Genomic DNA, 42,656 nt, shown 5'->3' with positions numbered 1-42,656 from the left:
CCTCGCCAACGGCGCTGGCGGCAGCGCTGCCAGCGTCTACAGCAGCTTTAACCGCGCCGACATCCCCACGAACCATGACGGTGATAAGGCCCGAGCCAATTTTTTCGTAACCAACCAACTGCACGTTAGCGGATTTCACCATGGCATCAGCGGCTTCAATAGCGCCGACAAGCCCTTTTGTTTCAACCAGTCCCAGTGCGTTATTCATACTGCTTTTCTCCTGTGGATTATGAGTGGCATTCCCGGAAGGGAATGCCTTTAACCAGCCGCGCAGCGTTATTGCCGATGCGCCGACAAGCGTGGCTATCTTGTTGATACGTCAGCGTAAAAAGTGGCGCTGAGGTCGGTAAATTTTTGTAGTGCACTACCAGTTGTTCCCGGTTACATCCAATGCCGACGAGCAGCGGTGACTGACATGCCGCCAGCCATGCGCTGTGGATGATGTCGGCGGAATGGCTCTCCTGAACCACAAAGGGGATCCCTTCTTCTTCAATACCCAGCAGGACGTCATTCCAGAGTGACATGTCCTCTCCCAGGGTGAAGATCACGATAGCCGGTGCGCTGAGGTTACTTTCCATGAGCAAATGCCTTGTACCAGGAGAGGATAAGCCCAGTTGCGACAGCATTTCGTGGGCCTTCGGTACCGCGAATATTGCCGCGACCCGCAACCAGCCGGTAGTGCGCCAGCGCATCCGTTACCAGCTGTGGAACTTCGAAGTCCAGAGAAGAGCCACCAACCAGAACCACAAACGGGATGTCGCGAATATTTCCTGTGGGGCTAACCTGACGAAGCGCTCTCAGCGCATTGGTGACAAAAACGCGTTCCTTGGCGCTGCGGCGAATGACGCGAACTTTCTCCAGAGCCAGGTCCCCAGGTAATGGCACCAGTTCATCGGGTTTCACCACACAGACCCGGGCGAATACCGTTGGCGGCAGGGGAGAAGGAAAGAACTGAACGCTGCCATCTTCGTGGCGAAGGTGGAACAGGCTTTCTACTTTCGCCAGCGGATATTTTTTGATCTCCTCGGCGAGGTAACGATCTTCCAGTCCCAGTTCACGGGCAATAATCATCGTGACCATATCGCCCGCACCCGCCAGGTGTGTGGCAATAATTTCGCCTTTTGGATTAATGATAGAGGCGTCAGTGGAACCTGCGCCGAGATCCAGAATGGCCAGCGGACGCGTCGTGCCCGGCGTAGTGAGGGCACCCAGGATGGCCGCTTCGGCTTCAGCGCCGCCTACCTGAACGTCGATGTTGAGCTTTTGCGTGATCTCCTGGGCTATCATCGCCATTTGCAGGCGATCTGATTTCACCATTGAGGCAATACCCACCGCCTGTTCCAGCGAGAACTCTCCGGCGAGTCCCCCCGTCACGCTGACGGGAACGGAGGTATCAACTGCCAATAAATCCTGGATGAAGATTTCATGGCTGGGCTTGTTGGTTAACTCCGCCATGGTCTGGCGTACATGTTCCAGCATGCCGCCAATATTGGTTCCTGCTTCGCCGATAACGTTATCAAGCCGTGGGCATTCGCCTACCGCCTTCATAATGGCTTCCGCGCCTGCGGCAACGTCGACGCGAACAGTACGTCCTTGCGACTGGAGTTCGAGGTTTCCGGCAGGAATGGCTCGCGCTTTTACATCGCCCGACGGTGTTTTCACGACGACCGCTGAGCGGTTACCAATCAGGGCACGTGCCATGGGGACAATATTTTTGGTCTCGTCCGCATTCAGGTTAAAAACAGTCGCAATCCCGTAAGGATTGGAGAGCGTTTCAATCACCTTTCCGGGGATGGCGACCTCAATGGCCGCCAGCATCCCTAACGGGATTCGATCGATATAGCGCACTTCGTCGACGATGGGCAGCGGCGTAGTAAGACGGTTGCTGACCAGCACGCCATCGTCCTGTTGCAAAATAACGCCGGTTAGCTGATATCCGGCGCGAACGGAGGCATTAATCATGGTGGCAACATCGGCAAAATCGAATGCTGATGACACCACCAGGATATAAGGCATATCCGCCGGACGGGTTAACAACTCTTCCGGCGTAATTGTGACGCCAACACCTAACCCGACCCCACCAGGTGTTTTAGGGTTGTGGCCTATCATGGTTGACTCGGTGATGATGGTTTCGGTGATCGTCTCCATCGCCACATCACCAATGACCGGCGTGGCTTCGTTAATACGGATGAGCGAAATATCGCTGACATTGATGCCTGCATTTTTTGCTGCAAGCGTAAGCGCCTCCTGAATACCAAACACATTACGTAACGTGCCCTTAATTCCAGTCGTTTCTGCCAGTGCGCTGGTTGTAATGCTCAGCGTGCCAGCGTCATCCAGAGTCGCGAGAGCGACTTCTGTTGATGAGTTGCCTATGTCAATGCCAGCTATATATCGCATCATTTTTCCCTAAAATTAATCGTCACCTTTGAGTTTCTTACGTTCGACGTACAGCACTGCTGCTTCACGCACGAAGGCTGCGCAAATCTTTGCCTGATAACGATTTTCGAGATCGTCGGCGATGGTCATCAGCTCGTCTTTGGTTGAGCGGTATGGGCGCAGGGCGTTGTAGATCTCAAGGATGCGATCGTCAGGCACCGCGGTCAGTTCTGCGGCACGTTCAAAGTTCATCGCCAGCCTGTCACGTCCGGCATCTTTGGCGATATCCGCCTGAATGCGCAGCGTTTCTGGTGTGATACGCATATCCTGTGCGGTGACCTTATTGCTCAGCACATTTTCGAGCGTGAAGTCATCCAGCGTTTTATTGGTGGCGGTTTTTACCCACTCAGGATGTTTATTGGCGAGCGGGTAATCCGTTACTTTCGCGGTATGCGCTGATGAACCAGTCGCGGCTGGAGTGACGGTCTCTCCCTGCAGACTGTTCATTCGGCTCAACACATCCCGAACCATCGATTCAATTGCGTCGGTATTCATGGAGTTATCCTTTATCAAAGCGCCACGCGCAGTTCCTGCGGGTTTTTGCCCGTCACGACGTATTTGGTCTCTTTAATGTGCAGAATGGCTGATTTCGCCTGGTACTTCGGACGCGCCATCTGATCATTCAACGTCGGGACCGGCTGTGGAGATTCACGCTTGGCGTAACGCGCGGCGTTCTTACCAATCTGGCGGTAGGTTTCCAGCGTCAGGAGTGGGGCCTGAGGGAACAGCTCCAGGTTAGAAAGCGGCGGTAACCCCTGCTGGTGGATAACCGTGGTGCCTTTAGACTGGATGCCGATTGAAATACCGGAACCACTCAGACGGTTACCTTCCACGGCGACAAACGCCACATCGGAGGATTTAAAGCAGCGGATGACGCGTGCTTTAATGCCTTCTTCTTCAATACCCGCGATCACTTCGCGCAAAATATTCTTGTGCGGAATACCGACGATATTGACGGTCTGCGAGAGCCCAAACGCCGGACCAACGGCAATAATCACTTCATCCTGCTGCTGACCCTGTTTGGCTTCGCCAATTTCGGTCAGAAAACTGTCACCTGGCGCGGTTGCCATCTGCGGTGCGGTTGCCGCGGCAGACGAGCGGAAAGAAACAGGCTTATCGCTGGTCTGCATTTCAGACAGCACATCTTCAATTATCTGGCGCAGCAGCTTTTCATTGATTTCCATAGTTCACCCCTTAGCCAAGCTCGTTGGGATCAAGTGCGCCGGGGATGTTTTTAATTTCTTCCCAGCGTTCGCCTTGCAGGCGATAACCTGTTGCCGGACCGGCATAATCGTTGACGTCATTCACCGCGGAAAGCACCTGTCCGTCGCCGACGATAATGGCGGAGGTATGCAGATAGTCTCCGGTTAACTTGGCTTTCTGGATGTTGAGCATATCCTGAGCAACATCGGTAAATCCGCCCTGGGCCAGGGCTTTCACCACTTCCAGTCCGTTGCGGTTTTTGCTGATGATCTCTTGCGCAAACTTAATGTCTTCAACGATGTTACGTTCTGGCATATCTTTCGAGCCGTGGGCGTAAGTTGCGGCTTCAACTTCTTCATCGGTGATGGGGGGCAATCCCATTCCAGCAAACACTGCCTGCAGTGCGCGGGCCGCTTTGTTACGAATGGCGATGACGTCTTCTTCACGCACCGGACGCAAACCCCCGTCGACTTTCAGGTCACGCTGGAGAACGTTGTAGTCGTCAAAGTCTTCGGCATCTTCGTTAGAGCCTGCAAACATGTTGTCGTAGTTCGGCACGGCGGAATAACCGGAAGAGATGAAGTCAGTTCCTGGCAGGAATTGCATCAGCAAACGCGCGGTACGGCGCATATCCGAGTGGGTAAAGGTTTGGTCGTTACTGGAGGCGCATTCGAGATCCAGTGACGAGCAGATCAGGTTTTCTGCCAGCACTGCGCGGATACCTGACGGTACGGCGGAAGGGACGCCGATGCAGCTAACGGACCCGTTCTGTAAACCCTGCACGCCAGCGGCTTTGGTGATGTAAATGCAGCGGGCTTCCAGATACAACATGGATTTGCCTTCTGCATAACCCATCTGCACTTCTGAGCCTGAGCCTGAGGTAAAGCGCATTTTCAGACCGCGTGAGGCATAAGAAGAGGCCAGGAAGCCTTTTGACCATGGGGTGTCGTCACCATCGGTAAAGACCGGCTCAGTACCGTACACGGAAATCGTTTCTGCATAGCAGGTATGGCCTAACATGCCGAGTTTGAGCTCGGTGGCTTCTTCCAGTGAGCACTGGGTTAATACGCCGGGACGCCCAACCTGTGAACCGACCAGCAGAGCAATAGCGTTAAACGGGGCATAGCGTGCCACGGCAACGGTTGTTTCCTGCTCGTCAAATCCACGCCATGCGCCTTCTGCTGCATCGGCCGCAATCTGCACCGGGTTGTCTTTAACGTTGGTGACGTGCGCTTGTTGAGAAGGGGTTCTGCGGGCACGCATTTTCTGCATCGACATCATCATTTCGACGACGTTCATATGCGAAACCACTTCGACAATTTTTGCCGGTGTCATCGCGGTGGTCAGCGGAACGATGTCTTTGCGTTTCACATTAGGATCGCAGAGCATATTGGCGAGTTTGACCGAGTCCATCGCCATCACTTCTTCAGCGCGCGCCAGATTAATACCGTAGCGGGCAATGAAATGGTCTATCAAATCAAATTCACTGGCGGCTTTACCATCCAGTTCGGTGACCATACCGTTAACGATTTTTATGGACGGTTTTGGGTCGTTCGGGCTTTCCATCGCAATGAAGCCTTCTTCGATCCACTCCTTAACGAAGCCGTCCTGATTCACAGGGCGTTTCGCCAGTGCTTCAAATCTTTTCGATCTCATGAATCAGCCTCACGGGTATCAGATGTAGGACGGACGATCGTTTTTCGGTTCTGAGCCGAGGGTCGCAAGCACGGTTTTACCGATTTCGCGCGCGGAGATGACGGCCTGACGTACGGCGCCAGAGTCACCGGAAATAACCAGAATGGCTTCGTTACTGAAGCTGGTACCATGGGCAGGGGAGCTATAAGCCACCACTTCGACGTTGGCCGATTTCAGTGCGGTATCGGCCATCAGTACACCAACCGATGCCGGTGCGCCGACGATCACACCACAGGCACGACCAATGGGTGCGCCGAAGGCTTTTTCCAGCGCATAGCTGGCACGTGCGGTGTATTGCATTTCGATGTGACCGGCTTCATTGGCGTAGACATCACCAAATGTGCGATCCAGTTCTTTCAGCGCGACTTCAATTCCGCGTTTTACGTCGGAAACATCGTTGCCGCCGAGGATAATCAGTGAACCGTGGCCTGCTCCGCCTTTGGTATCTCTCGGAAGCTCAATGCTCACCACTTCAGTATTGGTGGCTTTTACTGCTTCATCCGCGGCCATGATATGGGGGCCTGCGCCGGTACGGGCGCCTAGAATGCCAATGGAGCGATAGCGTTTTTCAAGCTTCATCGCGTCCAGTAAGGCGCTGTCGACGTTGGCGATCACCAGACCGACGGTGTCGCCAATCGCGGTGCCGACAAATTCCGTTAAACTGCAGCTTTTCTCTGCCATAGCCGTCTCTCGTGTTGGAAGATTATTTTCAGGGATAGCCTTGTGTTCTGGCGTTGCCACTCGAGCAATCACCTGCGCCATGATCTGTTCAACCAGCTCATTGCTGCTCATCAGCTAATTCCCTTCGGTAAGATTTTTTCGACATCGGTATGAGGACGTGGGATCACGTGTACGGCTTTCACTTCACCCACATTACGTGCGGCAGCGGCGCCTGCATCTGTTGCCGCTTTTACCGCGCCAACATCACCGCGAACAATCACGGTGACCAGCCCTGAACCAATTTTTTCGTAGCCGACCAGCATCACATTGGCTGACTTCACCATTGCATCTGCGGCCTCTATGGCTGCAGTTAAGCCTTTGGTTTCTACCATTCCTAACGCTTCTTGTTGCATAAAGACCTCGCCTGGGTTGTTCCGATTTTCATGACTATAAAAAGAAGCGAGGAAAAAGAATGGCTGACTTGAAACGGAGAGTGAAAAAATAGTAAGCGATCGGTGATATAAAATTGCTTGATATTCTTTTACCTGATTGTTTTTAAATGTTTTTTATTATTTTGTGGATGTGAAAATTTGGTTATGTCAATACCAGATTTACATTTTTGCTAGTGACACGATAAATATCATTTGCTATGCGGGGGAAATGAAATTGTGATGTTTGTTTGAAAACAGAAATCTGCTGTTGGCAATATTTTATTATTTTTATAATGCGTTTTTAATAGGGCTAATGCCCGTTTTTGTTAGCTGTTTTAATAATGCTGACAGCAAGAATTTGTTATCACTACACGATTTTAAAAAGGTGGAAGTGCTCAGATTGCCAACAATTTGCCGACGGCGCTTTTTATAGTAAGCCTTGAAGTACTCTACTGCCAGCAGGGAGTCCGCTGGTACAGACACGAACTCTGCTTAGAAGGTGTCACAATGAACGATTCACTAAAAGCGCAATGCATTGCCGAGTTTTTAGGTACCGGGCTGTTCCTGTTTTTTGGCATTGGATGCCTGAGTGCCCTTAAGGTGGCCGGTGCGAGTTTAGGGTTATGGGAAATATGCATCATTTGGGGTCTTGGGATTTCGCTGGCGGTCTACCTGACTGCCGGAATATCCGGGGCACACCTCAACCCTGCGATTACCATCGCTCTGTGGCTGTTTGCCTGTTTCCCTGGGCGTAAAGTTTTACCCTATACGGTCGCGCAAGTCGCGGGTGCCTTTGGCGGCGCGTTGCTGGCCTATTTGCTGTACGGCAGTTTATTCATTGAATATGAGACGGCGCACCATATGGTTCGTGGCAGTCTTGAAAGCCTGCAACTGGCCAGTATTTTTAGTACTTATCCGGCCTCTGCGCTTAGCGTATGGCAAGCGGCGCTGGTGGAAGTGGTCATCACGTCCATTCTGATGGGTATGATTATGGCGCTGACGGACGATGGCAATGGGGTGCCTAAAGGTCCTCTCGCGCCATTGCTGATTGGTATTCTGGTTGCCGTCATCGGTGCATCAACAGGTCCGCTCACAGGATTTGCCATGAATCCGGCGCGTGATTTTGGTCCTAAGTTGTTTGCCTGGTTTGCCGGATGGGGAGATGTTGCGATGACGGGGGGACGCGATATCCCATACTTTATCGTCCCGATTGTGGCACCGATCATCGGTGCGTGCGCCGGGGCAGCAATTTATCGTTACTTTATTGGCAAAAATTTACCGTGTAATACTTGTAAGCTGGAGGAAAATGAGAACTAGCTTCATGGAAATTGTTTATTTCTGAAATGCAAAAACTGATTTCGTGATCCGGTTTCCTGAACAGCTTAAAAAGTCTCCCCACAATGGGAGACTTTTGTTATGGTCCATTAACACCTTTTATCATTGCGTCTAATAGCGAGATGAAAAGTGAATGTAAACAATATGTTTTTATTTATAACAATAAATTAACTGAGAGGTTTTATCATGATTTCTGCGAGCGCCCTGAACTCAGAACTCATTAATAAAATCGCACAGGATTTTGCACAGGCCACCAGTCTGGCCGTTGTGGTTGTCAATATTCACGGTGATGAAATTTCTGAACTCTTTAATTTTACCCCTTTCTGCCAGTTGATGCGCCAGCATCCGCAGCACAGCACGCGATGCCGTATGAGCGATCGTTGTGGGGGCCTTGAAGCATCAAAATCAGACCAGCCGTGTATTTATCGCTGTCATGCCGGCCTTACTGATTTTTCTATCCCTTTGGTGATTGCAGGCCACTTGGTCGGTTTTGTTTTATGCGGTCAGGTGCGCTTAAGCAATGACGTAGGCCTGGTTGATATTTTGAATGTCGATGATCGCTGGCAAGCCGATCCCGAACTGCTCAATGAATTTCGTAATGTTCCGGAAATGGACTATTCTCGCGTCATCGCCTCTGCAGATTTGCTGAAGTTGATTGTTGAAAATTGCCTTAAAAAACAATTGAATTTCGTTGTCATTAAAGACAGTCCACAGCAGTCAGAGTCGGTGCGTTCAACCCGTAGCCCGACTCCGCATGACAGCAAAATGAAAAAAGCGTTGCGCTATATCGACGCACATTTGTCGGATGAGCTTCGTCTCGAGGAGGTGGCTTCGCATGTTTATCTCAGCCCGTACTATTTCAGCAAGCTGTTCAAAAAATATCAGGGGATCGGTTTTAATGCCTGGGTAAACCAACAGCGAATGGCAAGTGCTAAAGAGTTGCTTTGTCATAGTGACTGGAGTATTGCCAGTATTGCGCGAAATTTAGGCTTTTCGCAAACCAGTTATTTTTGCAAAGTTTTCCGCCAGACATACCAGGTGACGCCGCAGGCTTTTCGCCAGCAAATTAGTGTTGTTTCGTCCGAAGAGTCAGCATAAATAGCAATATTTTGCTATTGCCGATTTTTGATATCGTATTGTATGTCCGTCATTATAAAATGAAAAATAAGGATAGAAGACAATAAATTGTCATAGCGCAACAAAGTAATAGTGTCTGAAGGATAAACTGCACCAGTTTTTATTTTTGTGATGAGATACAGTGTCTGTATGAATGACTTTCTTTATTATTAATTGAAGCTTTCATACGGAATGCAAACTTAAGAATAAGCTGAATGACGCCATAACATTGGCTGAATGAGCGTAAAAGATATTTAAATGAATTTTTGTCATGAGGTGTGTTAATTCATCTCATGCCTGGAGCTTAATAGAATTTGCTCCTGAGCTGACAGGTTTACCACGTTTGTGGTAGGGAAGGGGGTGAGAATCCCCCGCAGCCCCCGCTGCTGTGATGCTGACGACCCCGTATAGACCACTGATCGCGAGATTGGGAAGGACGGGTGAGAATGACGCTAAGCCAGAAGACCTGCCTGTCAGTGACTACCAACAACTTCGGTGGGAAGTGGGTTGCTCAGATGCATACAGTCGAAAGACTGGGTATCTCTACACCCCTACCACCCTGAACAGGATCAGGGTATGGCGGCCAATTTTCGCGCGTTTGTTCTTGCAGGTACCGGAAGCGGCTGTGGTAAAACCACGGTAACGCTGGGCTTGTTGAGTCTGCTGAAAAAACGCGGTTTGCGCGTCCAGCCTTGCAAAGTCGGTCCTGATTATCTGGATACCGGCTGGCATACCGCCGTATCTGGCACAGCCTCCCGCAATCTTGATAGCTTCATGCTCCCCACTTCCACGCTGAACGCCTTATTTTGCGAACATATGCAGCATGCGGATATCGCCGTCATCGAAGGCGTTATGGGGTTGTATGACGGTTATGGTACGGACCCCAATTACTGCAGTTCCGCCGCGATGGCGAAGCAGCTGGGCTGTCCGGTCATTTTGCTGGTGGACGGTAAAGCCGTCTCAACGTCAATTGCTGCCACGGTGATGGGATTCCAGCATTTTGATCCAACGCTGAACATTGCTGGCGTGATTGTTAACCGGGTAAACAGCGAAACGCATTACCAGCTACTTAAAGTCGCCATCGAACTCTACTGTTCGATACCGGTATTGGGCTATGTTCCCCGCGTGGATGGCGTGGCGCTCCCTGAGCGTCATCTGGGACTGGTGACCGCGCGGGAATCAATCGTCAATCAGTTGCCGTGGCAGGAATTTGCAACAACGCTTGAGCAAACGTTAGATATCGACGCGCTGCTGGCCTTAAGCCAGTTAGACACCCCACCGGTGGGCGAATGGCCCGCGCTTCCTGCCGCCGATGCCGGAGCTGGACTGACGCTTGCCATTGCTGATGACGAAGCATTCAACTTCTACTATCCGGATAACATTACGCTACTGGCGCGCACGGGCCTCAATATTGTCCGTTTCAGCCCGCTACACGATAGCCGTCTCCCTGATTGCCAGATGATCTGGCTAGGGGGCGGATACCCTGAGCTGCACGCTGCCGGGCTTGCCCGAAATTCCACCATGCTGGCGCAACTGCGTGCGGCTCATCAGCGCGGTGTGGCGATTTACGCGGAGTGCGGTGGTCTGATGTATCTGGGGAGTTCGCTGGAAGACAGCGACGGCGATATCTGGCCGATGGCGGATATTATTCCCGGTCACAGCAAGATGGGCAAACGTCTGACCCGATTTGGCTATTGTGAAGCGCAGGCCGAACAACAAACCTTACTCGCTGCGCCCGGTGACGTGCTGCGCGGACATGAATTTCACTATTCCGATTTTACCCCTCAAACCCAGGCCGTGATGAGCTGTCGCAAAGTTCGCGATGGCGAAACGTTACAGGCGTGGTCTGGCGGTTGGCAGGTTGGCAATGCGTTTGCCAGCTACCTGCACGTTCATTTTGCTCAGCGTCCTGAGATGCTTAATCACTGGCTGGACGCCGCGAGGAGCGTGAAATGACACTGCTCGCGTGGTGTGTCGCCTGGCTGCTTGATTTTATCATTGGCGATCCGCAGAGCTGGCCGCATCCGGTACGTTGGATTGGCAATCTCATTACCACTGTGCAGCGCCTGGTGCGCCGCTACTGCCATAGCGATGGCATGCTGCGTATCGGTGGCGCAGTGCTGTGGGTTGTGGTGGTCGGCGTGACCTGGGGCGTTTCATGGGGCGTACTGGCGCTGGCGCAATCGCTTCATCCGTGGCTAGGGTGGGGCGTCGAGGTGTGGATGATCTTTACCGTGTTGGCTGGCCGCTGCCTGGCGAATGCCGCACGAGATGTCGAACGTCCACTGCGTGCCAATAATCTCACAGAAAGTCGGGAAAAACTCTCCTGGATTGTGGGGCGTGACACCTCACAATTACAGCCGAAACAGATCAATCGCGCGGTGGTGGAAACCATCGCTGAAAACACCGTGGACGGCATCATTGCACCGCTGTTCTTCCTGTTTCTCGGCGGTGCCCCGTTGGCGATGGCCTACAAAGCGGTGAACACCCTGGACTCCATGGTTGGCTATAAAAATGAAAAGTACCGTGCTATCGGGATGGTCAGTGCGCGACTGGATGATGTCGCGAATTTGATTCCTGCCCGACTGGGGTGGCTGTTGCTCGGGTGCGCTGCATTTTTATGCCGTAAAGACGGCTTCGGTGCATTACACATTGGTTGGCGCGATCGCTACAACCACAGCAGTCCAAACTGTGCCTGGTCCGAGGGGGCCGTTGCCGGGGCATTAGGCATTCGACTGGGTGGTCCTAACGACTACTTTGGCGAGCGCGTTGAGAAACCGTGGATCGGTGATGCACAACGAGACATTTCAGTAGACGACATTTCCCAAACGATACGATTGATGTGGGTAGCATCGACCCTGGCTCTGGCGCTATTTATTGCGCTGCGGTGGCTGTTGGTCGGTGTGGCCTGAGGACAAAACAATGCAATACATTCAGCAACCCCAGGCGATTGAAGCCAAAAGTTTCGACATCATTGGCGACATTATTCGTGAAACCCGCCCGGACTATCAGTTTGCCAGCCCATTACATGAGGCCATCATCAAGCGGGTGATCCACACCACCGCTGACTTCGACTGGCTGGACATTTTGTGGTTTTCCGATGATGTACTGGCGCAGTTTTGCGCCGCGTTAAACCGATCAAGCGTGATTTATACCGATACTACGATGGCCCTTTCCGGGATCAACAAAACGTTGCTGGCAAAATTCGGCGGAGAATGCCGCTGTTACATCAGCGACCCGCGAGTGGTGCGCGCCGCAAAAGAACAGGGTATCACTCGTTCGATGGCCGCCGTCGACATTGCGGTTCAGGAAGAGGGCGAAAAGCTGTTTGTCTTTGGCAATGCGCCGACGGCGCTGTTCCGCCTGATGGAACACGATGTTGCCGTGAGCGGCGTGGTCGGTGTGCCGGTAGGGTTTGTCGGCGCGGAGGAGTCGAAAGATGCGCTGACGAAAAGTCATCTGCCTGCCATAGCTGCCCTGGGCCGCAAAGGCGGAAGCAACGTCGCAGCCGCTATCGTCAACGCGATGCTCTACCACATGCAGGGGGCGCGATGAGCGACCAACCCTTTGACGCACCGGTATGGCACAACGGTAAAGCGCTGCGCAAAGGGTACACCACCGGATCGTGTGCGACGGCAGCAGCCAAAGTCGCTGCATTGATGGTATTGCGTCAGCATTTGATCCATCAAGTATCCATAGTCACCCCGTCCGGGGTCACGCTATGCCTGAACGTTGAGTCGCCGCACATTGAAGGGCAGCAGGCGATTGCCGCTATTCGTAAAGACGGCGGCGATGATGTGGACGCCACCCACGGGATGCTGATTTTTGCTCGTGTGACGCTAGACGATAGCGGCGAAATAGCGCTGCAGGGCGGCGAAGGTGTCGGCACGGTCACCCGCAAAGGAATTGGCCTACCGGTAGGCAGTTCGGCAATCAATCGCACGCCGCGTCAGACTATTGAGTCAGCGGTTCGCGAGGCGATCGGCCCAAATCGTGGGGCACAGATTGAAATTTTTGCCCCGGAAGGTGAAGAGCGGGCGCAGAAAACCTACAACTCGCGTCTGGGTATTCTGGGCGGCATTTCCATTATCGGCACCACCGGCATTGTTACGCCCATGTCGGAAGAGAGCTGGAAGCGTTCATTGTCGCTGGAGTTGGAAATCAAACGTGCGGCGGGACTTGAACACGTGGTGCTGGTGCCGGGTAACCATGGCGAACGTTTTGTCCGCGAACAGATGGGGATTGACACGCAGGTGGTGGTCACCATGAGCAACTTTGTCGGCTACATGATTGAAGAGGCCGTCCGCCTTGGGTTCAAACAAATCGTTCTCGTCGGACATCCGGGCAAGCTCATCAAAATTGCAGCGGGTATTTTCCATACCCACAGCCATATTGCCGACGCACGTATGGAAACTCTGGTCGCCCACCTGGCGCTGCTCGGTGCGCCGCTGGAATTACTGACGTTGGTCAGCGACTGCGATACCACCGAAGCCGCGATGGAGCACATCGATGCCTACGGTTTTCAGCATATTTACGATCATCTGGCTAAACGTATCTGCATGCGTGTCCTGCAGACTTTGCGTTTTACCAAAAATCCGCCGACCTGCGACGCCATCATGTTCTCTTTTGATAACCAGATCCTCGGCAGCAACCGCCCGGTCACAGAGATTGCGCAGGAGATGACATGCTTACCGTTGTAGGGATGGGACCCGCGGGGTTGCATTTGATGACGCCCGCAGCACGCGAGTCTGTCGCCACGGCGGATGTGCTGGTCGGTGGTAAACGGCATTTGCAGCAGTTCCCGGATTTTACCGGCGAGCGGTTTGCCCTTGGCGCCAATATCCCGGAGTTATTAACCTGGATTGGCGAGCATCAGGGGAAGCATGTAGTGGTACTGGCCTCTGGCGATCCGTTGTTCTACGGCATTGGCACCCGGATGGTGGCGCATTTTGGCATTGAACATGTGCGCATTATTCCTGGCATCAGTGCGGTGCAATATCTGTGCGCGCAGTCCGGTATTGATATGAACGACATGTGGCTGACCAGTAGCCACGGCCGTAGCGTCTGTTTCGATGAACTGGCACGACATAACAAGGTGGCGATGGTCACGGATGCCCTGTGCGGTCCGCGCGAAATTGCACATCAGCTTATTGCCCGTGGTAAGGGGCATCGCTGGATGGTGATTGGCGAAAACCTGGCAATGGAAAATGAACGCATCCACTGCCTGCCGCTCAGTGAAATTAATGCCGACTATGACATGAATGCAGTGGTGATCCTCGATGAAAGATGAGCTTTTTCTGCGTGGAGAGAAGGTGCCGATGACCAAAGAAGCGGTACGTGCACTTGCCCTCTCAAAACTTGAATTACACCGTGCCACGCACCTGATTGATATTGGCGCAGGAACCGGCAGCGTGTCGATAGAAGCGGCGTTGCAATATCCATCGCTACGCGTGACGGCGATTGAGCGTAACCCGGCGGCACTCAGACTGCTGGACGAGAATCGCCAGCACTTTGCCTGCGCCAACGTTGATATTTATCCCGGTATCGCGCCGATGACCATCGCGGAAAAAGCTGATGCCATCTTTATGGGCGGCAGTGGTGGTCACTTGACCGACCTGATCGACTGGTCGATGCGCCAACTGCATCCCGCCGGACGGCTGGTAATGACCTTCATTCTTCAGGAAAACCTGAATACCGCGCTGGCGCATCTGGAGCACCTTGGCGTGCAGGGTGTGGACTGCCTGCAAATGCAGGTGTCATCACTGACCACGCTTGGCAGTGGCCACTATTTCAAACCGAATAATCCCGTTTTTGTTATCGCCTGTCAGAAGGAAGGAAACCATGTCTGAGATATTTGATCCCCGTAGTGTGTGGTTTGTTGGCGCTGGTCCTGGCGATCGCGAGCTGATTACCCTCAAAGGTTACCGGTTGCTGCAGCAGGCGCAGGTGGTTATCTATGCCGGATCGCTGATTAATACCGAACTGCTGGAATATTGCCCACCTGACGCTGAGTGTCACGACAGCGCCGAACTGCATCTGGAACAAATCCTCGACCTGATGGAAGCCGGTGTAAAAGCGGGTAAAACGGTTGTGCGTCTGCAAACCGGCGACGTCTCGCTGTACGGCTCGGTCCGCGAGCAGGGTGAAGAGCTGACCAAACGCGGGATTGAATGGCAGGTGGTGCCAGGCGTCAGCGCGTTCCTCGGGGCAGCGGCAGAACTCGGCGTCGAGTATACGGTACCTGAAGTGTCGCAGAGTCTGATCATTACCCGTCTTGAAGGTCGTACGCCGGTACCGGAGCGCGAACAACTGGAGGCGTTTGCCAGTCACCAGACGTCAATGGCGATTTATCTTTCCGTCCAGCGTATCCATCGGGTGGCTGAGCGTCTGATTGAAGGCGGTTATCCGGCGACCACGCCAGTGGCGGTCATCTATAAAGCCACCTGGCCTGAAAGCCAGACCGTACGTGGCACCCTTGAGGATATTGGCGACAAAGTGCGCGATGCGGGGATCCGCAAAACGGCGCTTATTCTGGTCGGCAACTTCCTGGGCTCGGAGTATCACTACTCCAAACTCTATGCGGCGGACTTTAGCCATGAATACCGTAAAGCCTGAGTCTATCGCGTTGTTCTGCCTGACGCCCGGCGGTGTTTTGCTGGCGAAGCGTCTGGCGGCAATGCTACCGGTGACCTGTTTCACCAGTGAAAAATTGCTGGAGGAGGGATTTCTTCCCTTCGAAAACGGGTTTGCCAATGCGGCCCGCGATGCGTTTGCGAACTATTCGGCGCTGATTTTTATCGGCGCGACCGGTATTGCGGTACGTGTGCTGGCCCCGCTGGTTAACGACAAGTTTTGTGACCCGGCGGTGGTCGTGATCGATGAGCGTGCGCAGCATGTCATCAGCCTGCTGTCGGGCCATGCGGGGGGCGCTAACACGTTGGCGCGCTACCTGGCGGGCATGCTGGGTGCGGATCCGGTGATCACCACGGCGACGGATGTGAATGACATGGCGGCCCTTGATACGCTGGCGTTTCAACTGAATGCGCGAATGACCGACTTCCGTTCGGTGGTAAAAATCGTTAATCAGATGCTGGTCAGCAACAAGCGGGTTGGCCTGTGGTGGGACGACGAACTGGCGCAGGACGTCAGTCATTGCGATCGTCGTGGTTTCATCACGGTGACTGACCTGAACCAACTCCCTGAACTCGATGCGCTGATTTGCATCACCTTGCGGACCGATCTCCCCGAGTTGCCCCTTCCGCACTGGAAGTTGGTGCCACAGCGGGTTGTCGCCGGGATTGGCTGTCGTCGCGATACGCCGTTCCCGCTGTTAGCTGAACTGCTTTCCCGCCAACTTGAAGCCCAACGGCTCGATCCGTTGGCACTAAAAGCCATCGGCAGCATTACGCTGAAAAAAGATGAACAGGGGCTTATCCAACTGGCTTCCTGCTGTCGCGTACCTTTCGAAACCTTTACTGCTGACGCGCTGCGTGAGCATGAACACCGTTTTCCTGCCTCATCGTTTGTGCGTAAAACGGTCGGGACGGGGAGCGTCTCCGGTCCTGCAGCCTGGCTGCTGAGCCATGGACAACTGTTAGGCGAGACCCTGCGTGAACAGGGCGTCACTATTACTTTGGGAGTTTCACACTGATGTTAACCGTAATTGGAATTGGTCCTGGCTCGCAGGCAATGATGACCATGGAAGCCGTTGAAGCACTGAAAGCGGCAGAAATTATCGTGGGTTACAAAACCTACACCCACCTGGTAAAAGCCTTCACCGGCGATAAGCAGGTGATCAAAACCGGGATGTGCAAAGAGATAGAACGCTGCCAGGCTGCGATTGAGCTAGCGCAGGCCGGTCATAACGTGGCGCTAATCAGCAGCGGCGATGCCGGAATTTACGGCATGGCCGGGCTGGTGCTTGAGCTGGTCAGCAAGCAGAAACTGGATGTTGAGGTCAAGCTAATTCCAGGGATGACTGCCAGCATTGCCGCCGCCTCTTTGCTCGGTGCTCCGCTGATGCACGACTTCTGCCATATCAGTTTAAGCGACCTGTTAACACCGTGGCCGGTGATTGAAAAACGCATTGTGGCTGCGGGCGAAGCTGACTTCGTGATTTGTTTCTATAACCCGCGCAGCCGTGGCCGCGAAGGGCATCTGGCACGTGCTTTTGAGCTGCTTTCTGCCAGCAAAAGTGCACAAACGCCGGTGGGTATCGTGAAGTCAGCCGGACGTAAAAAACAGGAAAAATGGCTGACCACGCTCGGCGAAATGGACTTTGAACCGGTGGATATGACCAGCCTGGTGATTGTCGGCAACAAAACGACCTACGTTCAGGATGGCCTGATGATCACCCCACGTGGTTATGTACTGTGAATTACGGTGATGTGCTGGTCATGGGCGGTACCAGCGATGCGCGCATGCTTTGCCAGCAACTGGATGCGGCGAACGTGGCTTATACCCTGTCGGTAGCCACCCCAACGGGGAAACAGCTGGCGGGCGATATTAAAGGTCAGGTGCGCTGCGGACGTCTGGAGCGGGAACACATGGTTGCCTGGCTGCAGGAAAACCGTACGCGCTGGGTGATTGATGCCTCACATCCGTATGCCGAAGTGGTGAGTCGTAACATCATGAGCGCCTGTGAAGCGGCGGGCGTGCTGCTGAGCCGCTATCAGCGCCCTGAGCAGTTGAGTGGCTTAACGCATCCGCATCTTTATACCGTGCAGAGTATTCAGCAAGCCTGCGACGTGGCGCGTCGCTTTGGCGAACGAGTGCTGCTAACCACCGGCAGCAAAGATCTGGCTATCTGGCGCGCGGGGCTGCCGGAAAAAACACTGCTGGCCCGCGTACTGCCGGTGCCTGACGTTATCCAGCAATGCGCCGATTTAGGATTTGGCGTTGGCGAAATATTCGCCCTGTGCGGGCCGTTTAGTGCTGAGTTTAATGCCGCTTTTTACCGTCAGTGTCTGGCTGACGTGGTCATCACCAAAGCATCGGGTGCTGAAGGTGGTTATCAGGAAAAAGTACAACCCTGTCTGGATGCCGGGATCCCCTGCATCGTGATTACACGTCCGGCACCGTTGGTGACGGGAGAAGAATTACTGGATAGTCAGGCCGCATTTGCGGCGCGTTTAGCGCGCTGGCTGGCTGTGGCTTAAGGAGTTAGAGATGAAAAAGGCGCTTCTGGTGGTCAGTTTTGGCACCAGCTATCACGACACCTGTGAGAAAAATATTGTGGCCTGTGAACGCGATCTTGCGGCCAGTTGCCCTGACCGTGACCTGTTTCGGGCATTTACCTCCGGGATGATCATCCGCAAGCTCAAACAGCGCGACGGCATTGACATCGACACGCCGTTGCAGGCCCTGCAAAAGCTGGCGGAGCAGGGGTATCAGGATGTGGCTATTCAGTCGCTGCACATCATTAACGGTGACGAGTACGAAAAAATAGTTCGTGAAGTACAAAGTATGCGCCCGCTGTTTGCCCGCCTGACGCTGGGGGTTCCCCTGCTGAGTAGCCATGATGATTACGCGCAACTGATGCTGGCGCTGCAGCAGCAGATGCCGTCGCTTGGTGAGCGAGAAAAAGTGGTGTTTATGGGGCACGGGGCCAGCCATCACGCCTTTGCCGCTTATGCCTGCCTCGATCACATGATGACCGCGCAGGGTTTCCCGGCGCGAGTTGGTGCGGTAGAGAGCTACCCGGAAGTGGATATTCTTATCGACAGCTTAGGTCGCGAAGGGATAACAGCGGTGCATCTTATGCCATTAATGCTGGTTGCGGGTGACCACGCTATCAACGATATGGCCTCCGACGAAGACGACTCGTGGAAAACATTATTTAATGCGGCAGGCATTCCGGCCACGCCGTGGCTGAGTGGTCTGGGTGAGAACCCGGCGGTACGCGCCATGTTCGTGGCACATTTACAGCAGGCGCTGAGCGTGGCGCTGGAGGAAGCAGCATGAGTGGCAAATTGTATGCATTGAGCACCGGGCCAGGTGCTTCCGATCTGGTAACCGTGCGCGCGGCGCGCACGCTCGGCTCGCTGGATATTCTTTATGCGCCCGCCGGGCGTAAAGGTGGCGACAGCCTGGCGCTGTCTATCGTTCGGGAATATGTCGGTGAGCAGACTGAAATTCGCTGCTGCCATTTCCCGATGAGCGCCGACAGTGCCGAAAAAGAAGCCGTCTGGGATGAGGTCGCCGCTGCACTGGTTGCGGAAGTGGAGGCCGGCAAGCAGGTCGGTTTCATCACCCTCGGCGATGCCATGCTGTTCAGTACCTGGGTCTTTTTACTCCAGCGTATTGGTAATCCTGATTGGTTAGAAATCGTCCCCGGCGTGACCTCATTTGCTGCGATTGCCGCGCGCTCAAAAACGCCGCTCGCCATGGAACAGCAGTCGCTGGCGGTCGTCTCGTGCACTGCACCGGAGGCAGAAATCCGGCAGGCGTTAAAGCAGCATGACAGCCTGGTGCTGATGAAGGTCTACGGTCGGTTTGCACGCATCAAGGCGTTGCTGCAAGAAGAAGGCATTCTGGACTGCGCGTTAATGATGTCCGAAGCCACGCTACCGGGTGAGCAGTGCTGGCGCCAACTCAGTGAAGTGAGTGACGATCAGCCGCTGCCGTATTTCTCGACCATTCTGGTCAATAAACAGTGGGAGTATGAAAGATGAAGCTAGAACACCAGCTAAAACAGCTGTCTTTCAGCGGGTTGGCTGCGGCGCTATTGCTGATGATTGTGCCTGAGCAGGCGTTTGCTATGCACATTATGGAAGGCTTTTTACCGCCGATGTGGGCGCTGGCCTGGTGGCTGCTGTTTTTACCCTGCCTGTGGTATGGGCTGGTGCGCCTGCGCCAAATTGTGCAGGAAGATAACCACCAGAAAGTGTTACTGGCCCTGTGTGGCGCGTTTATTTTCGTGCTGTCAGCGCTGAAAATTCCATCTGTTACCGGGAGTTGTTCGCATCCGACCGGGGTCGGTCTGGCGGTGATTCTGTTCGGGCCAGGCGTGGTGGCCATTCTCGGGGCCATCGTTTTGTTATTCCAGGCATTATTGCTGGCACATGGCGGTTTGACCACGCTGGGCGCTAATGGTATGTCGATGGCGGTTATTGGTCCGGTCGTCGGCTATATGGTGTGGAAGATGGCTTGCCGTGCGGGGTTCCGTCGTGATGTCTGCGTCTTCCTCTGCGCCATGCTGGCCGATCTGGTGACCTATTTTGTGACGTCGGTGCAACTGGGTGTTGCTTTCCCTGACCCGTCCGTAGGTGCTACGGGCTCCATCATCAAGTTCATGGGGATTTTCTGCCTGACGCAGATCCCAATCGCTATCGCAGAAGGCTTGCTCACGGTGATGATTTATGACCAGCTCACCAAACGGCAGCTCATCACCGCACAAGGACATTAACCATGAAAAAGACGCTGATTCTGTTAGCAATGGTGATTGGGCTGGTTGTCCTGCCATTTTTCATCAACCACGGTGGAGAATACGGAGGATCAGATGGCGAAGCGGAAAGCCAGATTCAGGCCATCGCTCCGCATTATGAGCCGTGGTTCCAGCCGCTGTATGAGCCAGCCAGCGGTGAAATTGAAAGTCTGCTGTTTACGCTTCAGGGATCGCTCGGTGCAGCGGTAATTTTCTACATTCTGGGTTACACCAAGGGCAGACAACGCCGTGATGACCGGTCTTGACAGGCTGAGCTACCAGAGCCGCTGGTTTCATGTCACACCGCAGCGCAAATTTCTGCTGTGGTTAGTGATGATGATTCTGGCGTTTACCCTGCCTCCGTTGGGGCAGGGTATCGAGCTGTTACTCATTGCCGCACTGAGCTGCTGGCTGCTGCGCATCTCTTTCTGGCGTTGGTGTCGCTGGATGGCGTTGCCGTTTGGTTTTTTGCTGGTCGGGGTAGTGACGATCCTATTCAGTGTGAGTCGCGATCCGCATAGCTTACTGGTTAGTCTGCCGGTGGGTAGCTACTGGTTAGGCGTCACTGAAGCGGGTGTACTCACTGCCAATGCAACATTCTGGCGAAGCCTGGCGGCGCTGGCATCCACCTTTTGGTTGGTACTTAATCTGCCGTTCCCGCAATTAATTCTTTTACTGAAATGGGCGCGCGTTCCGCGCCTGCTGACTGAGCAGATCCTACTGACCTGGCGATTTATTTTTATTCTTTTAGACGAAGCGCTCGCTATTCACCGCGCGCAAACGCTGCGTTTTGGTTATCGTAGCGTGCCGCTGAGCTATCGCTCGTTGGCAATGCTGGTGGGGCTGTTGTTTACGCGTGTGTTAATCCGCTATCAGCAAATGACCACCACACTGGATATCAAACTGTATCAGGGTGATTTTCACCTGTAAGGATAAGTATGCTTGCCACCTCAGCGCTTTGGTTTCGCTATCAGGATGACCCGGTCCTCAAAGGGCTCACGCTGGATTTTTCCGCGCAGGCCGTCACTGGACTGGTGGGGGCCAATGGGTGCGGAAAATCCACGCTGTTTATGAACCTGAGTGGCTTGTTGCGTCCACAGCAGGGGGCGGTGATGTGGCAAGGAAAACCGCTGGATTACAGCAAGCGAGGCCTGCTGGCACTGCGTCAGCAGGTGGCAACCGTATTTCAGGACCCCGATCAGCAAATCTTTTATACCGATATCGACAGCGACATCGCCTTTAGCCTGCGCAATATTGGCGTGGATGAAAAAGAAATTGCTCGCCGGGTGGAAGATGCCCTGACGCTGGTGGATGCACAACATTTCCGTCATCAGCCTATTCAATGCCTAAGCCACGGACAAAAAAAACGCGTGGCGATCGCTGGCGCGCTGGTACTGCAGGCGCAGTATTTGCTGCTGGATGAACCGACTGCGGGCCTTGATCCCTCGGGCCGTACGCAAATGATTGAGATTATTAAACGGATCGTGGCGCAGGGAAATCATGTGGTTATTTCCAGCCATGATATCGATCTTATCTATGAAGTGAGTGACGCGGTTTACGTTTTGCGCCGGGGAGAAGTGCTGACGCACGGCACCCCCGGTGAGGTATTCGCGCGCACGGACCTTATTGAACAAGCAGGATTAACTCAGCCCTGGCTGGTGAAGTTGCACACAGAGCTAGGCTTTCCATTGTGTAAAACAGAGGCTGAATTTTATCGTTGTATGCGAGAGAACGCACTGAAGGAGGCGTCATGACGCAGGCAATAATGTTGCAGGGAACGGCATCTGATGTAGGCAAAAGCGTATTAGTCGCCGGGCTGTGTCGTATTTTTTATCAGGATGGACGACGTACTGCGCCGTTCAAATCGCAGAACATGGCGCTGAACTCGGGTATTACGCCTGAGGGGAAAGAGATGGGGCGCGCGCAAATTTTCCAGGCTGAAGCGGCAGGGATCACCCCAGATGTACGTATGAATCCGGTGCTATTGAAACCGACCAGCGACCGCAAAGCGCAGGTGGTATTGATGGGCAAAGTGGCGACCGATATGGATGCGGTAAGTTACCACGAGTACAAACCGCGTCTGCGCGAGCAGATCATTTCGGTTTATAACAGTCTGGCGCAGGAATTTGACGTTATTGTGCTGGAAGGGGCGGGAAGTCCGGCTGAAATTAACCTGCGCGATCGCGATATCGTCAATATGGGGATGGCGGAGATGGCGCAGTGCCCGGTTGTGCTGGTGGCGGATATCGATCGCGGCGGCGTGTTTGCCTCGATTTATGGCACGCTGGCGCTGCTGCATGATCATGAACGCGCGCGCGTAAAAGGCGTGATTATCAATAAATTTCGTGGCGATGTGGCGCTGCTCTATTCCGGTATTGAACAAATTGAAGCGCTGACCGGCGTTCCCGTACTCGGCGTGATGCCGTGGCTGGATGTTGATCTCGAAGATGAAGATGGCGTCGCGCTGCAAAAAGGGAAGTATTTACGCACCGACAAACGCGATATCGAGATTGCTGTGGTGCAACTGCCGCATATTTCCAACTTTACGGATTTTAATGCGCTGGCCGCCCAGCCGGACGTTCGGGTGCGCTATGTTCGCCACTCGGAAGAGCTGGCAGGCGTCGATCTGGTGATTTTGCCGGGCAGTAAAAATACGCTCGGCGATTTAGTCTGGCTGCGCGAAAGCGGTCTTGCGCACAGCGTGTTGCAGCTACACCGTCAGAATGTGCCGGTGGTGGGGATTTGCGGTGGCTATCAAATGCTCGGCGAGACCATTATCGATGACGTGGAGTCGGGGCTGGGAACGCTGCCGGGTCTTGGCCTGCTCGATACCGTTACCCATTTTGCGCAACACAAAACCACGACCCTGGTTGAAGGGCAAATGTCGGCCACATTGCCGGACTGGCTGGCAGACGCCTCAGGGTTAGCTGTTCGCGGCTATGAAATTCATATGGGTGAAACGGTGTTATCCGGGGAGTGTCAGTCGGTAATGACGCTGCAAAAAGAGGGCGGTAACGTCGCTGATGGTGCGGTGACTCACGACGCTCTGGCGTTCGGCACCTATCTACACGGCCTGTTTGATAGCGATGAATTTACGCGCGCGCTGGTGAATGGCCTACGGGTGCGCAAAGGGTTAGCACCACTGGATTCAACCTTCCATTACGCGCAATATAAATCACAGCAGTTTGATCTGCTGGCGGATGCGATGCGGCAACACATCGATATTGAGAAAATTTATACCATCATGCAGCAACACCAGGAGCCAGTATGATGATTCTGGTTACCGGTGGTGCCCGTAGCGGCAAGAGCCGTCACGCAGAGGCACTGGTCGCGGACTCCCCAAACGTGCTGTACATCGCGACGTCGCAGATATTCGACGAGGAGATGGCGGCGCGAATTCAACACCATCGTGATGGACGCCCTGCGCACTGGCGTACAGCCGAGCGCTGGCAACATCTTGATGCGCTGATTACGGCCGAGAACGATCCGCACGAGGCGATTTTACTGGAATGCATTACCACGATGGTGACGAACCAGCTGTTTGCGTTAGGCGGCGACAGTTCACCGGATGGCTGGGACTACGCCGCGATGGAACGGTCCATTGAGGATGAGATCCGTGTGCTGATTGACGCTTGTCAGCGTTGCCCGGCAAAAGTCGTGCTGGTGACTAACGAAGTGGGGATGGGGATTGTTCCGGAAAATCGTCTGGCGCGGCATTTTCGCGATATTGCTGGACGGGTAAACCAGCGCCTGGCGGCAGCGTCAGATGAGGTCTGGCTGGTGGTATCTGGAATTGGAGTCAAAATTAAATGAGTAAGTTGTTTTGGGCAATGCTCTCTTTTATCAGTCGCTTGCCCGTTCCTGCACGCTGGTCGCAAGGACTGGAGTTCGAGCAATACTCGCGCGGCATCGTCATGTTCCCGCTGATTGGCGTGGTGCTGGGAGGGGTGACGGGACTGGTCTTCATGGCGCTGCAAACCTGGTGCGGTATCCCGCTGGCAGCGCTGTTTAGCGTGCTGACGTTGGCGCTGCTGACCGGCGGTTTTCATCTTGACGGTCTGGCGGATACCTGTGATGGCGTGTTTTCTGCTCGTCGGCGCGAGCGGATGCTGGAAATAATGCGCGACAGCCGCCTGGGGACCCACGGCGGACTGGCGCTGATCTTTGTTCTGCTGGCTAAAGTGCTGGTGGTAAGCGAACTGGCTTTACGCGGAACGCCAATGCTGGCTGCACTGAGTGCAGCCTGTGTGGCAGGGCGTGGAACCGCAGTTTTGCTGATGTACCGGCATCGTTATGCCCGCGAAGAAGGGCTGGGAAATGTCTTTATAGGCAAAGTAACCGGACGACAAACCTGCGTTACGTTGGGGATTGCGGCGATCCTTGCTGCTGTACTGCTTCCCGGCATGCGTGGAGTGGCGGCGCTGGTCGTCACGATGGTGGCAATTTTCATTCTTGGGCAATTATTAAAACGCACGTTGGGTGGGCAGACCGGCGATACGCTTGGTGCGGCCATCGAACTTGGCGAGTTGATCTTCTTACTGGCTCTGCTTTGAGCCAGTCAACACATTGAGAACCCTTATGCAGACTTTATCCGCTTTACTCCACGCGATCCCTTCTCCCGACAGTGCTGCAATGTTACGCGCACAGCAGCATATTGATGGCTTACTTAAACCGCCGGGCAGCCTGGGACGTCTTGAGTCCCTGGCCGTGCAACTCGCCGGTATGCCAGGCCTGAAGGGCGTGCCGCGCGTGGGGGGGAAAGCGATGCTGGTGATGTGCGCCGATCACGGCGTCTGGGATGAAGGTGTGGCCGTTTCGCCGAAAGTGGTTACGGCGATTCAGGCAGCAAATATGACGCGTGGCACGACCGGCGTTTGCGTACTGGCGACCCAGGTTGGCGCAAAGGTTCATGTGATTGATGTGGGGATTGACGCTGACCCTATTCCTGGCGTGGTGAATATGCGCGTTGCGCGTGGCTGCGGCAATATTGCTGAAGGCCCGGCAATGCACCGTTCTCAGGCCGAGGAACTGTTGCTGGAAGTGATGCGCTATACCCGTGAACTGGCGAAAGAGGGCGTCACGCTGTTTGGCGTCGGTGAGTTGGGCATGGCCAATACCACGCCTGCGGCGGCGATTGTTAGCGTACTGACCGGCAGTGATGCTGAGGCGGTGGTGGGGATTGGCGCTAACCTGCCACTCTCGCGGGTGGGCAATAAGGTGGATGTGGTGCGTAGGGCGATCGCCATTAATCAGCCCGATCCCACAGATGGTATTGATGTGCTGGCCAAAGTCGGTGGCTTTGATCTTGTGGGGATGACGGGTGTGATGCTGGGGGCTGCCTCCTGCGGTCTGCCGGTGTTGCTGGATGGGTTCCTTTCTTATTCCGCTGCGCTGGCAGCCTGTCAGATTGCGCCAGAGATTAAGCCGTACCTGATCCCTTCACATTTTTCCGCCGAAAAAGGTGCCCGTACCGCCCTGGCGCATCTGGAACTGGACCCGTATCTCAACATGGGCATGCGTTTAGGTGAAGGCAGTGGTGCCGCGCTGGCAATGCCGATCGTTGAGGCCGCCTGCGCCATGTATAACAATATGGGGCATTTAGCCGCCAGCAATATTGTGCTTCCGGACGGTAAGGAAGCGTAGTCAAGCAGCACCCCGCTCAACGGCGGGGTTCTTGTTGGTTGGGTACGTCGTAACCCCGTTAACCCGATAAAAAAGCTATAATTAACGGATATCTGCTGCGGCGAAGGAAAGGACAATGATGCGTCGTGTAAAACTGTTGTGTTCACTTATCATACTGCTTGCCGGCCAGGGAGCTCAGGCGGTGAGCTATCCGTTGCCGCCAGAGGGCAGCCGCCTGGTCGGCAGTCCGCTGACTATTACGGTGCCGCCAGCCAATACGCAACCGCTGGAAGCATTTGCGGCGCAGTACGGGCAGGGGCTGAGCAATATGCTGGAAGCCAATCCGGGGGTGGATGTCTATTTGCCGAAGTCGGGCTCTACGCTGGTGGTGCCACAGCAGGTTATTTTGCCGGACACCGTGCGTGAGGGTATTGTTATAAACGTCGCTGAAATGCGTCTTTACTATTACCCCAAAGACAGCAATACAGTTGAAATCTTACCCATCGGTATCGGTCAGGCGGGGAGAGAAACGCCGCGCAACTGGGTGACGACGGTACAGCGCAAGCAGGAAGCACCGAGCTGGACGCCAACAGCAAATACCCGCCGGGAATACGCCGCGCGTGGCGAAAGCTTACCGGCGTTTGTTCCGGCCGGGCCGGAAAATCCGATGGGGTTGTACGCCATTTATATTGGCAAGCTATACGCTATTCACGGCACCAATGCTAATTTCGGAATTGGGCTGCGGGTCAGCCAGGGCTGTATTCGCCTGCGCAATGACGATATTAAATACCTGTTTGATACCGTGCCGGTGGGAACGCGGGTTCAACTTATCGACCGGCCTGTTAAATACAGTACTGAGCCAGACGGTAGCCGCTGGGTTGAAGTTCATGAACCGTTGTCACGCAACCGCAGCGAATATGAGTCGGATAAAAAGATCCCACTGCCGGTGACTCCGGCATTACGCAGTTTTGTGGGCGGAGAGGGAGTGGACGTCAGTCGTGCTAATGCAACGCTGGAACGCCGCTCCGGGATGCCAGTGAATATCAGCCAGGTGCAGAGATTCTAATCACTACCCCGCACGGCCTGTATGTTACCGTCAGGCCGCGTGCTTCGTTTGAAACTGACCCATTTTCACAAAACCAATATGGTCCGCCATCAACTGCGCTTCATGTTCACTGTGGGTGACCAGCAGCGCCGTTTGTCCGGCGGCGCGCAAAATATCCCGCACCTCGCCACCCAGACGCTCGCGGGTGCTTTTATCCAGACTGGAAAACGGTTCATCCAGCAGCAGAATATCCGGATGTGGCGCCAGGGCGCGGGCCAGGGCGATACGCTGCTGCTGTCCGCCAGAAAGCTCATGAGGGTAATGGCTGGCGTGGCTGTGTAGTTCAACCATTTTTAACAGCTCGGTGACTCTGGCCTGTTGCGCTTCTCGTGGCAGGCGGCGCAAACCAAAGGCCACGTTTTGTTGGGCTGTCAGATGTGGGAATAACGCGTATTCCTGAAACACCATGCCGACATGCCGTTTTTCCGGCGGCAGATGCACGCCGGGGCCAGCAACACGCCGCTGTGAAACATAAATCTCTCCGCGTTGCAGGCGTTCAAATCCGGCGACCGCGCGCAAAACCGTGGTTTTCCCACAGCCTGACGCACCCAGCAGGCAGGCGATTTCGCCTTTGCGCACCGACATTGAAAAGCCGGTCAGCACCGATTGCTGGCTGTTGCCGTAGGCCACGTGTACATCCTGGAGTCGTAACGCGATTTCTGACATTGTTGCTCTCTCAACCACGGCGCGTCATCTGATGACGAACCAGCAAAATAACAGGCAGTGTGCCGGCTAACACAATCATTAGCGCAGCAATTGCCCCTTCTTCATAGGTGCCTCGCGCCGCTTCTGCATACAGCAGCGTGGCCAGCGTTTCGAAGTTTACCGGGCGTAGTAGCAGGGTAGTGGGCAACTCTTTCATTGCATCGGCAAACACCAGCAATGCACTGCTTACCAACGCTGGACGCAGTAGCGGGAAATGCACGCGAGCAAACGTACCGGCCCCATTTTCTCCCAGTAAACGTGAGGCTTGCTCAAGGGAAGGAGGAATACGGCCCAGCCCGGAATCCAGCGCGCCGATGGCTATGGCCTGAAAACGCATCGCACAGCAAATGATCAGCAAAATACCGGCAGACATCAGCGGTAAACCGCGCATGTCGAGCAGATCGGCCAGCCAGCGGTCAACCGCCATCGCCGGGGGAAGAAAACCAATCGCCAGAATCGTACCAGGCACGGCGTAACCTAACGAGGCCAGACGCATCACACCGCGACGAAAGCCAGGCATGGCGTTGTCTGCGGCGCTGCGACGTGCGCTCCACGCCACCAGCATGCTGACGCAAATCACCACCAGCGTGGTACCAGCCGCCAGCGATAGCGTGTTTTGCAATGCAGAAAGTAATGACGCGGACAGCGGATTCTCACCGCCTAACCGTTTGGCGCTCTCCCACAGTAAAAACAATACCGGGGCCAGGAAACCCAGTACAACCGGTAGCGAAATAACCACGCCGAGCAGCCAACCGCGCCAGCCATGCACGCGCGTGGGTTGAATTTCTCGCAGACTGCGACTGCTGAATCCTTGTTTTCTGCGACCGTAAAACTCCAGCGTCAGGATAAAGAAGATAAACATCAGCATCATGCAGGCGATTTGCGCCGCAGCGGATAAATCAGAGCGCGAGATCCACGTGGTGTACACGGTGACGGTTAAGGTTTGTACCCCAAGGAATTCCGACGCGCCGATATCATTGAGCGTTTCCAGCAGCGCCAGGCTGATCCCGACCGCCAGCGCCGGACGGGCCATTGGCAGGGCCACGCGGAAGAAGGTTCCGCTGGCGCTGCAGCCCAGGGTACGTGCCGCCTCCAGCAAATGCGCAGGCTGGCTGATAAACGTGGCGCGAGTGGTTAAATAAACATACGGATACAGTACTAAACCGAGCAGCAGGATCGCGCCGGAAAGGGAGCGTAAATCCGGCAAGCGGAACTGTCGCGGGCTATCGAAACCGAGTAAAAAACGGATGAAGGTTTGCAGTGGGCCAATGGGATGCAGTAAATCGAGCCAGGCAAAGGCCACGATATAGGTCGGCATCGCCAGCGGCAGCAGCAGCGCCCAGCTCAGTATTTTGCGCCCAGGAAAATCCCATGCAGTGACTGCCCATGCGCTGCCAACGCCAATCACGCCGACCATGACCGCGACACCTGCCAACAACAGTACAGTGTTTTTTAACGCAGAGGGCAACACCCAGGTGATGAGATTATCCCAGTGAGACAAATCAGCCTGTGTGGCCTGCCAGATGAGCGCCACAATAGGGGTCAGGACGCCGAGTGCAATACACAGGGCACCAAGATGTAACGGCGTTAATAATGACTGCGGCCCGGAAACCAGGCCGCGTAACGTCGGAAGCAATAGCGGTTTATTGATCGAATCCAACTTTATCTACCAGCAGACTAGCTTGTTTACGGTACTTCACGATTTCGGTTAACGGGATCTTGTCGACGTCGATTTCACCGATAGTGGCGCTGATAACCGGGTCGAGCGTTACACCTTTGAGTACCGGGTATTCGAAGTTCGCTTTCGCGTACTGTTGCTGGGCAGGTGCGGAAACCAGATATTCCATCAGCTTAACGGCGTCGGCTTTATTGGGTGCGTAACGGGCTACGGCAGCACCGCTAATGTTGACGTGTGTGCCGCCTTTCTCAAAGGTCGGTTTCACCACTTTAATGGCATCGCCCCACTGACGTGCATCGGTGCCTTCTTTGGCATTTTTCATATGACCGACGTAATAGGAGTTGGCGAGGCCAATATCACAAATCCCGCCGAGGATATCGCGGGCAACGTCACGATCGCCGCCGGTCGCTTTACGTGCCAGGTTCGCCTTCACGCCGCGCAGCCACTCTTCCGTTTTGGCCTCACCGTGGTGGGCAATCATGGCGGCAATCAATGCGGTGTTATACGGATGCTGCCCGGAACGGATACAGACTTTGCCTTTGTACTCTGGGCTTGCGAGCTGCTCATAATGCCAGTTATCGATAGGCATCGATTTCTCAGCGTAGAGCACGCGTGCACGCATGGAAAGCGCAAACCACTGATTATCTGCACCGCGCAGGTTAGCCGGAATGGCGGCTTTCAGCGCATCGGACTCTACCGGTTGCGTTACGCCCGCTTCGACTAAATCGATGAGGTTACCGGCATCGACGGTCATCAGCAGGTCTGCAGGGGAGTTCTTCCCTTCCGCTTTAACACGTTCAAGCATGCCATCCTTGATATACACCGTGCTCACTTTTATACCGCTGGTTTTTGTCCAGCTATCGAGCAGGGGTTGGATCAGGCCCGGTTCACGGGTGGTATAAAGCGTTAACGTATCCTGTGCGAAAGCCGGCAGGCTGACGGAGAGGACCAGGGCAGATGCAAGCGTGATACGGCGCAGTCCGGTGCGAGGCAGAGCATTCATCGTTTATATCCCAGAGTAATTGGAACGTACAGTGACCCGAGCAGGCGCTCGTTCTTTTGGCCTGCGTACAATAAATGATAATCACTAGCACTTACAATAATGGCAAAGTTTAAACGATTTACATTTACATAACTTTAAACAACGGTGTGATGTGGTGTTTACTCGGCGAAAAGTGGCGGGTAGAGAGAGGGTGAGACTCCCTGCCTCTAGTTCATGGATAACTACCGTTTTACGCGCGCTTTTTGTGACAGGGTTTCATCCATAATGGCGCTAACTTGTTTCATCACCGTGCCTGCGTTTTTGACGCCTTTCGCTTCCTGCTCGTGGACCCACTTGGTTTGCGCAGCCCGGTAATGGGTGGCGGTGTTCCACTGCGCGACCTCCTGCGATTGCAGAACGCGTACCGAGGCCCCAGCCTGGCGTAAATCGTCTATCTGGGTGTTAAAACACCGGTCCATGACTGAACCCAGAGATTGATACGCCGTTTCAGCCGCACGCTGAATGGCGACCTGATCTTCATGAGAAAGCGCGTTCCAGGTTTTTTTGTTCATCGTCAGAATATAGAGATGCCCCAGCCACAGATTTTTGGCGAGAAGCACATTGGGTGCGAACTGATACGCTTTAAGATCGTAACCGCTGTCCACGTTCAGCATCATGCCATCGATTGCCCCCGTTTTTTGCGCGTTATAGGTCTCTTGACCCCAGGGCATGGTCACCGGCTTAGCCCCTGCGTTTTGCAGAAAATCACGGTGCCAGAAGCTGGCAGAGCGCCATGTGCCGCCTTTGATATCGCTCAGCGTCGCTATGGGCTTAGCGCTGAAAAAGGCCAGTGGATAGCCAGTGGCAAGGAAAATACTCACCACATTATTTTTCTCAAGCTCAGCCGGGAATGCCGGGATGTCCGCGTAGACGTGGCGGAAGAAGGCCACCTGTTGTTCACTGGCCGGTCCGACGGGAAAGCTTTTAAATATCTGATTCAGGGGCAGCGCGTCGGCGGTGTATTCAGGTACGACAGTCGCTATATCCACCTTTCGTTCGTTGCCGACGCTGCGTAACGCATCGTAGCTGTTACTGAGCTCGCCGCTCCAGTGCGCCTCTATTTTCAGGCGTCCGTTGGACTCTTTCTCAATGGCGGGGAAGAGCACGTCGTTAAGAAAGCGAGTGCGCATCCCACCCAGCGGTTCATGATCGCTGTATGTCAGGATTTGTGTAGCCGAAACCGTGGTCGGTAGCAGCAGGGCGATGAACAGCATTGCCAGATATTTTCCGTATATTTTGTTGGGGCGCATACATTTCCTTTGCGTTGCTGAGATGAAAAGGGGTCAATGGCGGATGAAATTGTCAGGCCGTCTGCCCGGCTAACCAGCGCGTACCACTTGCTTTCATTTGTTGTTCCAGATCGCTGCCACGGGTGGCAAAGACGCGCTGAACCGGAAAACCACTTTTTTCCAGCAGATAAGCCAGCGCGGCGTATTCACGCGGATATTTCTCTGCCGCACTTTGGTCAATCGCGACCATGCCGAGCGGAAAGGTAAAGCTGGCCATATCGTAAATACTCTGGCGATGGAACAGCTTCCAGACGCCGTCACGTTTTTCTGCCATGTCATAGAAACGGTTATGACCAATGCAGCCCAGATTCAGCTTAACGTGCTCAGCGATAATCATTGCGTTGGTTTCGACAATAGCCCTCGTCGCGTTGGCATTGAAGGTCACTACCGGCGTGCCAATCAGATGCTTGGTGCGCACATCTGACGCTCCCATCCGCATTGAGCCCTCAACGAAATCGCTGGCGAGGCCCTCAAACCACGTGATTTCAATGGTGCCGTCCGGGTGAAAAAGGTTGCGCAGTTGCTCCCATTCCCCCAGATCGCGGTGCATCCAGCCCGTGAGAAGATCGGTAATTTGCAGACGGTCGTCCAAATAATTTTGCATAACATGTACTCCGGTACGGGATTGGATTTCAGTTTCATCCCCAATGGAGATAAACTCAAATAGATAGATATGACTGATTAATCATTTTATTTGATGATGGAGTGACAATATGGATCTGCGCCATCTACGCTATTTTCTGGCTGTTGCCGAAGAAGGCCATTTTGGTCGCGCGGCTCAACGTCTGCATATCGTCCAACCTGCGCTGAGTATGCAAATCAAGGCCCTGGAAGAGGAACTCGGTGGTCCGCTGTTTGTACGCACCAGCCGCAAAGTGGAGTTAACGGACGCCGGGCGGCTACTACAGGTCGAGGCGCAGCGCACGCTGGAGCAAGCGGATCACGCCCGACAGACCGTTCAGCGCTCAATACGCGGTGAAACGGGTCAAGTATGCGTGGGGTTTGCCGGTAATGCCGTCTTTAGCGGCAAGCTCACCAACGATCTACGTGCTTTTCGCCGAACCTACCCTGATGCCGAACTGGTTGTGAATGAAGTCGCACCGTTGTTGCAAGCCGAGGCTATCCTGACGGGACAGCTCGATGTGGGTTATACCCCCGATCACCACAAAATCCATGATGCCGCGCTAATGGCTGAACAGATCGGTGTCTGGCACCGGCAAGTGGCGATGGCTGACGACCACCCGTTGGCCGCACGGGCGTCGCTGACAATCGATATGCTCGCCGAGCAGCCACTCATTTTTTATGACGCGCATGGGGCTGATGAGTCGCTTTACACCGCACTTACCGAAATTATGGGCCATGCTCCGCATATCGCCCATTGCACCGCAAGTACCCTAAGCGTGCTTGCACTCGCCGCCGCCGGCCAGGGGCTGGCGCTGGTGCCCGATCCTCTGCAGCATGTGAATATTCCTGGATTGGTATACCGCCCACTGGATGCGCCGGAACTGTCGGCGAATCTGATGCTCATCAGCAGGCAACAAGAGAATAAGGGGGCTGTACAGGCTTTTCTGCAGATAGCGCGTGAAAATGCGGGAGTATAAAAGCAAAAAAACCGCTTAGTTTCCTAAGCAGGCTTCTTAAATTTGGCTCCTCTGACTGGGATCGCCGTAGCCAATAACTGGCTAATAAGTAAGCTAAACTTGAATTCACTGCTTGTCAAGACCACCAGAATGACTACCAATTTGCTGAATAGGTATATAACGATCTGTGATAGAACAAAGTAGCCAAAAAACTTGGTTTCGGTGGTGATGGCAAAGTGCCAGGTTTTCCAGACAGATCTTGATTGAATGGGCTGCTAAGAGACGGTTAACTCATCAAACTGGGCCAGGTTGTACTGTAATGGACAGAGAGGAAAATATCACCAATCACCAATCACCAATCACCAATCACCAATCAGCGATCTAGGCCTTGGCATTCAAATGGGTAAAGATAATTTATCTCTGCTGGAAGACCAAAGTCCGCTAAGACGAAGTGAGATTTTTGCTGGCAGTTGAAGCGCTATACTTGCCCTAACTGATGCCATAAAACGCTTGTCGAATATCTTAGGACGTGAAGCGGATATGACTGACCCTACCTGCATTATGTGGGCATGGCCGTAATTAAGGTTCTTGTTTTCAAATTTGAATCACCATGGGCACTGTGACGACGCCACCGATTGTAATTGCACTCGATATAATTAAATACCATAGCTCTTATCATTTCTGGCTGATAACACCTTCCCCGTGGATATATTCTGACACTCAGCTAGTGGAAGATGTTTTCCGCGCACGCATTGCCTTAACAGTACCTAGTTCGCTTATGCGACTGTGTAGTTTATGCCGCCGTAGGGCCATTTGTAACATATTGCAGATCCGGCGGAGTTGCTGTCGTCGGTCCAGCAGATGGTGACGTCGACACCAGATATACTTAACTTCAGGGCTTCGCGATGTATGTCGGGCCTTTTGGAGAATAGTCATTTCTTTGTCATATTTAGCCTGCAGGTATTTGAGTCTGGTATTCTTGGCGGCAAGTTCCTGCTTTTGCTCAGAGCTTGTCAGGAGTTGATGTTGTTCTTTACGCCAGCCATAAGTTTACGATTTCTAATGACCGAGTTTGCGGGTAGTTGCGGCCACATTGATACGTTCAGCGATTCACTATTCATGGATGAGAGCAGAGGTGTGATGCCCGTAAACGTCAAGCTGTACTGAGAGAAACGGTTTATATCTTACACCCGAATTTCTATTTTTTCTGGGTTCCTTTGCTAGATGAATCACATGCAGACAGACTGGCCAACGTGTTGATTGAAATAATATCTTCGCGTGAACTACTGACCCTTTTTGTACCTTACCGACAGTTCATTCGGTCATTCGAGGTGTACGGTGTTCGGCCACGCATGAGAATATGTGCGTAAAGCTATTGAAGGTATGTGACGCGAGAGAATTTGAACTGTATAGATTGTGAAAGGGGGGGCTGGAATTATCGCGAGTATTGAATGTTCAATATATAGAAAGCAAAAAATCTGCTTGCTTTCTTAAGCGGGTTTCTTAAATGCTCTTAAATAACCTTAATTGTAGTATGCTATCTTAAATTTAGGAAAATAATCTTATATCTTATTAAGAAACGAGGGAACTTCTTAAATCCTATTTTGTTTGAATCTGTAATTATCTATTATATTTACAAACAAAGATGAAGTAATGGTTTTTGAGTATTGAATAAAATGTTTATTGATATAATATCTGAAGACAAATACTGTGGTTTAGGTTTGCGTTGTTTTTTATTGTTCTATAATAAAAAATCATTTTTTGAATTTGATACCGTTCTTGACTCTGGATGTGATTCAATTTTTCTTTTGAAGAAAAGTGAAATATACCAGCACAAGAGTAATTTCATTTCTTTCTGCAGGACAAGAAAGGTTGTTATTTCAAAATCATTACCTTTAAGAAATATCCATGACTTAATTATGAGCTATGAATGTATTCAGGGTAAAGGAAAGGGGATGTTGTCAAGTTCAGAATTAAATGCGCTTTTTTTATTATTCAATGGCATGACTCCAAAAGAAATGGAGTTTATGTTTAAAATAAGTCATAAAACTATTAGCGCTCAGAAGTTGAGTGCCTTAGAAAAATTAGGGTGTAAAAATTTAAAAATACTTTTTCGGACAATGAATGCTTGGGAAAATTGTATTAATAAGGGAGTGCCTTTTCGCAAGTCGGATACATAGTTAGCCGGTTTTTATACTTACATCAGCGAAATTAACATTATTTATGAAAGCATCAAACCCTTTTAACTCATTTTTTTAATTATTGTTGCTTTTTTTCATTTTTCACACTATTGCTTTAGTATTTTCTAAAATATCCATTGCTTCTTTAGAAGATGAAAGTATGGGAAAAATATAGATGATATTGAGGATAGTACAGAAGCATATATTCTTTCCTGGAATTTGCAATCTCGAGATGAGGTGTTAGCGGTAGATAGAGGCATTATCGACCTATCTACCGTTACTCCAGAGCAGTTGCGTAGTAGCTTATCCGGAAAGATGAGATCTGAAGTTGAAGGCGGTTATCAAGATTTGGAACAGTTCAGGTTCGTGCGAATACTGACCAAATTTATACGCTTAACAATTACTCTTTTGAATTAATTCTATCTCTGACGATGCGCGAGAATGACTTATTTTTTCACACTAGGGTATTCATCGTGAAGATGGATGCCCCTTGATGAATAATTAAAATATTCCTTAAAGTATTTTTGATTAACAGAAAGCAACCATCTGATAGATGGCTTAAATAATAATGTTATCCATGGGTTATATAAGAGCAGATCATTCTCGCTTAGTAATTCTTTATTAAATTTTATGTGCTAGATGTGGCATTGTATCGCTTAATTCATACTCAATTTTTTTTCACGTGGCTTTGACAACGTAATAATACAGAGTATAATGTTATTAATTTATATTTATGGTGTCAGTATATGTTCTGGATTAATAACGATAATATTAAATTCTATCCAGACAAAAACCAGCTGGTATCGGTGAGTAACCCTGATCTGAGCGCAATGCTGACAGCGCCAGCTAGTCGTTGCTTGGTCCTGTTATTGGAATCTTTTCCAAATATAGTTCCTCAAAAAGATTTTTTCACTTTCGTCTGGGCTGAAGATGGGATGCTTGTCCCGGCAAATACGCTTTATCAGAATATATCAATCGTTCGTCGTGGACTACGAACAACGGGAGAAACCAATGATACGCTGGTTTCAACAGTTCCTCGAAAGGGTTTCCAGATTGATAGTAGTGTGAAGGTTACTAAGGTTTTACCTAAAGAAGCAGAAGCAGAAGCAGAAGCAGAAGCAGAAGCAGAAGCAAGTGAAAAATCGGTTAAAAATGAGCTCCAGGATAAACATTTTTCCCCTGAAGCAGAAATTTCCGTTACTGAAACCCTGCAGTTGAAAACTGATAATAAGAAAGGGTGGAGCTATAACCTCATTGTACCGTTAATATTGATGCTAATATCATTTGGTCTCGGTGTTTTATTAATTCAGCATTCCTGGAATAGTGACGTAGAAAAAAACTTCTTTAGTACATATACCATTAACTCAATAGAGAATGGCTGTCATTTCTTATCCAAAAATGATGATATTAAAAGGTTTGGTAATTTTACAAAATTCAAAAATATGATTAAGCAAACAGGGGTTGATTGTAAGAAATATCCATGGATTTATTTTCTTTCATCCAGCTCAATGCCTGCCCTGTCAGCATTCATCTGTAAAGAACCTTATGAGAATACTTCACATTCAGGATGCGTCACCCTCTATTTTCGGGAGATAACAAGTGACTAAAAGGACGGTGGTTGTATATTGTTTGATTCTGTTTGTCGCAGGCGTAACATTATCATGGTTTTATAGTCTGAAAAAAGAGAGTGGGGATGATGCGGAAGTATGTTCAGCCTCAGTAGTTGTTTACCACAATAATATCCGTGCCAACCTGACGCTGGATTTTATGTATAATTTGAATGAACAAGCAGGCGTCGTCACAGTTAATGGTACTTATTCTAAAGATGATAAAGTTATCGGTGCAATCAGAAGGGATGTATCTTATATATGGACTGAAAACAAAGACTCTTTCAGTTTTACATCAGTCAAAGTGAATAATATTATAAATGATGACTCTGTCTCTGATGAGGCAATTAGTGAATTACTTCCGGATTTTTACATCTACCCTGAAAAAAATGTCGTTTATTCTGTCCTACCACAGGGCTCAGATAGTTTTATGTTCTCAGTAGGCAAACGCCCCGTATTTCTCTGCTACCGTTAAAAATCTCGTTCTTTCCCCTAATGCATACTAGATGTTTCTATCTCTGGTATGCTCCATGCTACTTCTTTTGCTTTTAATTTATTCTCTTTAAAAACAATATCTTGATTATGTTTTTGATGTTGTGTTTTTAACTCTTAAATTTAACTAAATATATTAGTAATGTCATTTAAGGAAATTTAAGAATAGTTAAGATGCATTTTGTTTACCTTTTTATGTTGCCAGTAGATGATCGGTATCATAAATCACTCTTAGTATATTTTTTCCAAAGTAAATATTCTATAAGTTGGTTGGCGTTTATATATAATTGATTTTTACGAGGTTGTTTAAATGAATCGTGTCTTTCGTGTCTTATGGAATAAGGCAGCAGAAAGCTGGGTTGTCGTTTCTGAACTTATGACCACAAGGAAAAAAAGTGGGCAACGTTCGATCTGTACAGTAACAGCTTTGGCGGCGTTGGGAGCTAGTGCTTGGGTATATGCTAATGATGTATCGAGTTTAAATTTTAACCCCGTAGATTGTGATAATGCAGTATGCTCTTTTGAGGTCTCTAATGGCGCATCTCATACTCTTAGCGGGTCGCTTGCGACGATAAATAAAGGTAAAAATAACCAGACATCTTTGACGTACGAAGAAATGGTTGATTTTGGCCTAATTGTCTAGGGATCAAGAGATTGGGAGCGATTAAATACAGGATCCAGGACAGAGGCGGTACTGGTACCTGATACCAATATCCCCGGTTCATATATTTCGGTTCCTGTTTATACCTCATCAAATTTCAATTCTGGTTCATGGGCTATTGATCCGGCTACAGGTGAAGCAATCACGTATTACGTAAATACCGGCGATATTCATGACATGCAGTATGTCAATTCCAGAATGGGGCAAGTAGCCAGTTCAGGAGGAACGTTAACACTTGATTTGGGCGATCCAACCAAAGGGATCTCCGCGAGCGAGAACTATTTTGCTTTGGTAGGAAAAGCGGGAGAAACAGGAAAAACGTCATCCTGGTTTTATGCCGATGGTACAGCGGGAAATAATAGCGAGATTGTCTGGAACTCTAAAAACACCGCATTCCTAGGTTATTACCCTGCTTCAGCCGTAGGTGGGCAAGAAGTTGAGTCGACACAGCGCTTTCAGGTTCCTGTTTATGCAGGAATGTTTAAAGTGACTGATGTAAAAGGGAATACCACGACGCACACCGTGACAGATGTTGCATCGCTGGGGGTATACAATAACTGGGTTATCGATCAACTGAAAAAAGGTAATCTCACCGCCTCTAGTTATAATACCGTTTTATCATATGGTTACAGTTATAAAACGGAGGAGTCTGTGTATAAAAGTTCCTCACTGGTCACTGCCGGTGATGAAGTTACTCTGGCTCCAGGGACGATGGCGCTAGCACAAGCAGATGGCGAAAATGCAAAAGTTCGCCTTACCCGTGAAGGCGACATCGAAGCGAAAGTAAATAACAGTAATATCATTTTTTATGGTTCTAGCGGTGGAACCATTGTTAATGATGGTGTGCTTTCCGGATTTAATTCTGGGACAAGTCTTTCAGCTATTAGCGCCCTGGTGAAAGTGGATACAGGCGGCCACTTTGAAAATAATGGGCTTATGAACGTAGGGTTTCTGACCAACGGTAATGAAATTGATACCTCCACCCCTGTTGATATGTTTACGGCTCGTGGTGTGCTTGTTGGCGCGAATAGCTCTGTCGATAACACCGGCATTATCAATGTAGGATCGGCAAACCAGGCGCGTCAGAATTTACCTAACCAATTGATACGCGGCATAACGCTCAATGCTACGGGTAGTAAGGGCACTAATAGCGGAACAATCAATGTCGCCGTTAATGTAGATGGTTTTTCTCCACTGACTACGGGGGTGGAGTTAATCGGCAAGAGTTCTTTTGGGGTTGCGCCGGAATTCACTAATAACGCTGATGGGGAAATATATATCGGTCGCACTGCCCAGTATCTCTCTGGTGCGGGGGGTAAGGATATCCCACTTATTGGTAGTATCGGAGTGATGGCTAGTGGCGCTTCGAAAATTAAGAATGCAGGAAAGATTACCATTGGCGCAGAAACGCAGGGCGCAGTGGGTATAAAACTCACAGCCGGGGCAACAGGGACGAATACCGAAACAGGGGTTATTAATGTTAACAGCGCGGTATTGGGGTTACAAAATCTCGCCGTTCAGGCTGGCGATGGGAGTAAATTCACACATAACGGCACCATTAATCTTAATGGTGTCAATCAGGTAGGGTTGAAGGCCACTACTGAAAACTTATCCGGTGAAAGTGGAAGGTCGGCCAAGATTATCGATGCTGGTATTGTGAATATCAATGGCAGTATGGGGACGGAAGGGGTTCGTAGCTACGGTTTAATGGCTGAGGGTGCTGGATCACTGATTGATATGCAAGGTGGAGAGATCAACCTGAATGGTGATGGTGGTATTGGTGCTTATGCCATCGATGGCGGTCGTATCAATATCGCCGCAGGTAGCAACATTAACTTCAATAGTGGCGTGAATGGAATCGGGTTCTTCGCATTTGGTGAGGGGGCAACCATAAATATTGGCGGTAACCAGCCGCTGGATATTTCTATCGATGATTCCACGCTTATCCGTATTGATAGTGGTTCGACGCTGGCTACTCAACCCAATCAGAAGTTGATAGCTTCCGGTAAAAATTCCACAGCATTGGTAGTAAGCGGCGAAAATTCTCACGCAAATATGGATTCTCTTAACTTCGCAATCACCGGTGAAAAATCCACAGCAGTACGAGTGGAAGGTGGGGCAAGAGGGGAAATGAGTGGGGCCTCGCAACTGGCGCTCAGCGATAAAACGACGGCAGTAGTGATAGATAACATCCGCTACGATGTTAATGGGGTGGCTGTAGGGCGTGGTGATTCTCTATTTACTAATACGGCTGATATTTATGTCAATAACGCCAAAAGTGTGGTGTTGTTTAATGTTAATAACGGCGCGAAATTGATCAACACCGGCAATATTGAACTGAGCGATGGTACTGCGATTGTGCTGAGCGGCGTAGGATCAACGGTTTCACCTGATACGGCGGGGCAATTTGGCTCGATAACTGTGAATGATGGTAACGCAGGCATTCAGGTGGCTAAAGGTGCAACGCTCAATACATCAGCATCGATCACTGTGGACGGTAGTGCTAGTGCGCTACTAGTAAACGCTGATGCGGGACGTGTTGTGCTCAATGAAGATGCTCATCTTACGGGGAAAAGTGGTGGGTATGGAAACATTATCACTAACCAGTCCTCTTCCGGGAATGTTCTGGTTGATGGTGCAACCATTGAGATGTCGGGTTCTGGAGCAGCTTTACTGTCAGAGAATAATATCGACTCGCTATCCCATGGGTATATTCTTGTCTCCAGTAACACGGGGGGCAAAGGGATTGCATTATCCGCAGCGGATGGCTCAAGAGGTGAAGGTAGTCTGGAAGTCAGCGATAACTGGAAAATTGATGTTCTGGGTGATGGCTCCGGGGTATATAGCAACACCACTGGCTCGTTGGTTGTTTCAGGGGTTATCGATGTATCCGGAACGGGTAATGCGGTGAAAAGCGATGCGACGGATATTTTGTTTATTAACCCTTCGGCTGTGCTCACTGGCCAAAATTCCAAAGCTGTACTTGTTTCAGGTACCTTAAACCAGATGGTGAATTCTGGCCAGATTCTAGCACATTCTGTGACTGACATGGCGGTAGAGCTGAGTGATTCCGATGAAATACTGATCAACACAGGCAACAGCAAAACTTCAGGTGTGATTCATACCGGTGCAGGAAATGACACAGTACTGTTTACCGATAACAGTTTGCACAATGGAATACTTAAAACCGGTGATGGTGACGATACTGTGACTATCCAGGGGAATAACGTCTCGGTTGAGCATCTGGAAGGTGGGGCCGGGCATAATACCTTTATTCTGAGCAATGTCACCCAAGCAGTGGCTGATGAAAAGCTCAGCAAGATGATCAATGGTTTTCAGTCTATACATCTGTCGAATGCAACTATTCTCGATCTACAACGTGATTTTTGGGAAGACGATCTCTCTAACCGGGCGACAATAGCAGGACGTACTCTTGATATCGATGAGAGCAGTAGATTAACAATTTCCAATGATCAACGGTTAACTGCCGATGTGAACAATAGTGGGAATATTGCTTTCCTGGGAAATAGAAATACCTTCGCATTTGAGCAGAATATTGTTAACAGCGGAATGTTTGCTCTTAATGCAAATAGACGTGTCGGAGATACGTTACAGGTTAACGGCGATTACCATGGCAATGGTGGTGAGATTAGTTTTGATGTTGTGTTAAACGGTGATACGACCTCTCCCGGCGATCAAATGATTGTGGAGGGTAACACCAGTGGAATCACTAAAGTACTCGTCACCAATACCGGTGGTAATGGTGCTCGGACTGTAGAAGGTATCAAATTAATCACCGTGAACGGGGCGTCTACTGGGGATTTCATCAAAAAAGGGCGTATTGTCGCTGGGGCGTATGACTACGATCTTGTTCGAGGTCAGGGGATGAATTCGGGTAACTGGTATCTAACAAGCTCAACGGGCGAACCGCCGGTTTTATTTGACCCGGAACCTGCACCAACTACACCGGATGTGCCGGTAATACCAGAGGTGCCCGCAATACCGGATGTACCAGTAATACCGGATGTACCAGAAATGCCAGGACCTGTTCCTGCACCCATCGTCGCGCAGGTAAGACCGGAAGCAGCTGCGTATGTGGACAACCTTTATGCTGCTTATTCGTTATTCAACATAACGTTGCAGGATCGTATGGGTGGAGCTCGAGGAGTTGATTCAGACAGGAATGAGCAGTCTGGTTTGTGGTTGCGTCAAACAGGTGAACATCTCCGCTCCCGCGACAGTAGTGGGCAGAACAACACGCGGTCAAATCGATATGTTACTCAATTAGGTAGTGATGTTGTTCGTTGGAGCAGCAATGGACAGGACCGCTGGCTGTTTGGGGTTATGGCGGGGTATGTGTAGTGGTCAACAAAAACTGGCCACAGCTTTAG

The 42,656-nt window shown here is 51.6% G+C and carries 42 protein-coding genes, 1 pseudogene and 1 riboswitch; of the genes and pseudogenes, 30 read left to right on the top strand and 13 right to left on the bottom strand.

From position 1 onward, the window contains the following. The 8 genes from pduJ to pduA all read right to left on the bottom strand — a co-directional run. The coding region (gene pduJ, locus FDX01_RS06590; RefSeq protein ID WP_249360892.1) for a propanediol utilization microcompartment protein PduJ at positions 1-208 on the bottom strand (208 nt) is incomplete at its 3' end. 19 nt (positions 209-227) lie between these two features. Further along, a complete protein-coding gene (locus FDX01_RS06585; RefSeq protein ID WP_137399459.1) occupies positions 228-578 on the bottom strand; it encodes a glycerol dehydratase reactivase beta/small subunit family protein in 351 nt (116 codons plus the stop codon). Then, positions 568-2,400: a diol dehydratase reactivase subunit alpha gene (locus FDX01_RS06580; RefSeq protein ID WP_117343393.1), complete on the bottom strand. Its 1,833-nt coding sequence runs from the start codon at positions 2,398-2,400 to the stop codon at positions 568-570. The genes FDX01_RS06585 and FDX01_RS06580 overlap by 11 nt, the downstream gene beginning before the upstream one ends. 15 nt (positions 2,401-2,415) lie before the next feature. Continuing rightward, complete coding sequence (pduE, locus tag FDX01_RS06575) at positions 2,416-2,934, bottom strand: propanediol dehydratase small subunit PduE (protein WP_137399458.1); 519 nt, start codon at positions 2,932-2,934, stop codon at positions 2,416-2,418. Between the two features lie 14 nt (positions 2,935-2,948). After that, the gene (gene pduD / locus FDX01_RS06570; RefSeq protein WP_096756649.1) at positions 2,949-3,623 is read right to left on the bottom strand and encodes a propanediol dehydratase medium subunit PduD; all 675 of its coding nucleotides are present in this window, start codon (positions 3,621-3,623) and stop codon (positions 2,949-2,951) included. A 10-nt stretch (positions 3,624-3,633) separates the two neighbouring features. Beyond that, positions 3,634-5,298 (bottom strand): propanediol dehydratase large subunit PduC, encoded by a 1,665-nt coding sequence (gene pduC, locus FDX01_RS06565; protein ID WP_096756650.1) that lies wholly within the window; start codon positions 5,296-5,298, stop codon positions 3,634-3,636. Positions 5,299-5,316: 18 nt separating this feature from the next. Then, positions 5,317-6,129: a propanediol utilization microcompartment protein PduB gene (gene pduB, locus FDX01_RS06560; protein WP_096756651.1), complete on the bottom strand. Its 813-nt coding sequence runs from the start codon at positions 6,127-6,129 to the stop codon at positions 5,317-5,319. Beyond that, positions 6,129-6,410, bottom strand: coding sequence for a propanediol utilization microcompartment protein PduA (pduA, locus tag FDX01_RS06555; protein WP_003030255.1), 282 nt, complete (start codon positions 6,408-6,410; stop codon positions 6,129-6,131). The genes pduB and pduA overlap by 1 nt, the downstream gene beginning before the upstream one ends. Before the next feature lie 525 nt (positions 6,411-6,935). Between pduA and pduF the strand changes: the two genes are divergently transcribed. From pduF to ldtA, 23 genes are all read left to right on the top strand, one after another. Continuing rightward, the gene (pduF, locus tag FDX01_RS06550; RefSeq protein ID WP_096756652.1) at positions 6,936-7,745 is read left to right on the top strand and encodes a propanediol diffusion facilitator PduF; all 810 of its coding nucleotides are present in this window, start codon (positions 6,936-6,938) and stop codon (positions 7,743-7,745) included. A gap of 204 nt (positions 7,746-7,949) precedes the next feature. After that, complete coding sequence (pocR, locus tag FDX01_RS06545) at positions 7,950-8,861, top strand: regulatory protein PocR (RefSeq protein ID WP_115258156.1); 912 nt, start codon at positions 7,950-7,952, stop codon at positions 8,859-8,861. 331 nt (positions 8,862-9,192) lie between these two features. Continuing rightward, positions 9,193-9,368: riboswitch (cobalamin riboswitch) on the top strand. A gap of 87 nt (positions 9,369-9,455) precedes the next feature. Then, on the top strand, positions 9,456-10,835 hold the full coding sequence (locus FDX01_RS06540; protein WP_137399457.1) for a cobyrinate a,c-diamide synthase: 1,380 nt from the start codon (positions 9,456-9,458) through the stop codon (positions 10,833-10,835). Continuing rightward, positions 10,832-11,791, top strand: a complete 960-nt coding sequence (gene cbiB, locus FDX01_RS06535; RefSeq protein WP_135911854.1) for an adenosylcobinamide-phosphate synthase CbiB — start codon at positions 10,832-10,834, stop codon at positions 11,789-11,791. Before FDX01_RS06540 ends, cbiB begins: the two co-directional genes overlap by 4 nt. A 10-nt stretch (positions 11,792-11,801) precedes the next feature. After that, complete coding sequence (locus tag FDX01_RS06530) at positions 11,802-12,434, top strand: cobalt-precorrin-8 methylmutase (RefSeq protein ID WP_096756656.1); 633 nt, start codon at positions 11,802-11,804, stop codon at positions 12,432-12,434. Beyond that, positions 12,431-13,579 (top strand): cobalt-precorrin-5B (C(1))-methyltransferase CbiD, encoded by a 1,149-nt coding sequence (cbiD, locus tag FDX01_RS06525; protein WP_115258159.1) that lies wholly within the window; start codon positions 12,431-12,433, stop codon positions 13,577-13,579. The genes FDX01_RS06530 and cbiD overlap by 4 nt, the downstream gene beginning before the upstream one ends. Continuing rightward, positions 13,564-14,169, top strand: coding sequence for a cobalt-precorrin-7 (C(5))-methyltransferase (locus FDX01_RS06520; RefSeq protein WP_115258160.1), 606 nt, complete (start codon positions 13,564-13,566; stop codon positions 14,167-14,169). The genes cbiD and FDX01_RS06520 overlap by 16 nt, the downstream gene beginning before the upstream one ends. Beyond that, entirely contained in the window at positions 14,159-14,728 is a 570-nt protein-coding gene (locus tag FDX01_RS06515; protein WP_115258161.1) for a decarboxylating cobalt-precorrin-6B (C(15))-methyltransferase, read from the top strand. Before FDX01_RS06520 ends, FDX01_RS06515 begins: the two co-directional genes overlap by 11 nt. Continuing rightward, positions 14,721-15,494, top strand: coding sequence for a cobalt-precorrin-4 methyltransferase (locus FDX01_RS06510; RefSeq protein WP_117343322.1), 774 nt, complete (start codon positions 14,721-14,723; stop codon positions 15,492-15,494). Before FDX01_RS06515 ends, FDX01_RS06510 begins: the two co-directional genes overlap by 8 nt. Further along, positions 15,475-16,530, top strand: coding sequence for a cobalt-precorrin 5A hydrolase (gene cbiG / locus FDX01_RS06505; RefSeq protein ID WP_115258162.1), 1,056 nt, complete (start codon positions 15,475-15,477; stop codon positions 16,528-16,530). Before FDX01_RS06510 ends, cbiG begins: the two co-directional genes overlap by 20 nt. After that, complete coding sequence (locus FDX01_RS06500) at positions 16,530-17,255, top strand: precorrin-3B C(17)-methyltransferase (protein WP_096756662.1); 726 nt, start codon at positions 16,530-16,532, stop codon at positions 17,253-17,255. Before cbiG ends, FDX01_RS06500 begins: the two co-directional genes overlap by 1 nt. Beyond that, on the top strand, positions 17,252-18,037 hold the full coding sequence (locus FDX01_RS06495) for a cobalt-precorrin-6A reductase (RefSeq protein ID WP_115258163.1): 786 nt from the start codon (positions 17,252-17,254) through the stop codon (positions 18,035-18,037). Before FDX01_RS06500 ends, FDX01_RS06495 begins: the two co-directional genes overlap by 4 nt. A gap of 10 nt (positions 18,038-18,047) precedes the next feature. Then, positions 18,048-18,842 carry a sirohydrochlorin cobaltochelatase gene (locus tag FDX01_RS06490; protein ID WP_115258164.1) on the top strand — a complete coding sequence of 265 codons (795 nt, stop codon included), beginning with the start codon at positions 18,048-18,050 and terminating at the stop codon, positions 18,840-18,842. After that, on the top strand, positions 18,839-19,552 hold the full coding sequence (locus tag FDX01_RS06485) for a cobalt-factor II C(20)-methyltransferase (protein WP_137399456.1): 714 nt from the start codon (positions 18,839-18,841) through the stop codon (positions 19,550-19,552). The genes FDX01_RS06490 and FDX01_RS06485 overlap by 4 nt, the downstream gene beginning before the upstream one ends. Further along, positions 19,549-20,286: a cobalt ECF transporter S component CbiM gene (gene cbiM / locus FDX01_RS06480; RefSeq protein WP_096756666.1), complete on the top strand. Its 738-nt coding sequence runs from the start codon at positions 19,549-19,551 to the stop codon at positions 20,284-20,286. The genes FDX01_RS06485 and cbiM overlap by 4 nt, the downstream gene beginning before the upstream one ends. A gap of 2 nt (positions 20,287-20,288) precedes the next feature. After that, positions 20,289-20,570 (top strand): energy-coupling factor ABC transporter substrate-binding protein, encoded by a 282-nt coding sequence (locus tag FDX01_RS06475; protein WP_096756667.1) that lies wholly within the window; start codon positions 20,289-20,291, stop codon positions 20,568-20,570. Next, positions 20,557-21,234 carry an energy-coupling factor ABC transporter transmembrane protein gene (locus tag FDX01_RS06470; RefSeq protein WP_096756668.1) on the top strand — a complete coding sequence of 226 codons (678 nt, stop codon included), beginning with the start codon at positions 20,557-20,559 and terminating at the stop codon, positions 21,232-21,234. The genes FDX01_RS06475 and FDX01_RS06470 overlap by 14 nt, the downstream gene beginning before the upstream one ends. Positions 21,235-21,242: 8 nt before the next feature. Then, a complete protein-coding gene (locus tag FDX01_RS06465; RefSeq protein WP_096756669.1) occupies positions 21,243-22,058 on the top strand; it encodes an energy-coupling factor ABC transporter ATP-binding protein in 816 nt (271 codons plus the stop codon). Next, a complete protein-coding gene (locus tag FDX01_RS06460; RefSeq protein WP_137399455.1) occupies positions 22,055-23,575 on the top strand; it encodes a cobyric acid synthase in 1,521 nt (506 codons plus the stop codon). The genes FDX01_RS06465 and FDX01_RS06460 overlap by 4 nt, the downstream gene beginning before the upstream one ends. Further along, a complete protein-coding gene (gene cobU, locus FDX01_RS06455) occupies positions 23,572-24,117 on the top strand; it encodes a bifunctional adenosylcobinamide kinase/adenosylcobinamide-phosphate guanylyltransferase (protein ID WP_135911857.1) in 546 nt (181 codons plus the stop codon). The genes FDX01_RS06460 and cobU overlap by 4 nt, the downstream gene beginning before the upstream one ends. Beyond that, the gene (cobS, locus tag FDX01_RS06450; protein WP_137399454.1) at positions 24,114-24,857 is read left to right on the top strand and encodes an adenosylcobinamide-GDP ribazoletransferase; all 744 of its coding nucleotides are present in this window, start codon (positions 24,114-24,116) and stop codon (positions 24,855-24,857) included. The genes cobU and cobS overlap by 4 nt, the downstream gene beginning before the upstream one ends. A gap of 25 nt (positions 24,858-24,882) precedes the next feature. Beyond that, complete coding sequence (cobT, locus tag FDX01_RS06445) at positions 24,883-25,947, top strand: nicotinate-nucleotide--dimethylbenzimidazole phosphoribosyltransferase (RefSeq protein ID WP_115258169.1); 1,065 nt, start codon at positions 24,883-24,885, stop codon at positions 25,945-25,947. Positions 25,948-26,065: 118 nt separating this feature from the next. Continuing rightward, positions 26,066-26,992 (top strand): L,D-transpeptidase, encoded by a 927-nt coding sequence (gene ldtA, locus FDX01_RS06440; protein ID WP_115259925.1) that lies wholly within the window; start codon positions 26,066-26,068, stop codon positions 26,990-26,992. A 30-nt stretch (positions 26,993-27,022) separates the two neighbouring features. On the opposite strand, the gene FDX01_RS06435 is transcribed toward ldtA, so the two are convergent. The 5 genes from FDX01_RS06435 to FDX01_RS06415 all read right to left on the bottom strand — a co-directional run bounded on the left by FDX01_RS06435 (position 27,023) and on the right by FDX01_RS06415 (position 32,349). Next, complete coding sequence (locus FDX01_RS06435; protein WP_135911860.1) at positions 27,023-27,697, bottom strand: ABC transporter ATP-binding protein; 675 nt, start codon at positions 27,695-27,697, stop codon at positions 27,023-27,025. A gap of 10 nt (positions 27,698-27,707) precedes the next feature. Beyond that, entirely contained in the window at positions 27,708-29,396 is a 1,689-nt protein-coding gene (locus tag FDX01_RS06430) for an iron ABC transporter permease (RefSeq protein ID WP_115258171.1), read from the bottom strand. Next, entirely contained in the window at positions 29,380-30,417 is a 1,038-nt protein-coding gene (locus FDX01_RS06425) for an extracellular solute-binding protein (RefSeq protein ID WP_115258172.1), read from the bottom strand. The genes FDX01_RS06430 and FDX01_RS06425 overlap by 17 nt, the downstream gene beginning before the upstream one ends. A gap of 221 nt (positions 30,418-30,638) precedes the next feature. Further along, complete coding sequence (gene dctP / locus FDX01_RS06420) at positions 30,639-31,706, bottom strand: TRAP transporter substrate-binding protein DctP (RefSeq protein ID WP_249360891.1); 1,068 nt, start codon at positions 31,704-31,706, stop codon at positions 30,639-30,641. Positions 31,707-31,758: 52 nt separating this feature from the next. Next, positions 31,759-32,349: a nuclear transport factor 2 family protein gene (locus tag FDX01_RS06415; RefSeq protein ID WP_137399453.1), complete on the bottom strand. Its 591-nt coding sequence runs from the start codon at positions 32,347-32,349 to the stop codon at positions 31,759-31,761. A gap of 109 nt (positions 32,350-32,458) precedes the next feature. Here FDX01_RS06415 and FDX01_RS06410 point away from each other — a divergent pair, with 109 nt between their 5' ends. The 7 genes and pseudogenes from FDX01_RS06410 to FDX01_RS06385 all read left to right on the top strand — a co-directional run bounded on the left by FDX01_RS06410 (position 32,459) and on the right by FDX01_RS06385 (position 42,627). Continuing rightward, the gene (locus tag FDX01_RS06410) at positions 32,459-33,346 is read left to right on the top strand and encodes a LysR substrate-binding domain-containing protein (protein WP_137399452.1); all 888 of its coding nucleotides are present in this window, start codon (positions 32,459-32,461) and stop codon (positions 33,344-33,346) included. A gap of 166 nt (positions 33,347-33,512) precedes the next feature. Further along, positions 33,513-33,770: pseudogene (locus tag FDX01_RS23600) on the top strand (IS110 family transposase); the annotation flags it as partial. Positions 33,771-35,001: 1,231 nt separating this feature from the next. Beyond that, positions 35,002-35,505: a hypothetical protein gene (locus FDX01_RS06405; protein WP_137399451.1), complete on the top strand. Its 504-nt coding sequence runs from the start codon at positions 35,002-35,004 to the stop codon at positions 35,503-35,505. Between the two features lie 746 nt (positions 35,506-36,251). Further along, positions 36,252-37,112 carry a winged helix-turn-helix domain-containing protein gene (locus FDX01_RS06400; protein WP_137399450.1) on the top strand — a complete coding sequence of 287 codons (861 nt, stop codon included), beginning with the start codon at positions 36,252-36,254 and terminating at the stop codon, positions 37,110-37,112. Next, a complete protein-coding gene (locus FDX01_RS06395) occupies positions 37,105-37,587 on the top strand; it encodes a hypothetical protein (RefSeq protein WP_115258179.1) in 483 nt (160 codons plus the stop codon). Before FDX01_RS06400 ends, FDX01_RS06395 begins: the two co-directional genes overlap by 8 nt. A gap of 327 nt (positions 37,588-37,914) precedes the next feature. Continuing rightward, positions 37,915-38,247: an ESPR domain-containing protein gene (locus tag FDX01_RS06390; RefSeq protein ID WP_137399449.1), complete on the top strand. Its 333-nt coding sequence runs from the start codon at positions 37,915-37,917 to the stop codon at positions 38,245-38,247. A 195-nt stretch (positions 38,248-38,442) separates the two neighbouring features. After that, positions 38,443-42,627, top strand: a complete 4,185-nt coding sequence (locus FDX01_RS06385; RefSeq protein ID WP_137399448.1) for an autotransporter outer membrane beta-barrel domain-containing protein — start codon at positions 38,443-38,445, stop codon at positions 42,625-42,627. Positions 42,628-42,656 lie beyond the last annotated feature (29 nt).

It is taken from the genome of Citrobacter sp. wls613, assembly GCF_005281195.1.
GTDB classification, from domain to species: Bacteria; Pseudomonadota; Gammaproteobacteria; order Enterobacterales; family Enterobacteriaceae; genus Citrobacter; species Citrobacter gillenii.
This window is presented reverse-complemented; position numbering and strand designations above follow the sequence as displayed.

Bases quoted from the DNA above. Each gene is read 5' to 3' on its own strand.
- FDX01_RS06485 (WP_137399456.1), top strand. From the start codon at position 18,839: ATGAGTGGCAAATTGTATGCATTGAGCACCGGGCCAGGTGCTTCCGAT.
- cbiM (WP_096756666.1), top strand. From the start codon at position 19,549: ATGAAGCTAGAACACCAGCTAAAACAGCTGTCTTTCAGCGGGTTGGCT.
- FDX01_RS06435 (WP_135911860.1), bottom strand. From the start codon at position 27,697: ATGTCAGAAATCGCGTTACGACTCCAGGATGTACACGTGGCCTACGGC.
- FDX01_RS06470 (WP_096756668.1), top strand. From the start codon at position 20,557: ATGACCGGTCTTGACAGGCTGAGCTACCAGAGCCGCTGGTTTCATGTC.
- pduB (WP_096756651.1), bottom strand. From the start codon at position 6,129: ATGAGCAGCAATGAGCTGGTTGAACAGATCATGGCGCAGGTGATTGCT.
- pduE (WP_137399458.1), bottom strand. From the start codon at position 2,934: ATGAATACCGACGCAATTGAATCGATGGTTCGGGATGTGTTGAGCCGA.
- FDX01_RS06425 (WP_115258172.1), bottom strand. From the start codon at position 30,417: ATGAATGCTCTGCCTCGCACCGGACTGCGCCGTATCACGCTTGCATCT.
- pduC (WP_096756650.1), bottom strand. From the start codon at position 5,298: ATGAGATCGAAAAGATTTGAAGCACTGGCGAAACGCCCTGTGAATCAG.
- cbiB (WP_135911854.1), top strand. From the start codon at position 10,832: ATGACACTGCTCGCGTGGTGTGTCGCCTGGCTGCTTGATTTTATCATT.
- FDX01_RS06580 (WP_117343393.1), bottom strand. From the start codon at position 2,400: ATGCGATATATAGCTGGCATTGACATAGGCAACTCATCAACAGAAGTC.
- FDX01_RS06385 (WP_137399448.1), top strand. From the start codon at position 38,443: ATGCAGTATGTCAATTCCAGAATGGGGCAAGTAGCCAGTTCAGGAGGA.
- FDX01_RS06405 (WP_137399451.1), top strand. From the start codon at position 35,002: ATGTTTATTGATATAATATCTGAAGACAAATACTGTGGTTTAGGTTTG.
- FDX01_RS06465 (WP_096756669.1), top strand. From the start codon at position 21,243: ATGCTTGCCACCTCAGCGCTTTGGTTTCGCTATCAGGATGACCCGGTC.
- dctP (WP_249360891.1), bottom strand. From the start codon at position 31,706: ATGCGCCCCAACAAAATATACGGAAAATATCTGGCAATGCTGTTCATC.
- FDX01_RS06510 (WP_117343322.1), top strand. From the start codon at position 14,721: ATGTCTGAGATATTTGATCCCCGTAGTGTGTGGTTTGTTGGCGCTGGT.
- cobT (WP_115258169.1), top strand. From the start codon at position 24,883: ATGCAGACTTTATCCGCTTTACTCCACGCGATCCCTTCTCCCGACAGT.
- ldtA (WP_115259925.1), top strand. From the start codon at position 26,066: ATGCGTCGTGTAAAACTGTTGTGTTCACTTATCATACTGCTTGCCGGC.
- pduA (WP_003030255.1), bottom strand. From the start codon at position 6,410: ATGCAACAAGAAGCGTTAGGAATGGTAGAAACCAAAGGCTTAACTGCA.
- FDX01_RS06400 (WP_137399450.1), top strand. From the start codon at position 36,252: ATGTTCTGGATTAATAACGATAATATTAAATTCTATCCAGACAAAAAC.
- cbiD (WP_115258159.1), top strand. From the start codon at position 12,431: ATGAGCGACCAACCCTTTGACGCACCGGTATGGCACAACGGTAAAGCG.
- FDX01_RS06415 (WP_137399453.1), bottom strand. From the start codon at position 32,349: ATGCAAAATTATTTGGACGACCGTCTGCAAATTACCGATCTTCTCACG.
- FDX01_RS06490 (WP_115258164.1), top strand. From the start codon at position 18,048: ATGAAAAAGGCGCTTCTGGTGGTCAGTTTTGGCACCAGCTATCACGAC.
- pocR (WP_115258156.1), top strand. From the start codon at position 7,950: ATGATTTCTGCGAGCGCCCTGAACTCAGAACTCATTAATAAAATCGCA.
- FDX01_RS06500 (WP_096756662.1), top strand. From the start codon at position 16,530: ATGTTAACCGTAATTGGAATTGGTCCTGGCTCGCAGGCAATGATGACC.
- pduF (WP_096756652.1), top strand. From the start codon at position 6,936: ATGAACGATTCACTAAAAGCGCAATGCATTGCCGAGTTTTTAGGTACC.
- pduD (WP_096756649.1), bottom strand. From the start codon at position 3,623: ATGGAAATCAATGAAAAGCTGCTGCGCCAGATAATTGAAGATGTGCTG.
- FDX01_RS06515 (WP_115258161.1), top strand. From the start codon at position 14,159: ATGAAAGATGAGCTTTTTCTGCGTGGAGAGAAGGTGCCGATGACCAAA.
- FDX01_RS06520 (WP_115258160.1), top strand. From the start codon at position 13,564: ATGCTTACCGTTGTAGGGATGGGACCCGCGGGGTTGCATTTGATGACG.
- FDX01_RS06410 (WP_137399452.1), top strand. From the start codon at position 32,459: ATGGATCTGCGCCATCTACGCTATTTTCTGGCTGTTGCCGAAGAAGGC.
- FDX01_RS06390 (WP_137399449.1), top strand. From the start codon at position 37,915: ATGAATCGTGTCTTTCGTGTCTTATGGAATAAGGCAGCAGAAAGCTGG.
- cbiG (WP_115258162.1), top strand. From the start codon at position 15,475: ATGAATACCGTAAAGCCTGAGTCTATCGCGTTGTTCTGCCTGACGCCC.
- FDX01_RS06540 (WP_137399457.1), top strand. From the start codon at position 9,456: ATGGCGGCCAATTTTCGCGCGTTTGTTCTTGCAGGTACCGGAAGCGGC.
- FDX01_RS06475 (WP_096756667.1), top strand. From the start codon at position 20,289: ATGAAAAAGACGCTGATTCTGTTAGCAATGGTGATTGGGCTGGTTGTC.
- FDX01_RS06585 (WP_137399459.1), bottom strand. From the start codon at position 578: ATGGAAAGTAACCTCAGCGCACCGGCTATCGTGATCTTCACCCTGGGA.
- FDX01_RS06530 (WP_096756656.1), top strand. From the start codon at position 11,802: ATGCAATACATTCAGCAACCCCAGGCGATTGAAGCCAAAAGTTTCGAC.
- cobU (WP_135911857.1), top strand. From the start codon at position 23,572: ATGATGATTCTGGTTACCGGTGGTGCCCGTAGCGGCAAGAGCCGTCAC.
- FDX01_RS06460 (WP_137399455.1), top strand. From the start codon at position 22,055: ATGACGCAGGCAATAATGTTGCAGGGAACGGCATCTGATGTAGGCAAA.
- cobS (WP_137399454.1), top strand. From the start codon at position 24,114: ATGAGTAAGTTGTTTTGGGCAATGCTCTCTTTTATCAGTCGCTTGCCC.